The sequence below is a fragment of the Streptomyces sp. NPDC004752 genome (assembly GCF_053601275.1).
In genome coordinates this window covers 1-56781 of record NZ_JBSGBN010000056.1, presented here as the reverse complement: position 1 = coordinate 56781, position 56781 = coordinate 1, and the positions used below count along the sequence as shown (strand labels likewise).

At 71.9% G+C, this 56781-nt stretch carries 51 protein-coding genes and 1 riboswitch (1 of these 52 only partly in view); of the genes, 18 read left to right on the top strand and 33 right to left on the bottom strand.

Annotation, left to right across the window (positions count from 1 at the left end; all coding sequences use genetic code 11):
* From ACWEKM_RS23480 to ACWEKM_RS23470, 3 genes are all read right to left on the bottom strand, one after another.
* On the bottom strand, positions 1-439 hold the 5' portion of the coding sequence (locus ACWEKM_RS23480; protein ID WP_451623152.1) for a glycosyltransferase family 4 protein. It extends 689 nt beyond the left edge of the window; 439 of the gene's 1128 nt are visible here — the first part of the coding sequence; it begins with the start codon at positions 437-439; the stop codon falls past the left edge of the window.
* Positions 440-578: 139 nt separating this feature from the next.
* A complete protein-coding gene (locus ACWEKM_RS23475) occupies positions 579-1997 on the bottom strand; it encodes a HEAT repeat domain-containing protein (protein ID WP_451623151.1) in 1419 nt (472 codons plus the stop codon).
* A gap of 301 nt (positions 1998-2298) precedes the next feature.
* Positions 2299-2691, bottom strand: coding sequence for an ankyrin repeat domain-containing protein (locus ACWEKM_RS23470; protein WP_451623150.1), 393 nt, complete (start codon positions 2689-2691; stop codon positions 2299-2301).
* A gap of 334 nt (positions 2692-3025) precedes the next feature.
* Between ACWEKM_RS23470 and ACWEKM_RS23465 the strand changes: the two genes are divergently transcribed.
* Positions 3026-3220: a hypothetical protein gene (locus tag ACWEKM_RS23465; RefSeq protein ID WP_121888451.1), complete on the top strand. Its 195-nt coding sequence runs from the start codon at positions 3026-3028 to the stop codon at positions 3218-3220.
* A 40-nt stretch (positions 3221-3260) separates the two neighbouring features.
* Complete coding sequence (locus ACWEKM_RS23460) at positions 3261-5087, top strand: hypothetical protein (protein ID WP_451623149.1); 1827 nt, start codon at positions 3261-3263, stop codon at positions 5085-5087.
* Between the two features lie 58 nt (positions 5088-5145).
* Here ACWEKM_RS23460 and ACWEKM_RS23455 read toward each other — a convergent pair whose 3' ends face one another.
* Positions 5146-6654 (bottom strand): SCO1417 family MocR-like transcription factor, encoded by a 1509-nt coding sequence (locus ACWEKM_RS23455; protein ID WP_451623148.1) that lies wholly within the window; start codon positions 6652-6654, stop codon positions 5146-5148.
* Positions 6655-6718: 64 nt separating this feature from the next.
* On the opposite strand from ACWEKM_RS23455, the gene yczE reads away from it, so the two are divergent.
* The 4 genes from yczE to ACWEKM_RS23435 all read left to right on the top strand — a co-directional run bounded on the left by yczE (position 6719) and on the right by ACWEKM_RS23435 (position 10241).
* Positions 6719-7408, top strand: a complete 690-nt coding sequence (yczE, locus tag ACWEKM_RS23450; protein WP_451623147.1) for a membrane protein YczE — start codon at positions 6719-6721, stop codon at positions 7406-7408.
* Entirely contained in the window at positions 7405-8172 is a 768-nt protein-coding gene (locus ACWEKM_RS23445) for a glycerophosphodiester phosphodiesterase (RefSeq protein ID WP_451623146.1), read from the top strand. The genes yczE and ACWEKM_RS23445 overlap by 4 nt, the downstream gene beginning before the upstream one ends.
* Positions 8173-8241: 69 nt before the next feature.
* Positions 8242-9588: an MFS transporter gene (locus ACWEKM_RS23440; protein ID WP_451623145.1), complete on the top strand. Its 1347-nt coding sequence runs from the start codon at positions 8242-8244 to the stop codon at positions 9586-9588.
* A 278-nt stretch (positions 9589-9866) separates the two neighbouring features.
* Entirely contained in the window at positions 9867-10241 is a 375-nt protein-coding gene (locus ACWEKM_RS23435; protein WP_046709182.1) for an RNA polymerase-binding protein RbpA, read from the top strand.
* 128 nt (positions 10242-10369) lie between these two features.
* Here ACWEKM_RS23435 and fxsA read toward each other — a convergent pair whose 3' ends face one another.
* The 4 genes from fxsA to ACWEKM_RS23415 all read right to left on the bottom strand — a co-directional run bounded on the left by fxsA (position 10370) and on the right by ACWEKM_RS23415 (position 14483).
* Positions 10370-10933, bottom strand: a complete 564-nt coding sequence (fxsA, locus tag ACWEKM_RS23430) for an FxsA family membrane protein (protein WP_451623144.1) — start codon at positions 10931-10933, stop codon at positions 10370-10372.
* A gap of 49 nt (positions 10934-10982) precedes the next feature.
* On the bottom strand, positions 10983-11786 hold the full coding sequence (locus ACWEKM_RS23425) for a polyprenol monophosphomannose synthase (RefSeq protein WP_451623143.1): 804 nt from the start codon (positions 11784-11786) through the stop codon (positions 10983-10985).
* Positions 11787-12319: 533 nt separating this feature from the next.
* The gene (locus ACWEKM_RS23420) at positions 12320-13933 is read right to left on the bottom strand and encodes an amidohydrolase (RefSeq protein ID WP_451623142.1); all 1614 of its coding nucleotides are present in this window, start codon (positions 13931-13933) and stop codon (positions 12320-12322) included.
* Between the two features lie 109 nt (positions 13934-14042).
* A complete protein-coding gene (locus ACWEKM_RS23415) occupies positions 14043-14483 on the bottom strand; it encodes an Lrp/AsnC family transcriptional regulator (protein ID WP_121888443.1) in 441 nt (146 codons plus the stop codon).
* A gap of 268 nt (positions 14484-14751) precedes the next feature.
* Here ACWEKM_RS23415 and ACWEKM_RS23410 point away from each other — a divergent pair, with 268 nt between their 5' ends.
* The gene (locus tag ACWEKM_RS23410; RefSeq protein WP_451623141.1) at positions 14752-15189 is read left to right on the top strand and encodes a hypothetical protein; all 438 of its coding nucleotides are present in this window, start codon (positions 14752-14754) and stop codon (positions 15187-15189) included.
* Between the two features lie 574 nt (positions 15190-15763).
* On the top strand, positions 15764-16003 hold the full coding sequence (locus ACWEKM_RS23405; RefSeq protein ID WP_451623140.1) for a hypothetical protein: 240 nt from the start codon (positions 15764-15766) through the stop codon (positions 16001-16003).
* Here the strand turns inward: ACWEKM_RS23405 and ACWEKM_RS23400 are convergent.
* Complete coding sequence (locus ACWEKM_RS23400) at positions 15966-17174, bottom strand: acyl-CoA dehydrogenase family protein (protein WP_451623139.1); 1209 nt, start codon at positions 17172-17174, stop codon at positions 15966-15968. The two genes, ACWEKM_RS23405 and ACWEKM_RS23400, sit on opposite strands and share 38 nt — an antisense overlap.
* Before the next feature lie 333 nt (positions 17175-17507).
* Here ACWEKM_RS23400 and ACWEKM_RS23395 point away from each other — a divergent pair, with 333 nt between their 5' ends.
* A complete protein-coding gene (locus tag ACWEKM_RS23395; RefSeq protein WP_451623138.1) occupies positions 17508-18749 on the top strand; it encodes a glycoside hydrolase family 18 protein in 1242 nt (413 codons plus the stop codon).
* Between the two features lie 51 nt (positions 18750-18800).
* Here the strand turns inward: ACWEKM_RS23395 and ACWEKM_RS23390 are convergent, their stop codons facing one another.
* The 3 genes from ACWEKM_RS23390 to ACWEKM_RS23380 all read right to left on the bottom strand — a co-directional run bounded on the left by ACWEKM_RS23390 (position 18801) and on the right by ACWEKM_RS23380 (position 21179).
* Positions 18801-19460, bottom strand: coding sequence for a TetR/AcrR family transcriptional regulator (locus tag ACWEKM_RS23390; RefSeq protein WP_451623137.1), 660 nt, complete (start codon positions 19458-19460; stop codon positions 18801-18803).
* 51 nt (positions 19461-19511) lie between these two features.
* The gene (locus ACWEKM_RS23385; RefSeq protein WP_451623136.1) at positions 19512-19652 is read right to left on the bottom strand and encodes an SCO1431 family membrane protein; all 141 of its coding nucleotides are present in this window, start codon (positions 19650-19652) and stop codon (positions 19512-19514) included.
* Positions 19653-19808: 156 nt separating this feature from the next.
* Positions 19809-21179 carry a peptidase C39 family protein gene (locus ACWEKM_RS23380; protein WP_451623135.1) on the bottom strand — a complete coding sequence of 457 codons (1371 nt, stop codon included), beginning with the start codon at positions 21177-21179 and terminating at the stop codon, positions 19809-19811.
* Positions 21180-21401: 222 nt separating this feature from the next.
* On the opposite strand from ACWEKM_RS23380, the gene ACWEKM_RS23375 reads away from it, so the two are divergent.
* Complete coding sequence (locus ACWEKM_RS23375; RefSeq protein ID WP_451623134.1) at positions 21402-22061, top strand: uridine kinase family protein; 660 nt, start codon at positions 21402-21404, stop codon at positions 22059-22061.
* Between the two features lie 431 nt (positions 22062-22492).
* On the top strand, positions 22493-24358 hold the full coding sequence (locus ACWEKM_RS23370) for an AAA family ATPase (RefSeq protein ID WP_451623133.1): 1866 nt from the start codon (positions 22493-22495) through the stop codon (positions 24356-24358).
* Between the two features lie 99 nt (positions 24359-24457).
* On the opposite strand, the gene ACWEKM_RS23365 is transcribed toward ACWEKM_RS23370, so the two are convergent.
* From ACWEKM_RS23365 to ACWEKM_RS23325, 9 genes are all read right to left on the bottom strand, one after another.
* Positions 24458-25543, bottom strand: a complete 1086-nt coding sequence (locus ACWEKM_RS23365) for a hemolysin family protein (protein ID WP_451623132.1) — start codon at positions 25541-25543, stop codon at positions 24458-24460.
* The gene (locus tag ACWEKM_RS23360) at positions 25540-26874 is read right to left on the bottom strand and encodes a hemolysin family protein (RefSeq protein ID WP_451623131.1); all 1335 of its coding nucleotides are present in this window, start codon (positions 26872-26874) and stop codon (positions 25540-25542) included. Before ACWEKM_RS23360 ends, ACWEKM_RS23365 begins: the two co-directional genes overlap by 4 nt.
* 206 nt (positions 26875-27080) lie before the next feature.
* Positions 27081-27545 (bottom strand): PH domain-containing protein, encoded by a 465-nt coding sequence (locus ACWEKM_RS23355; RefSeq protein ID WP_451623130.1) that lies wholly within the window; start codon positions 27543-27545, stop codon positions 27081-27083.
* A 20-nt stretch (positions 27546-27565) separates the two neighbouring features.
* Positions 27566-28423, bottom strand: coding sequence for an ATP phosphoribosyltransferase (hisG, locus tag ACWEKM_RS23350; RefSeq protein ID WP_451623129.1), 858 nt, complete (start codon positions 28421-28423; stop codon positions 27566-27568).
* A gap of 80 nt (positions 28424-28503) precedes the next feature.
* A complete protein-coding gene (locus ACWEKM_RS23345) occupies positions 28504-28776 on the bottom strand; it encodes a phosphoribosyl-ATP diphosphatase (RefSeq protein WP_007491392.1) in 273 nt (90 codons plus the stop codon).
* A gap of 33 nt (positions 28777-28809) precedes the next feature.
* Positions 28810-29295, bottom strand: coding sequence for a 6,7-dimethyl-8-ribityllumazine synthase (gene ribH / locus ACWEKM_RS23340; protein WP_451623128.1), 486 nt, complete (start codon positions 29293-29295; stop codon positions 28810-28812).
* 94 nt (positions 29296-29389) lie between these two features.
* On the bottom strand, positions 29390-30718 hold the full coding sequence (locus ACWEKM_RS23335; RefSeq protein WP_451623127.1) for a bifunctional 3,4-dihydroxy-2-butanone-4-phosphate synthase/GTP cyclohydrolase II: 1329 nt from the start codon (positions 30716-30718) through the stop codon (positions 29390-29392).
* Positions 30715-31359 (bottom strand): nicotinamide riboside transporter PnuC, encoded by a 645-nt coding sequence (gene pnuC / locus ACWEKM_RS23330; protein ID WP_451623126.1) that lies wholly within the window; start codon positions 31357-31359, stop codon positions 30715-30717. The genes ACWEKM_RS23335 and pnuC overlap by 4 nt, the downstream gene beginning before the upstream one ends.
* Positions 31356-31958, bottom strand: a complete 603-nt coding sequence (locus ACWEKM_RS23325; protein ID WP_451623125.1) for a riboflavin synthase — start codon at positions 31956-31958, stop codon at positions 31356-31358. Before ACWEKM_RS23325 ends, pnuC begins: the two co-directional genes overlap by 4 nt.
* 150 nt (positions 31959-32108) lie before the next feature.
* Positions 32109-32239: riboswitch (FMN riboswitch) on the bottom strand.
* 462 nt (positions 32240-32701) lie between these two features.
* Here ACWEKM_RS23325 and ACWEKM_RS23320 point away from each other — a divergent pair.
* Entirely contained in the window at positions 32702-34111 is a 1410-nt protein-coding gene (locus tag ACWEKM_RS23320; RefSeq protein WP_451623124.1) for a uracil-xanthine permease family protein, read from the top strand.
* Here the strand turns inward: ACWEKM_RS23320 and ACWEKM_RS23315 are convergent.
* Positions 34093-35211: a glycoside hydrolase family 6 protein gene (locus tag ACWEKM_RS23315; protein WP_451623156.1), complete on the bottom strand. Its 1119-nt coding sequence runs from the start codon at positions 35209-35211 to the stop codon at positions 34093-34095. The genes ACWEKM_RS23320 and ACWEKM_RS23315 overlap by 19 nt on opposite strands.
* Before the next feature lie 187 nt (positions 35212-35398).
* Here ACWEKM_RS23315 and ACWEKM_RS23310 point away from each other — a divergent pair, with 187 nt between their 5' ends.
* A complete protein-coding gene (locus tag ACWEKM_RS23310) occupies positions 35399-36094 on the top strand; it encodes a DUF5995 family protein (RefSeq protein WP_451623123.1) in 696 nt (231 codons plus the stop codon).
* Positions 36095-36182: 88 nt separating this feature from the next.
* Positions 36183-37112, top strand: coding sequence for an LLM class F420-dependent oxidoreductase (locus tag ACWEKM_RS23305; protein WP_451623122.1), 930 nt, complete (start codon positions 36183-36185; stop codon positions 37110-37112).
* 212 nt (positions 37113-37324) lie between these two features.
* Here the strand turns inward: ACWEKM_RS23305 and ACWEKM_RS23300 are convergent, their stop codons facing one another.
* On the bottom strand, positions 37325-38791 hold the full coding sequence (locus ACWEKM_RS23300; RefSeq protein ID WP_451623121.1) for a GuaB1 family IMP dehydrogenase-related protein: 1467 nt from the start codon (positions 38789-38791) through the stop codon (positions 37325-37327).
* Positions 38792-39536: 745 nt separating this feature from the next.
* Here ACWEKM_RS23300 and ACWEKM_RS23295 point away from each other — a divergent pair.
* Complete coding sequence (locus ACWEKM_RS23295; RefSeq protein ID WP_451623120.1) at positions 39537-40688, top strand: MFS transporter; 1152 nt, start codon at positions 39537-39539, stop codon at positions 40686-40688.
* A 617-nt stretch (positions 40689-41305) separates the two neighbouring features.
* Positions 41306-42334: a questin oxidase family protein gene (locus ACWEKM_RS23290; RefSeq protein ID WP_451623119.1), complete on the top strand. Its 1029-nt coding sequence runs from the start codon at positions 41306-41308 to the stop codon at positions 42332-42334.
* Positions 42335-42387: 53 nt separating this feature from the next.
* Here ACWEKM_RS23290 and ACWEKM_RS23285 read toward each other — a convergent pair whose 3' ends face one another.
* Positions 42388-43629, bottom strand: a complete 1242-nt coding sequence (locus ACWEKM_RS23285) for a glycosyltransferase family 4 protein (protein ID WP_451623118.1) — start codon at positions 43627-43629, stop codon at positions 42388-42390.
* On the opposite strand from ACWEKM_RS23285, the gene ACWEKM_RS23280 reads away from it, so the two are divergent.
* Positions 43606-43779 (top strand): hypothetical protein, encoded by a 174-nt coding sequence (locus ACWEKM_RS23280; protein ID WP_451623117.1) that lies wholly within the window; start codon positions 43606-43608, stop codon positions 43777-43779. The two genes, ACWEKM_RS23285 and ACWEKM_RS23280, sit on opposite strands and share 24 nt — an antisense overlap.
* Before the next feature lie 70 nt (positions 43780-43849).
* On the opposite strand, the gene ACWEKM_RS23275 is transcribed toward ACWEKM_RS23280, so the two are convergent.
* The 8 genes from ACWEKM_RS23275 to fmt all read right to left on the bottom strand — a co-directional run bounded on the left by ACWEKM_RS23275 (position 43850) and on the right by fmt (position 52892).
* Positions 43850-45406, bottom strand: coding sequence for a GMC oxidoreductase (locus ACWEKM_RS23275; protein ID WP_451623116.1), 1557 nt, complete (start codon positions 45404-45406; stop codon positions 43850-43852).
* Positions 45407-45600: 194 nt separating this feature from the next.
* On the bottom strand, positions 45601-46977 hold the full coding sequence (locus ACWEKM_RS23270) for a hypothetical protein (protein WP_451623115.1): 1377 nt from the start codon (positions 46975-46977) through the stop codon (positions 45601-45603).
* A 311-nt stretch (positions 46978-47288) separates the two neighbouring features.
* Complete coding sequence (locus ACWEKM_RS23265; RefSeq protein ID WP_451623114.1) at positions 47289-47597, bottom strand: barstar family protein; 309 nt, start codon at positions 47595-47597, stop codon at positions 47289-47291.
* On the bottom strand, positions 47594-47995 hold the full coding sequence (locus tag ACWEKM_RS23260) for a ribonuclease domain-containing protein (RefSeq protein ID WP_451623113.1): 402 nt from the start codon (positions 47993-47995) through the stop codon (positions 47594-47596). The genes ACWEKM_RS23265 and ACWEKM_RS23260 overlap by 4 nt, the downstream gene beginning before the upstream one ends.
* 50 nt (positions 47996-48045) lie before the next feature.
* Positions 48046-49083, bottom strand: a complete 1038-nt coding sequence (locus ACWEKM_RS23255; protein WP_451623155.1) for a sugar-binding transcriptional regulator — start codon at positions 49081-49083, stop codon at positions 48046-48048.
* Positions 49084-49161: 78 nt separating this feature from the next.
* Entirely contained in the window at positions 49162-49848 is a 687-nt protein-coding gene (gene rpe, locus ACWEKM_RS23250; protein WP_451623112.1) for a ribulose-phosphate 3-epimerase, read from the bottom strand.
* A 614-nt stretch (positions 49849-50462) separates the two neighbouring features.
* Positions 50463-51881, bottom strand: coding sequence for an RsmB/NOP family class I SAM-dependent RNA methyltransferase (locus ACWEKM_RS23245; protein WP_451623111.1), 1419 nt, complete (start codon positions 51879-51881; stop codon positions 50463-50465).
* Positions 51882-51959: 78 nt separating this feature from the next.
* Positions 51960-52892 (bottom strand): methionyl-tRNA formyltransferase, encoded by a 933-nt coding sequence (gene fmt / locus ACWEKM_RS23240; RefSeq protein WP_451623110.1) that lies wholly within the window; start codon positions 52890-52892, stop codon positions 51960-51962.
* A gap of 277 nt (positions 52893-53169) precedes the next feature.
* On the opposite strand from fmt, the gene ACWEKM_RS23235 reads away from it, so the two are divergent.
* Complete coding sequence (locus ACWEKM_RS23235; protein ID WP_451623109.1) at positions 53170-53706, top strand: hypothetical protein; 537 nt, start codon at positions 53170-53172, stop codon at positions 53704-53706.
* Between the two features lie 785 nt (positions 53707-54491).
* Here the strand turns inward: ACWEKM_RS23235 and ACWEKM_RS23230 are convergent.
* Positions 54492-56639 (bottom strand): primosomal protein N', encoded by a 2148-nt coding sequence (locus tag ACWEKM_RS23230; RefSeq protein WP_451623108.1) that lies wholly within the window; start codon positions 56637-56639, stop codon positions 54492-54494.
* Positions 56640-56781: the final 142 nt, after the last annotated feature.

Here is a 56781-nt window from a genome sequence, read left to right as displayed (position 1 = left end):
CGGCGTGGACGGAGCGGATGCGCCGCCAGGCCGCCGCCTCGCCCGCGCCCATGTAGGTGCGGGCGTAGCCGGCGAGGTCGGTCTGGTAGACGGCCACGGTGGGGATGCCGAGCCGGGCGGCGGCCGCCATGCCGCGGACGCCGAGGACGAAGGGGCTGGCCAGGTGCACGACGTCGGGGCGGTGTTCGACCAGCGCCGCGGCGAGGCGTCGGCTGGGGAGGGCGACGCGGACCTGGGGATAGCCCGGGAGCGGTAGGGAGGGGACATGGACGACGGGGCACGGCGCGGACGCGTCGGGCCTGTTTCCGGGAGCGGGAGCCGGAGCGACGACGAGGGGGGCGTGACCGCGATCGACGAGGTGCCGGGCGGTCTGGAGCGCGCAGTGGGCCACGCCGTTCACATCGGGGGGAAAGGATTCGGTCACGATGACGACACGCATACCCGTGTTCTCGCCGCACTGGACGTGCCCGCGTCAACGTGGATCTTTCCGAACGAGGAACGTCCCATGAGCGTTGCGCGGCATACCCGAGCAGGTCAGACCCTGTCCATACGCTCCTGGCCCATGGGTCACCCCGTGTTCACGCGAACCGCCCGTCGGGTGCGATGCGGTTGCGTACGGCGGTCTGGACCTCGGCCTCCTCGGCCGGATCGGCGGCGAGCCGGCGCAGCCGCTCGACGACCCGGGCGTCCCCGGTCTCGGCATGCCGGGCGGCGACCTCGCGCGTGGTCTCCTCGCAGTCCCAGAGGCATTCGACGGCGAATCCGGTGGGGAACGAGGGGTCGGTGGCCGCCAGGGCGCGGGCGGCCCGGCCACGGAGATGCGAGGAGGCCGTCTCGCGGTAGACATGGCGCAGAACGGGCGCGGCACAGGCGATGCCGAGGCGTCCGGCGCCGTCGACGAGGGTCCACAGGGTGGGCGCGTCGGGCCCCTCGCCGCGCACGGCCTCCCGCAGCGCCGCGAGCACGAGTTCGCTGTCCCGGGCCGCGCCCCGGCAGGCGAGCATGCGTCCGGCGGCGGCGCCGAGGGCGTCGGGCCTGCGGGCCCAACCACGCGCGTGGTCGACGGCGGCGACGCTGCGCATCCGTTCGAAGGCGTCGACGGCTGCCTCCGCGACGGGCGTCGGACCGCCGGTCGCCGCGGCCTGGATCAGGCGGAGGGCATCGGGGTCACTGCTGTCGGCGAGGTACCGCAGGGCGGTGCACCGGGCTCCCTCGGTGCCGTCCTGGGCGGCGCGGACGATCTCCGGCCGGTCTTCCGGGCCCGCCACGGCGACGAGGCAGCGGGCGGCGGGAACATGCAGGGCGGTGCCGCGTTCCACGCCCTGCTGGGCCCATTCGAGGACGGCGTGCACGCTCCAGTCCGGGCGCGGTCCGGTCGGTCGCAACTGGCGCTGCCACCGGTCGAAGCAGCCGGTCTCCTGGGCGGCACGCACGCGCGTGGCGATGGATTCGCGCGGGTCCTCGGCCCACAGCCGCCACGGCCGGGGTTCGAAGGCGTCGCGGACGGCGGCGGCCAGCTCGGCCTCGCCCTCGGCGTCCGTGCCGAAGCGCGCCAGGACGGGGGCGGCGAGTTCACGCAGGGCCGCGTCGTCGTCCCGCAGGGCGAGTTCGTCCAGGGCCCAGGCCCAGTTGGCGCCGTGGGCGGCGTACCGGCGCAACAGGTGGAGCGCGTCGTGTCTGCCGTAGGAGGTGAGGTGACCGAGGACCGCCAGCGCGAGGCCGGTGCGGGACTCGTCGGTCTCCAGCGCATCCTCCAGGTCGAAGAGATGCGCCTCGATCGCGTCCAGCCCGCCGTTCAGGTCGAGATAGAGGCGGGCGTAGTAGAGGGAGCGGTTCTCGACCTGCCAGTCGTGGCGGGGGTCGAGCAGCACGCAGTGGTCCAGTGCCGCGAGCGCCTCGGCGCGGGGGGCGGTGAGCGCGTGCAGCGTGCCGTCGCCGCGGCCCCGCTGGAGCAGGCCGAGCAATGTGCCACTGGGCGCTATGACCGGATCGAACATGGGAAACAGCCTCACATCAAGCGTCGACGCAACCGGGGAACACGCACTACCTGGCCGCGTAACACAACGTCGGGGCGCCCGCCGTCTCTTGCTTGCTGTAGACCATCTTCCTCTGCCTCTCGTCGGTGGCCCATGCGGACCGGTTCACGGTCCGCGCGGTGCGGCAACACCTGCCCAGCCATCGCGTCCATGAATCACGACGTCATGATGACTCGCGGGTTTCTCCTGCCGCGACCGTATTTCCGGCGGCCCTTTACCGCCTCCCCCGTTTTCCGTGTCGTGCCTGGTCAGAATGTTCGGATCATTGTGCGCCGAACAATTCCAGGAGTTCGGTCCTGCCGAACATCCGGGCGGTGTCGACGGCCGACGGAGTACCCGCGGCGGGATCGGCACCGCCGTCCAGAAGGGCTTTGATCACTTCCGGTTCGTCCTTGAATACGGCGCCGGCGAGCGGGGTCTGGCCCCGGTCGTTGGCCCGGTCCACCTCGGCGCCCCGGGCGAGCAGGGCGCGCACCGCTTCGGCGTGGCCGTGGTAGGCGGCGAGCATCACGAGCGAGTCGCCGCGGTCGTTGGTGAGGTCGGCCGGGACACCCGCGTCGACGTACGCCACGAGCGCCTCGGTCCGCCCCCGCCGGGCGAGATCGAAGATCTTGGTCGCCAGCTCCACGACGTCGGGGTCGGGGGCTTCACTCATCGGCCGGACCGCCTCTCCTGCGCTTCGGGGCTTTCGGGAACTGACAGAGCCTACGGCAGCGGGGGATCCGGGCCGTACGGGTGAATCGCCAGCGTACTGGCTTACGGGACACATGACCGGATGCGCCCGAAGTAAAGATCATCGCGGGTCCCACCGGCCACGGGAGCCACGTCCGCCGACCGGGTGAGTCCTGGTCGACCGGGTCAAGACGGCTCCGCCACCCGGGGGAAATCTACAAGATTTCACCCATTTGCACCTTTTATCGTATAGATACATGCTGTGATGCTGGAAGTACTCATGGTGACTGTCCCCCCTCGACACCAGGAGACCTCAAATGATTCTCTCCATGTCAGGCGTCGTCCTGCTCGGCATCATCGTCTTTCTCTTCTTCCGCAAGGACGGCCTCAAGGCGTCGCACGCCGTGGTCTCGTCCCTGTTCGGCTTCTACCTCGCCAGCACGGCCATCGCCCCGAGCATCAAGGCGGGCGGCGAGAGCCTGGCGAGCCTCCTCGGCGGCATCAAGTTCTGACGCCGACCGTCTTGCCCGTACGCACCGTCAGGAGACTCAAGTGGCCCGGCGCCCTCTCCCCCGCATTCTGAGCAACGGCAGTGCGCAGCTCGCCAGGAGCCGGGAGCTGGCCCGGACGGCAGCCGACAGCGCCACCGACGTCCTCCACCCGCTGATCACCCTCTCGCGCGGGCTGCGCCGGCTGGCCACGGCCGGGCGGCGCAAGTGGGCGGACACACCCAAGGATAAGCGCGGGCCCCTGCTGTTCCTGGCGGCCTCGGCGGTCCTGGTCGTGGCGCTCGCCCCGTACGGACCGCTGCTCGCCGCCATCACGCTGATGGCGGCGGCAGCCTGGCACGGCCGGGACCGCGCCCCGGGCGAGCCCGAGGGGCCCGACGAGTCCCAGACGCAGCGCCTGCAGTCGCTGTACGAGTCCCTGGTGCCGTACTTCTCGGCCCCCGAGGACCCGGCGCCGCTCTTCGAGCACGGCGGGGACTGGGAGAACGCCTTCCCCCTGCACGACTTCGACGACGCGGGGCGCGTGGCTCATCTGGTGATCCGCTACCCGGCGTACTTCCCCGACGCCGAGGCCGGGGCCCGCGCCCGGATCGAGCAGTTGCTCGCCGCCAAGGCCGGGCGGGGCCGCGAGTACCGCTTCGCTTGGGACGAGGAGGCCAACCAGCTCACGGTCGGCGTCCTCGCGCCGCTGCCCACCGACGTCGCCGCCCAGCGCTTCGTCACCACGCCGGGCGAGACGGTGCTCGGCTTCACCGACCCGTCCGAGGTGCAGCGCACGCTCCCGCTCGGCTACGGCGACGAGCAGCGCGATGTCCCGCCGGTCGTGTGGCGCACCGGGATCCGTTCGACCGAGCCGCACCTGCTGGTGCTGGGCCCGCCCGGCAGCGGGACCTCGACGCTGCTGCGGTCCGTCGCCCTTCAGGCGCTGCAGTACGGCGACGTGCTGATCGTCGAGGGCGGCGGCACCGGCGAGTACGCCTGCCTCACCGGGCGGGACGGGGTCCTGGGCGTCGAGTGCGGGCTCACCGGGGCACTGGCCAGCCTGGAGTGGGCCGCGCACGAGACGGAGCGGCGGCTCATCGCGGCCAACCAGGCCCGGCAGGCCGGGCATCCGCCGCCGGACGACACCAGGCGTCCGCTGTGGATCCTGCTGGACCGGCCGGGCGCCCTCACCCATCTGGCCGACGCCGAGGGCCGCAGGGATCCGCAGTCCCTGCTCCAGGTGCCGCTGCGGCACGGACGCGCGGCCAATGTGACCGTGGTCGTCGCCGAGGGCTTCGACTACGCGGACGCCCTCGGTGCGGCGGTGCGCCAGCACACGCGCGCGCGTGTCGTGCTCGGGTCCACGACGCCCGAGCAGTCGGCGGCGGTCATGGGCGTGCCACCGCACACGACGCCGCCGGCCCAGGTGCCGCCGGGGCGCGGCTACGCCCGGCTGGGCGACGGCCCCGTCCACCGGCTTCAGGTCCCCGCGACGCCGGACCCGTACGACGACGCCGCGAGCGACGCCGACCGGCAGGCCGTACTGGCGCTGCTCCCGCCGCGCACCACTCCCGCGGACGCGGAGCCGACCGGACCGGAGCCGCCACCGCCACCGCCGCCACCGCCGTCGGCATCGGCATCGGCATCGGCATCGGCATCGGCGGAGACCTCACCGGTGGAAGCGGTCCCCGTGCACGCTGCCCCTCTGAACACGGTCCCCGTGAATGCAGTCCCGGTGAATGCGGTCCCGGTGAATGCGGTCCCGGTGAATGCGGTCCCGGTGAATGCGGTCCCGGTGGAGAAGGTGCAGGTGCACAAGGTGCCCGCGAAGACACCCGCCACGAAGGCCGTCGTGGCGGACGCCGTAGGCGCCGAGCCCCCCTCCTGACCGCGCTCCCCCTGACCGAGCCGCCCCGGCGAACCGGAGCCGGGGCGGCCCGCCGTCGCTACGCGACGAACGTCCGTGGCGCCTCCGTCCCCGTCGTCACGCCCGTCTCCACCAGGCGGGCCGCTGCCGCCAGGCGGGTCGCCGCCTCCTCCGCCACCGCTCCGCCGACCGTGAACGGCAGCCGTACATAGCCCTCGAAGGCGCCGTCGACGCCGAAGCGGGGCCCCGAGGGGACCCGTACTCCGACCCGCTCCCCCACCTCCGCCAGCCGCGAACCCGACAGGCCGCCGACGCGCACCCACAACGTGAGCCCGCCGCGGGGCACCGCGAACTCCCAGCCCGGCAGCTCCCGCCGTACCGCCGCCACCAGGGCGTCCCGGTTCTCCCGGGCCTGGCCCCGGCGCAGTTCCACCGCCTGTTCCCAACCCCCCGTGCTGAACAGCCAGTTCACGGCCAGCTGCTCCAGCACGGGCGTGCCCAGGTCGGCGTACGCGCGCGCCGCGACCAGGCTACGGATCACGTCGGGGGCGGCCCGCACCCAGCCGATGCGCATCCCCGCCCAGAATGCCTTGCTGGCCGAGCCCACCGTGATCACCGTCGAGCCGGCCGGATCGAAGCCGCAGACCGGCCGCGGCATCGAGGCGCTGTCGAGATCCTCGTCCAGCCACAGCTCGGTCATCGTCTCGTCGGCGACGAGCACCGTGCCCGCCGAGCGGGCCGCGTCCACCATCCGGCGCCGTTGGTCCTCGTCGGCGAGCGCGCCGGTGGGATTGTGGAAGTCGGCGACGATGTAGGCGAGTCGGGGCGCCGCCTCCCGCAGCACCTGACGCCAGCGGTCCAGGTCCCAGCCGGAGAGCCCCTCGGCCATCGCGACGGGGACCAGCCGGGCGCCCGCTTCCCGCATCAGCTGGAGGATGTTGGCGTAGGACGGGGACTCCACCGCGATGCGCTCGCCGCGCCCCGCGAAGAGATGGCAGATGGCGTCCATCGCGCCCATCGCACCGGTCGTGACCATGATCTGTTCGGGCATGGTCGGGATCCCGCGCGCGGTGTAGCGCTCGGCGATCATCGCGCGCAGGGCGGGGAGTCCGGCCGGGTAGTCGCCGTGGGTGTGGGCGTACGGGCGCAGCTCCTCCAGGGCACCCTGGACGGCACGGGTGAGCCACGGTTCCGGCGCGGGCAGGGCCGCGCAGCCGAGGTCGATCATCGAGCCGAGCGCCTCGGGCGGGAGCGGTTCGAGCCCGCGCGCGGGCAGCGGGTTCCCGGCCGGCACGGCGGTCCAACTGCCCGCGCCACGGCGGGACTCCAGGAACCCCTCGGTGCGCAGCGCCTCGTAGGCGGCGGCGACCGTGGTGCGGCTCACGGACAGCGCCAGGGCCAATTCGCGTTCGGCAGGCAGCCGGGCGGCCACCGGCACCCTCCCCTCCAGCACCAGCAGCCGGATGCCGTCGGCGAGCGCGCGGTAGGCGGGCGGACGGCGCGTGCCGGGGCCGGCCGGGCGGTCCTGCTGGGAGGTGAGCAGCCGTGCGAGCGGTGCGGCACCCACTGCAGAGGTCCACTGCGCCATGGAGATCAGTCCACCTTCCTCGAATTGGCCCTGGATGGTGTTTCCACCCCAGCCACAGAGTGTCATGAGTCAGGCCACCGACTCCACCAGGGGGTACCTCTTGTCCACGCATGGCCGTCTCGGGCGACGGTTGATCCAGCTGTACGCCGGGCTCGCGCTGTACGGCGCGAGTTCGGCGCTTCTCGTCGAGGCGGGGCTCGGCCTGGAGCCCTGGAACGTGTTGCACCAGGGCCTCGCCCGGCGCACCGGGCTGACCATCGGCGTGGTGTCGATCGTCGTGGGCGCCGCGGTGCTGCTGCTGTGGATCCCGTTGCGCCAGCGGCCGGGCCTCGGCACGGTCTCCAACGTGTTTGTCGTCGGCCTCGCCCTGGACGGCACGCTCGCCCTCGTCCCCGACGCGCACGCGCTCGCCGCGCGGATCCCCCTGCTGCTCGCGGGCATCGTGGTCAACGGCGCGGCGACCGGCCTCTACATAGCGGCGCGTTTCGGCCCGGGCCCGCGGGACGGCCTGATGACGGGGCTGCACCGGCGCACCAGCCGCTCGATCCGGTTGATGCGCACGGCGATCGAGGTCGCGGTCGTCGTCACCGGCTTCGCCCTCGGCGGCACCGTCGGTGTGGGCACCCTGCTGTACGCGGTGTCCATCGGTCCGCTGGCGCAGTTCTTCCTGCGGGTGTTCGCCGTCCCGTCGGCATCCCATGGCAGCACGGTCGTTGCCGCCGGGCCACCCGAACGGGTGATACTGCGTCCGTGAGCACCCCGACCCGCCACCCCTACCTCGACCATCCCGGACCGATCCCGTTCGCCCACCGGGGCGGGGCCGCCGACGGCCTGGAGAACACCGTGGCGCAGTTCCGGCGCGCGGTCGCGCTCGGCTACCGGTACATCGAGACCGATGTGCACCTGACGGCGGACGGAAAACTCGTCGCCTTCCACGACGACACCCTCGACCGGGTCACCGACGGAGCGGGCCGGATCGCCGACCTCCCGTGGTCGGAGGTACGGCGGGCGCGGGTCGCGGGCAGCGAGCCGGTGCCGCTCTTCGAGGAACTGCTGGAGACGTTCCCCGAGGCGCGCTGGAACGTCGACCTCAAGGCGGAGCCCACGCTGCGGCCGTTCCTGGACCTGGTCGAGCGCACGGACACCTGGGACCGGGTCTGTGCCGGCTCCTTCTCCGAGGCGCGGGTGCTGCGCGCCCAGCGGCTCGCCGGGCCGCGGCTCGCCACGTCGTTCGGCACCCGGGGCGTGCTCGGCCTGCGGCTGCGCTCCTGGGGGCTGCCGGCCGCCGTGCGCCGGTCCGCGGTCGCCGCCCAGGTCCCCGAGTCCCAGTCGGGCGTCCCGGTGGTCGACCACCGCTTCGTACGCGCCGCCCACGCGCGCGGGCTGCAGGTTCACGTCTGGACGATCAACGAACCGGATCGGATGCACCGGCTCCTCGACCTCGGAGTCGATGGCATCATGACCGATCACATCGACACACTGCGCAAGGTCATGGAGGACCGGGGCGTCTGGGTCTGAGCACCCCTGTCCCGGCGGACCGCGCACGGCACTTCGGACGGCATCTTCAAGGGGGAGGCGAGGGCACGGGTGGGCACTCAGACCGTGCGGGCCGAGGCGGACGACGACGTCGCCGAACGGCGGCGCGAGCAGCGCGGCTGGTACTTCTACGACTGGGCGTGCTCGGTCTATTCGACAAGCGTGGTCACCGTTTTCCTCGGCCCCTATCTGACATCGGTCGCGGAGTCGGCCGCGGACGCCGACGGCTATGTGCACCCGCTCGGGATACCCGTGCGGGCGGGGTCCTTCTTCGCCTACTCGGTGTCCCTGTCGGTGATCCTCGCGGTCGTGGTGATGCCCCTGGTGGGCGGCCTGGCCGACCGCACCGGCCGTAAGAAGCACCTGCTCGGGGCCGCCGCGTACACGGGTGCCGCGGCGACGACGGCCATGTTCTTCCTGGACGGGGACCGCTATCTGCTCGGCGGGCTGCTGCTGATCGTCGCGAACGCCGCCCAGTCCGTGGCCATGATGCTCTACAACTCCTATCTGCCGCAGATCGCCCCGCCCGAGGAGCGCGACGCGGTCTCCTCGCGGGGCTGGGCCTTCGGGTACGCGGCCGGCGCCCTGGTACTGATCGTCAATCTGGTCCTCTACTCGGGGCACGACTCCTTCGGCCTCTCCGAGACGGCCGCGGTGCGGATCTGCCTGGCCTCGGCGGGCCTGTGGTGGGGCGCGTTCGCGCTGGTGCCGCTGCGCCGACTGCGGGACCGCCGGTCCACGGCCGCCCCCGTCGCGGCACCGGGGCTGCGGCAGCTCGTCGCGACCGTCCGCGAGATGCGCCGGCACCCGCTGACGCTGGCCTTCCTGCTGGCGTACCTGATCTACAACGACGGCATCCAGACGGTGATCTCGCAGGCGTCGGTCTACGGCTCCGAGGAACTGGGACTCGGTCAGTCCACGCTCATCGTGGCGGTGCTGCTGGTCCAGGTGCTGGCCGTGGCGGGGGCGCTGGCGATGGGGCGGCTGGCCAGGATCTACGGCGCGCAGCGCACCATCCTCGGGTCGCTCGTCGCCTGGACGCTCACGCTGGCGGCCGGGTACTTCCTGCCCGCCGGGGTGCCGGTGGGGTTCTTCGTGCTGGCCGCCGGGATCGGGCTGGTGCTCGGCGGCAGCCAGGCGCTGTCCCGGTCGCTGTTCTCGCACCTCGTCCCGCCGGGCAAGGAGGCCGAGTTCTTCGCGGCCTACGAGATGAGCGACCGCGGGATGAGCTGGCTCGGCCCGCTGCTGTTCGGCGTCACCTACCAGCTGACGGGCAGCTATCGCTCGGCGATCATCTCGCTGGTGGCCTTCTTCGTCATCGGGTTCGTGCTGCTCGCCCGGGTGCCGGTCCGGCGGGCCATCGGCGAGGCGGGCAACCCCGTTCCGGAGAAGATTTAGCGCGGATTTAGCACTCGACGCGAAAGGGCGGTAGTGTACGCGTTTGGCCTGCCAGGCGTACCGTTACTGCGCGTCAAAGCTGCTGAAACGCTGGGTGATATCTGCTAGCAGATGTGACAAACCGGGCGCCGGTGGGTACAACAAGGGGCGGCTACGACGGCGACGCATGACCCGGAACGGGACTCGGAACGGGAATCTTTACCGCCGACCGGACGTTGACCGGATGACGACGACAGCGACACCTGTCCTGTGGGCGACAAGCCCGGGAGGCACGATTCATGAGTGAGCGAGCTCTTCGCGGTACGCGCCTCGTGGTGACCAGCTACGAGACGGACCGCGGCATCGACCTGGCTCCGCGCCAGGCCGTGGAGTACGCATGCGAGAAGGGGCACCGGTTCGAGATGCCCTTCTCGGTCGAGGCGGAGATCCCGCCGGAGTGGGAGTGCAAGGTCTGCGGTGTCCAGGCACTCCTGGTGGACGGCGACGGCCCGGAAGAGAAGAAGGCCAAGCCCGCGCGGACGCACTGGGACATGTTGATGGAGCGACGCACCCGCGAGGAGCTGGAAGAGGTCCTTGAGGAGCGCCTGGCGGTTCTGCGCTCCGGGGCGATGAACATCGCGGTTCACCCCCGGGACAGCCGCAAGTCCGCGTAGCGGGCGGCCGGGACACCACACAACGCACATGCATTACCGCGGGCGCCGTACGTGAGAGACGTACGGCGCCCGCGGTTGTGTGCCGCCCGGCGAGCGGGGGGGCACAGCCGCGGGCGCCCAGCGGCGTCTCAGCGGGTCAGGGGCGGGCGCGGCCCGGGCGCCGCGTCACCCGGCGCGTCCGCGTCGTCCCTGATGACCTCGCCCTGGACCACCTTGCCGTCGGGGCGGTGCATGCGGGCCTGCTGGAAGGCGTCGCCGAGGGTGCCGGGGGCCGCCCCGCGGAGTCTGTGCTCGAAGATCCGCTCCGCATACCTGCTCACGGCCTTCTGCACCGGCGGGATCAGAAGCAGCAGACCCGCCGCGTCCGAGATCAGGCCCGGGATCATCAGGAGCAGTCCGCCGAGCATCATCAGGCCGTTGCCGCCGCCGCGCTCCGGGGGGACACCGCGCTGCAGCGCCTCGTTCAGGCTCCGGAAGGCGCGGCGGCCCGCCCGCTTGATGACCACCGAACCGGCCACGGCGCCGACCACCAGGAGCAGGAACACCGTGAGGCCGCCCGCCGCGCCGGCGACCTGGGTCAGTAGCCAGATCTCCAGCACGAGCCAGACGGCGACGCCCAGCGGCAGATACCGGCGCAGCCGGGAGCGCCGGGGCCGGGTGGGGTGCGAAGTGGTCGGAGCGCCAGTCGTCATGCTCCCAGTGTGCCTGGGGCCGGCTCAGTACGGGATAAGGGGGACGCGGTCAACGGCCCTGGGGCGGCCTGTCCTTGCCCGTGATCTTGCCGACCCGCTCGCCCACGCCCCACGCCGTGACCCGCCACAGCGCCTCCACGAGGATGTCGCGGCTCATCTTGGAGTCGCCCAGCTCCCGCTCGACGAAGGTGATGGGCACCTCGACGACATGGAAGCCCGCCTTGACGGCACGGCGGGCTAGGTCGACCTGGAAGCAGTAGCCCTGGGAGGCGACCTCGCCCAGGCCGAGGCCCTCGAGGGTCTCGCGGCGGAAGGCGCGGTAGCCGCCGGTGATGTCGCGCAGCGGCAGGTCGAGGGCGAGCCGCGAGTAGAGGCTGCCGCCGCGGGAGATGACCTCCCGGCTCCTGGGCCAGTTCACCACCCGGCCGCCGGGCACCCAGCGAGAGCCGAGCACCAGGTCGGCGCCCTTGAGCGCGGTCAGCAGGCGGGGCAGTTCCTCGGGCTGGTGGGAGCCATCGGCGTCCATCTCGACCAGCACTCCGTAGCCGTGCTCCAGGCCCCAGCGGAAGCCCGCGAGGTAGGCGGCGCCCAGACCTTCCTTGCCCTTGCGGTGCAGCACCTGGACGTGGTCGTCCTCCGCGGCCAGTTCGTCGGCGAGCTTGCCCGTGCCGTCGGGGCTGTTGTCGTCCGCCACCAGGACGTGCGCCTCGGGGACGGCCTTACGTACCCGGCCGACGATCGCCTTGATGTTCTCCGCCTCGTTGTAGGTCGGGATGATCACCAAGGCGGTACCGAGCGGACCGAACTGCCGTACCCCGGCCTGTGCCGCGGGGGTCCCGTCGCCGTCGTTCACTGCTGCCCCTTCATGTCGTACGCAGGCGTCCACCATAATGGCCGCCGCCTGCGGTGACGTGACGTGTCATTCGTATTGGCGGTGTCGATTCCGCAAGAGCGGGGTAAGAGTGCGCCCGGCGCGGGTGTCCCGCTGCGGATGGGGGCCCGGCGCCCTTCGGGCCGACCTGGGACCCGCTGGCTGCGGGTCGACCGAAAGCCGTTGTCTACTGAGCGTCCGGGCCCCACCCGGGTCGCACCTCCCCGACCGGCCGGAACGTTCCCTCGTCGGCGCGGGCGCTGAGCCTGGCTGCCAGCGACGGTGCCCCGGTGCGGCACACCGTCCCTGACTCAGCGGCGCTGCGACGCGTGCGCGGAAGCTCCCCGGTCGGGCGTCCGGTGGTGGACTCGGCCGAACCTACCGGCCCCCGGCCGCAAGCTGTCAACAGTCGTCTGGCCTGCGCCGATACCCGCCTGCCCCGGGGCCGTGCGGAGGATGCGCAGGTCGCGCGACGCGGCGGTGGGCGGCGATGGCCGCCACGCCGCCCCAGGAGATCACTCGCCCGGCCGTACGAACACCGCCCGTCCGCCCACCACGGTGCGCAGACAGACCGGCAGGTCGTGGCCGGGGGTCAGGTCGGGCAGCCCCGGGGTGCCCGAGCGGGGGTCGGTCGACCAGCGCGCGACGCGGTCGTCGGGGGCCTGGACGACGAGCGCGTCGGTGCGCCACACCGCGTAGTCGGCGGGCGCGCCGGGCACCAGGACGCCCGCGTCGTCCCGGCCGACGGCCCGCCAGCCGCCGCGCGTATGCGCAGTGAACGCGGCGCGCACGGAGATCCGGTGCTCGGGCGTGCGGTGGAAGGCCGCCGCGCGGACCGTGCCCCAGGGATCGAGGGGCGTGACGGGGCTGTCGGAGCCGAGGGCGAGCGGCACGCCCGCGCGCAGCAGGGCCGCGAACGGGTTGAGCGCACGGGCCCGTTCCGGGCCGAGTCGCCGCGCGTACATGCCGTCCTCGCCGCCCCACAGCGCGTCGAAGGCGGGTTGGACGGAGGCGGTCAGGCCCAGCTCGGCGAAGGCGGCGATGGTCTCGGGGGTGAGCAGTTCGGCGTGTTCCACCCGGTGCCGGGCCGCGCGGACGCGGGTGAGGCCGAGCTTGTCGGCGGCGGCCCGCACGCCCTCGACCACGGCCGTCACCGCGGCGTCCCCGATGGCGTGGAAGCCCGCCTGGAGTCCCGCCTCGGTGCAGGCGATCACATGGGCGGTGACCGCGGCGGCGTCGAGGTAGGCGGCGCCGGTGTGGTCGGCGTCGGCGTAGGGCTGGTGCAGGCAGGCGGTGTGGGAGCCGAGGGCGCCGTCCACGAACAGGTCGCCCGCGGCGCCGAGCGCGCCGAGCTCCCGGGCCTTCGCGACGCCCGCGTCGGCCTGTTCGGCCCAGTAGCCGACGACGCGCGGGCCGGGCTCGCTCGCGGCGAGCCGCAGCAGGTCGGTGAAGTCGTCCTCGGAGGAGATCCGCGGGCCGCCGCACTCGTGGACGGTGCCGATGCCGAGGGAGGCGGCGTGCGCGAGGGCGGCCCGCTGCGCCTCGGCCCGCTGGGCGGGGGTCACGGCCGCGAACGCGGCGGCCCGCACGGCGTGGTGGTCGTCGCCGGTGAGCGGCGCGTCCTCGCGCGATGCCGCGTCGGGCAGGAGGTCCAGCAGGGCGGTGCTCACGACGGCCGAGTGGACGTCGATGCGGGAGAGGTACAGCGGGCGCCCGCCGACAGCCTCGTCCAGCTCCGCGCGGGTCGGGGGCCGGCCGTCGGGCCAGCGGGCGGCGTCCCAGCCGTGCCCGAGCAGCACCCGGTCGCCGGGACGGGCGGCGGCGAAGTCCCGTACGAGGTCCAGCGCGGCCTCGCGGGTGGGAACGGCGGACAGGTCGAGGCCGGTGCGGGCCAGGCCGGTGGCGGTGGTGTGCACATGGGCGTCGGTGAAGGCCGGGGTGACCAGGGCGCCGTCCAGGTCGACCACCTCGTCGACGCCGTCCGCGAAGGCGTCGGCGGCGCCCTCGGAACCGACCCAGGCGACCTGGCCGCGCTCCACGACCATCGCGGTCGCGAACGGGTCGGCGGGGCTGTGCACTTCTCCGCGGCGCAGGAGAACGGTCTTCGGGTCGGCGGGGCGCTCGTTCATGCCCCACAGTCTCTCGCGCGGCACGGGACCCCCGGCACCGGGGGCGGCGTCGGGGCACACCGGCCAGGGCCATGCGGCCCGGGGCGCGCCGGCTCTGGGGCGCGGCGGTTCAGATCCTCGGCGGCCGGGCCTCGTAGGGCGTCGACAGCACCACCGTCGTGCGCGTGGACACGCCCGCCAGCGTCCGCAGCCGGGCCAGCAGCTCCTCCAGTTCGTGCGGTGTGGCCACGCGCACCTTGAGGATGTAGTTCTCGTCGCCTGCGACGCTGTGGCATGCCTCGATCTCGGGGACGCCGGCGAGGCGGTCCGCGATGTCGTCGGGCGCGCTGGGGTCGAACGGTTTCACGGAGATGAAGGCCGTCATGGGCAGCCCCACGGCCTCGGGGTCGACGACCGCGGCGTAGCCGCGGATGACACCGCGCTGTTCCAGCCGGCGCACCCGCTGGTGCACGGCCGACGTGGACAGGCCCGTGGCCTTGCCCAGGTCGGTGTAGCTCATCCGCCCGTCCTTGACGAGCAGCTGCACGATCTGTCGGTCCAGCTCCTCCATGGCGCCAAAACCTACAGTGCGCTTGATCTCCTCGGATACCCGGGCAACCCAGGTCATAGCCGGTTTGTGATGTCCCGGACGGCCGACCGGGGGTCCATGGAGGGACAAATGCGCCGCACCGGGCACCTGCGAACGGCATGTGACGAACGACACACCCTCCGGACGGGCTCCGTGATGTTCTCGTGATTACCGCCGAGGGCGGACGGGAAGTGCTTGCTGTGGTCGAGGCCGCAGCGCCTTCACGGCCCAGCCCGAGGGGGAGAATCCCATGCAGAGTCTTAAGCGCCCTGGTCGTACCACGTCCAAGCGGCAGCAGCCGGTGGTCGAGCCGCAGCCGGAGGGCGTCGAACCCGACGCCTACGGCAGCGAGGAACTCGACGCCTACGACACCTTCGAGATGTACCGGGTGATCTGCCCGGACTGCGCGCAGCCCATCGCCCTGCTGGCGGACGAGGACATCCTCCCGGAGCACGCGCTGTGCGCCTCGCCGTGGAACCCGTTCGGTCTCACGGTGTGTGCGGGCACGGGCCGTTCGGCCACCGAGGCCCGCTCCGCGGACGAGTCGTTCGCGCCCCAGGAGCAGGACACCGCCCTTCTGCTCACGCTGCCCCAGGGTCTGAACTGGCGTACGCAGCCCTTCTCACACGTCGGCGGTCCGGGCTCGCGCCCGATGGGCATGCCGGTGCTGCGCCACCTGGCCGCCTGAGCCGGTTCTCTCAAGTCCGCTGTCCGCCCTGCACCAGGGCGCACAGGCCGGCCCGGCGCGGGAGCGGTGGATCCGGGTCCGTCGACAGAGCAGCTTCCCTGATGTGCGGCCGCCGGTAGGTGATGCGCGGCATGCACTTCGCACGGGGCGAGCGCCGCCACCTCCCGGTCGAGGACGGCGACGAGGTCGAAGTCGGCGACGGGCCTCGAAGAGTGATCGAGGTGCAGTCCCGGGCGCGGTACGCGCGTTGGGCAGCTCCCCCCGGCCGCCGCCAGCCGCCCTCGCCTGGCAGTACGAGCAACCGGCCCTTGTCCAGGGGAACTTGGTCGTGGTGGCACCGGGCTCCTGGTGCGCGGCCAGGCTGTGACCGGCGGGTGAGCAGGGCCGCGGGCACCTGATGCACGGGGTGCTTGTCGAGCGGTACGGGACGGTCGGCCACGACATCACCCTCAAGGCCACGGAGATGACGCCGTGTCGGTTCTCCGGAGAGGCCGGGGCGGGACCGGACGCGGTTGAACTCACGCTCGAATCCGACGCCCGGTGACCTGTCCGGCCGCATCCGCGTTGCCCAGGCATGTCCCTCACGCAATCGGCGCCCACCCGGCGTCGCCTCTTCGTCCACCGGCCCGCGGAATCGGTTCCTCCGCCGCAGCCCCAGGACCCGCCCATCTACCGCGATCTGCTGCGAGCCTGGGCCGACCGAGGCCGCACCCTGCCGGGCCGCCACGACCCGGAGTGGGTGCGGCTGGCGGCCCTGCCGGGCGCCCTGGGCCGGATCAGTGACTCTCGGGCCCCGCGAGGTGACGGGCGATGACCATCCGCTGGATCTGGTTGGTGCCCTCGACTATCTGCAGGACCTTGGCCTCGCGCATGTAGCGCTCCACCGGGAAGTCGGCGGTGTAGCCGTACCCGCCGAGGACCTGTACGGCGTCGGTGGTCACCCGCATCGCGGTGTCGGTGCAGTGCAGTTTGGCCATGGCCGCCTGCTTGGCGAACGGGCGCCCCGCGTCGCGCAGCCGGGCGGCGGTCAGATACAGGGCCCGGCCCGCCTCGATCTGGGTGGCCATGTCGGCGAGCATGAAGCGCAGTCCCTGGAAGTCGGAGACGGGCCGCCCGAACTGCCTGCGGCCGGTGGCATAGGCGACGGCCTCGTCCAGCGCCGCCTGGGCCAGGCCGATCGCGCAGGCCGCGATGCCGAGCCGCCCGGAGTCGAGCGCGGACAGCGCGATGCCGAAGCCCTGCCCCTCCTCGCCGATCCGCCGCGCGTCGGACACGCGCACACCGTCGAAGTGGACCTGCGCGGTGGGCGAGCCCTTCATGCCCATCTTCTTCTCCGGCGCCGCCGCGCTCAGGCCCTCGGCGTCGCCTGGCACCAGGAAGGCGGTGATCCCGCGCGGGCCGTCCTCGCCGGTGCGGGCCAGCACGGTGTAGAAGTCGGCGACCCCGCCGTGGGTGATCCATGCCTTGGTGCCGGTGATCACCCAGTCTCCGCCGCGCTCGGCTCCGCTCGCGCGGGAGGTGCCCCGATCCTCGCGCACCGCCTTCGTGCGCAGGGAGGCGGCGTCCGAGCCGGAGGACGGCTCGGAGAGGCAGTAGGCGCCGAGCAGTCCTCCGCCGAGCATGGCGGGCAGGTACTCGGCCCGCTGCTCCTTGGTGCCGCTGGCGGCGAGCGCGAAGGCGGCCAGGGTGTGCACGCTCACCCCGAGGCCGACGGTGAGCCGGGCCGCGGCCAGCTCCTCCAGGACCTGGAGGTAGACCTCGTACGGCTGGTCGCCGCCGCCGTACTCGGAGTCGTAGGGCAGGCCGAGCAGCCCGGACTCGGAGAGCAGGGTGAAGACCTCGCGCGGGAAGCGTCCGGCGTCCTCCTCCTCGGCCGCCCGCGGGGCGATCTCGCGGTGTGCGATCTCACGGACGAGCGAGATCAGGTCCCTGGCCTCGTCCGTGGGCAGCTGACGCTCCACCGGCTGAGGGGCGCGGTCGGGCATGTCGACGGTCTCCTCCCTGTGTCGGACGCATCGGCGGACGTACGCCGTGGGTGGGGCGGCGCCGCCTGTGTCCCATTCCGGCCGAGGCGCGCGCTCCCGGGTCGCGGAAGCGGCTGACCAGCGGCTGTGCGCTGTGAGTATGCCCGATCGGCACCCTCCAGTCACCAGTTAACGACCGCTTACTTCAGGAAACGCTTGACCGGCCCCTGCCCCCGAAATTGGTCCGAACCATTGACCCGACTGGTCTAGTCCTCCTAGTCTCCCGCAGCACCGCTTGACCGCGTTCATGCCAATCGGCGCGCGTTCCCCTCTCCCCCACGAGGAGACACACCGATGCATATGTCCCACCGTTCCCGCCGCCCCCTGCGGGCGCTGCTGTCCGCCGCGTGTTGCGCCGTCCTCGGCGCCGGACTGCCGGCCGGCGCGAGCACCGCCACGGCCGCCTCCCCCACCACGCCCGCGGCGGCCGCCGCGGGCTCCAAGGTCGTCGGCTACTTCACCGAATGGGGCACCTACGACCGCAAGTACCACGTCAAGAACATCGAGACCTCCGGCTCGGCCGCCCGGCTGACCCACATCAACTACGCCTTCGGCAATGTCACCGGCGGCAAGTGCGCGCTGGGCGACTCCTACGCCGCGACCGACCGCGCCTACCCCGCCGCGGACTCCGTGGACGGCGTCGCGGACACCTGGGACCAGCCGCTGCGCGGCAACTTCAACCAGTTGCTCAAGCTGAAGCAGAAGCACCCGAACCTGAAGATCCTGTGGTCCTTCGGCGGCTGGACCTGGTCCGGCGGGTTCGGCGAGGCCGCGAAGAACCCCGCCGCGTTCGCCCAGTCCTGCTACGACCTGGTGAACAACTCCAAGTGGGCGGGCGTCTTCGACGGCATCGACATCGACTGGGAGTACCCGAACGCCTGCGGCAACACCTGCGACACCAGCGGCCGGGACGCCTTCAGGACCATCATGGCGGCGCTGCGCGCGAGGTTCGGCTCCGGCGGCCTGGTGACCGCGGCGATCACCGCCGACGCCACGAGCGGCGGCAGGATCGACGCGGCGGACTACGCGGGCGCGGCGCAGTACGTCGACTGGTACAGCCCGATGACCTACGACTTCTTCGGCGCCTGGGACGCGACCGGCCCGACGGCCCCGCACTCGCCGCTGACCTCCTACCCCGGCATCCCGAAGGCCGACTTCCACGCCTCGGCGACGGTCACCAGACTGACCGGTCTCGGCATCCCGGCCGCCAAGCTGCTGCTCGGCATCGGCTTCTACGGCCGTGGCTGGACCGGCGTCACCCAGACCGCCCCGGGCGGCACGGCCACCGGCCCGGCGGCCGGGACCTATGAGCAGGGCATCGACGACTACAAGGTCCTCAAGACCAAGTGCCCGGCGACCGGCACGGTGGGCGGCACCGCGTACGCCAGGTGCGGCAACGACTGGTGGAGCTACGACACTTCGTCGACCATCGCCGCCAAGATGACGTACAAGAACCAGCGGGGACTGGGCGGCACCTTCTTGTGGGAGCTGAGCGGGGACACCGCGAACGGCGAGCTGATCAAGGCCGTCGACTAGACCCGGCGGAGCGTGCGGGGCGGGGCGGGGCCGTGCGGCCCGCGTCCCGCCTCAGTCGTCGCGGCGGGCGGGCGGCGGCGCCGGATAGCCGGGGTCCAGCTCCTCGATGGCGCGCAGGGCTCCGCCGAGCGTCTTCACCAGCAGTCGGCACATGACGTCGCGGGACAGCTCGGGGCGGGCGATCCAGTCGAGGGTGGCGCCCTCGACGCTGCACACCCAGGCGAGCAGCCCCATGCGGGCCAGCGGCGCGATGTCCCCGCGGCCGTACGCGCCCTCCGCGATGGTCATGACGATCGCCGCGCGCACACCGTCCCGGATGGCGTGCACCTCGGCGTCGAAGCCGACGCCGCCGGTGACGATGGTGCGAAAGGCGGCCTGGTGGTGCTCGGCGTAGTGCAGATAGCCGTCGATGGTGCGGTGCACGCGGTCCACGGTCGGCAGTTCCAGGCCGCTCGCCGCGTAGGTGACCAGGTCGGCGACGGAGTCCTCGATGATCGCCAGGTAGTAGCCGCGCTTCGACTGGAAGTAGTAGTAGATCAGCCCCTTGGCGACATGTGCCTGCCGGGCGATGTCGTCCATGGAGAGCGCGTCGTAGGAGGTGTCGGCGAACAACTTCCGCCCGATGGCGATGAGTTCCGCCCGGCGCGCCAGCGAACGCTCGGTGCCGCGCGCCCGCGGCCGGGGCACGGCGGGCTGTTGGTCGATAGGCAATTCGGACCCTGGTCTCAGCGGGCTGCGGGACCTCCGCAGTATGTCAGAACGTCACAGCAGCCCCAGCTGAGTCACGAGCATCGCCACGACCAGGACCAGGGTCCAGCCCAGGACATGCTCGGCGATCTTCGGGCCGTCGTCCCGGGGGCCGCCGGTGCGGGTGCGGGCGGCGGTGGCTGAGTGTGCGGTCATGGCGTCTCACTGGGGTCGGCTGCGCTGGATGGATCCCCCCACCGTGCTGTCCACCATGCCACCGCCCGCGGCCCGTGCGGCGGAGAGGTTGGTCACAGGCGCACGGCCCCTGGCCCTGGCCCGGGGTCGTGCCGCCCGCCCGTCCGCCCGCCCGCCTCAGCGCACGCGCACCGCCGCGAGCGCCCTGCGCTGGCGCGGCGTCGGATGCGCCGGGAAGAAGAGGTAGCAGACGCCGCCGGTGCCCGAGACCACGGCGCCACCGGCGTTGTAGCGCTTGGTCCTGAGCCAGATCGACTCCCACTCCCGCCGGAGGTAGACGCGGCGGACCGCCTCGTTGCTCGGCGAGGCCGGGTCGTTGGCGATCACATCGCCCTCGGCGGTGAAGCCGATCACCGTCATCAGATGGCCGGAGGTGCCGTACCCGGCCCCGGTCAGCTCGGTCTTGAGGAACGACTGGGACGTGATGACCGGGATGCGGGCCGCGATCAGCCGCTCCAGGTCGGTGAGCGAGCCGAGCCGGGTGACCACGCTCTGCAGACCCGCGAAGGTGGCCGCGTAGGCGGCGTTGAACGGCCAGTTGCCGCAGCCCCGGTACTGGTGGTCGTAGGTGTACCGGGCGGCGTGGTCCACCTGCGGATCGGCGTAGGACGGGTCGACCCAGGACAGCTGCTCGGGGGTGAGCCGGCCGCCCCAGTACTCGACGATCATCTGCGTGGAGGTGGGGCTGCACCAAGCCTCGCCGCCGTTGTCGTACTCCGGGTACTGGCCCGCGTGCACCTCCTGCGAGTACCGCGGGACGATCAACTCCCGGGCGATGCGGGGCGGGGCGGCCGGGACGGTGAAGCGGTCGGGGATGTCGGAGCCCATCGCGCCGAGCCGCCACACGATGGGGGTCAGCCCGGAGCCGGGCCTGCGGTAGAGGGTGAGCCGCAGCCGGTACGACACCAGGCGCAGGCCCGAGGCGGCGTCGTCGATGGCGAAGGTGTCGGTCGAGATGCTGCTCCTGCCGTCGGACTGGCCGTCCACGGAGGTCCGTTTGATGTCCTGGTCGCCGGCCGCCCAGCGGCCCATCACATACCAGGGGGTGTCCGTGCCGTCGGAGTACGTCCCGCGCAGCTCGACCTGGATCCAGGTGCCGTCCGGGGTGTGCGCGTTCCAGGAGGCGATCGCCTCGGTGGACGGGACGGCGAGGCGGTGGACCGGGGAGGTCCAGGTGGCGTACTCCCAGGCGGCGGTGGTGCCGGTGTGCGGGTCCTGGTACTCGGTGGTGCCCACGGGGGCGGCGATCAGCACGCCGGGGCGGACGCCCGCGACGACCCTGACGCCCTCCGCGTCGCCGCGGCGCCAGTCGGGATACCGGGTCCAGAACCGGTTGTCGACGGGACGGGCGGGTCCCGGTTCGTCGGCGTCGGAGACGGTCGCGGCATCCGCCGGCCCGGTGCCGGAGACCACCGCGCCGGAGGCCACCGCCGCGACGACGGCGGCGGTCAGGACAGTTCTGCGGGACGGCTGTTCGGCTCTGCTCATGGGCGGAAGTACCCCCAGGTGTCCGAGTCGGGACGGGTCCGGTCCACGGCGGTCCGGCTCCGGGCGGTGCCGCCCGTCGGCTCGATCGCCGTGCGGTTGTGCGCCAACTATGGATCAGGCGGCATGCCCCTGCCAGCACTTCGGCCCATGCCACGCCCATGATTATTGGTCTCGTCCACTGGAGCCGGCCGCCGGGAACGGCCCGCCGCGGGCGCCACTACGATGGCCCCGGAAACCCGTCCCCCACCTCCAGGAACCGTCATTCACCAGCTCGCCTCCCGGTTGCGCGGACTGCCGCCCTCCTGCGGTCCGGTCCGGCTGATCGGCGTCGACGGCCACGCCGGCTCGGGAAAGTCCACGTTCGCGGGGAAGTTGGCCGCCGCGCTGGGCGGGGCGCCGGTGCTGCACCTCGACGACATCGCCAGCCACGACGCGTTGTTCGACTGGACCGGACGGCTGCTGACCCAGGTGATCGAACCGCTGGCCCGGGGCGGGAGCGCGGCGTACGCGCCCTACGACTGGCGGGCGCGCTCCTTCGGACCGCCCCGCCCGCTGCCGGCCGCGCCCGTGGTCCTCGTCGAGGGCGTAGGGGCGGGCCGCCGGGCGCTGCGGCCGTATCTGGCACGACTGCTGTGGATGGAGCTGCCGCGCGAGGAGTCCTGGAGGCGTGGTCGCCGACGGGACGGGAGCGAGCAGCGGGAGTTCTGGGTCGGCTGGGTCGAGGCGGAACGCCGGCACTTCGCCCAGGACCCCTCGCGGGCCCACGCCGACCTGTTGGTGCTCCCGTCACAGGAGGGGTACGAGGTGCTCCCGGGACCCGCCGCGACCCACGGATCCGAGCGCGGCGTCACGCATGGTGATGGACCATCCGCCGTGTGCTGAACTTGTGAAGACCCATGCGTGGGAACTTCATCGAATGCCTCAACTCGGCTTGACCCAGCGGCCGTACAGGACTTACGTTCTCAATGTGCGGCCGTTCGCAGCCGCCCCAAGACGCGAAGCCCCCGGTTGTTCCCCCGTGACCGGGGGCTTCGTTCTGTCCGCGTCCCGCACTCCGGACGCCTGTCGCAGCGATTCGCTCACCCTCGGTCACCGCACCGAGTGCGCCCCATCTGCTCCCACCTCGCCAAACGGCCGGTGCGACACCCTTCGGCGGGCGCCCGACACGCGGGTACGATGCCCCTGGTGCGACCTACGAACGGCTGCTTCGCGCACCTGCAACTCCGGTCCGCGGCACAGCGGTTCGACCAGAGGCGGCCGCCGGGCAGCCGCCCGGCGGTGAACCAACGGGGGCACGGTTTGTGGGGGACGTGATGGACTTCGGCACGCAGGGCCCCGAGGCCCCGGCCGACCTCGCCTGGCTGCGAGGCGTGGACGCCTACACGATGGGCGCCTATCCGCAGGCGGAGGAGGAGTTCCGCACCGCGGTGCGGATGGATCCCGGGATGGCGGACGCCTGGCTCGGGCTGCACGCGCTGCGCGTCGACACGACGACCGCGCTGCTGCGGATGTTCCGGCACCGGGACCGGTTCGGGGAGCAGCGGTCCCGGCACCGCCGCTCCCTCAACTCCTGGTACTGGCTTGGCTGGTGGGTGCAGCCGGTGCTGGAGAGCCCGCGCGACCTGCTGCTCGCGCACTGCTCGCACTGGCTCGACGGCCGCCATGTGCCGGAGCTGGACCGGGCGCTGGCCTCTCTGCCGCCCGTGGACACCGACCCGCAGGTCCGCTTTCTGCACGCGTGCCGCGCCTATCTCGTCAAGGACTGGGACCAGCTCGTCCGGCACACCGACCCGCTGCTCGACGACGCCATGCTCGGCATCGAGGCGGGCCTGTTCGGCGGCATGGCCCGGGTCCGCCTTGAGATGTACGGCCAGGCGGAACCGCTGCTGTCGGCGGCCCTGATGCGCTGCCGCAGCGAGCAGCCGCAGCGCAAGGAGCTGCGCTACTGGCTGGCCCGGGCCCACGAGGGCACGGGCCGCAGCGCCGCCGCGCTCCCCCTGTACCGGGCCGTGCACCGGGTCGACCCGGCCTTCATGGACACCTCGGCCCGGCTTGCCGCGATCGCCGAGGGCGACGGATACGACGACGCCGCGGACCTCGCGGCGATCATGCTCACCGGGGCCGGACAGGACAGCGTGGACGGCCCGGACATGCTCGACCCCTTCTTCGGCACCGAGGGCCGCGACCTGCGGCTTCCCGAGCCGGACCTGCCGCCGGCCGGCCCGCTGCCGTCGGTGACCGATCCGGCGGTGCGGGAGAAGACCGGGCTGCCGTCACCGGCGCTGCCCACGGGGCCCACCGACCCCGCCCTGCTGGAGGAAGCACTCGCCGAACTGGAGCGCATGGTCGGGCTGGAACCGGTGAAACGCCAGGTCAAGGCGTTGTCGGCGCAGTTGAACATGGCGCGGCTGCGGGCCGGCCAGGGGCTGCCGGTCCAGCCGCCGAAACGCCACTTCATCTTCTTGGGCCCCTCGGGCACCGGCAAGACCACCGTCGCCCGTATCCTCGGCCGCGTCTTCTACGCTCTCGGACTGCTCGGCGGGGACCACCTCGTGGAGGCGCAGCGGGCCGATCTGGTCGGCGAGTACCTGGGCCAGACGGCCGTGAAGGCCAACGAGTTGATCGACTCCGCGATCGGCGGCGTCCTGTTCCTGGACGAGGCGTACTCGCTGTCCAACTCCGGCTACGGCAAGGGCGACGCCTACGGGGACGAGGCCCTCCAGGTACTGCTCAAGCGGGCGGAGGACAACCGGGACCACCTGGTGGTGATCCTGGCCGGCTACCCCGAGGGCATGGACCGCCTGCTGGCCGCCAACCCCGGTTTGTCGTCCCGCTTCACCACCCGCGTCGACTTCCCCTCCTACCGGCCGCTCGAACTCACCGCGATCGGCGAGGTGCTGGCCGCGGAGAACGGGGACGTGTGGGACGAGGAGGCGCTGGAGGAGCTGCGGTCCATCGCCGGGCACGTGGTCGACCAGGGGTGGATCGACGAGCTGGGCAACGGACGGTTCCTGCGGACCCTGTACGAGAAGAGCTGCGCCTACCGGGATCTGCGGCTGTCGGGCTACCCCGGTGCGCTGTCCCGGAACGATCTGGCGACGCTGCGGCTGGCCGATCTGATGCAGGCATACGGGGAGGTGCTGTCGGGGCGCGGACCGCAGGATCCGTCGGCCATGTGACCCATGGATCCCGCGGCCCGGCACGGGCCCGGCCTCACCCGGCCGGCGCCTTCTCCGGTTCCCCGCTCCCCCGCGACTCCGTCGCCTGCGGTGCCCCGCTCACCCGGCCAGCGCCTCCTCCGGTTCCCCGCTCACCCGCGACTCCGTCACCTTCGGCCCGGCGGCCTGCCGGTGCGCGGGATCCCGTACCTCGCCGACCAGCAGCTCCAGTACGTCCTCCAGCGCGACCAGGCCGAGGATCCGGCCGGACGCGTCGGCCACCTGGGCCAGGTGGGTGGCGGCCCGCCGCATCACCGTGAGCGCGTCGTCCAGCGGGAGTTCGGCCCGGAGCGTGGTCATCGGCCGCCACACCTGCTGCGGCACCGCCCGCTCGGACTCCTCCAGGTCGAGTACGTCCTTCACATGCAGATAGCCCATGAAGGCACCGGTCTCCGCGGCGACCGGGAAGCGGGAGAAGCCGGTCCGCGCGGTGAGCCGGACGATCTGACCGGGCGTGACCGACGGGGGCACCGTCACCAGCGACTCGCGCTTGAGGAGCACGTCGGTGACCGGGCGCGAGCCCAGCTCCAGCGCGTCCTCCAGGCGCTCCTGCTCCTCGGGGTCGAGCAGACCGGCCTGTCCCGCGTCCTCCACCAGCCGGCCCAGCTGCACGCTGGTGAAGACGGCCTCGACCTCGTCCTTGGGCTCGACGCGGAACAGCCGCAGGATGCCCTGGGCGCAGGCGCCGAGCGCCACGGTGATCGGCCGGCACACCCGGGCGAAGGCGACCAGACCGGGGCTGAGCCACAGCGCGGCCTTCTTCGGCGCCGCCATCGCCAGGTTCTTCGGCACCATCTCGCCGATCACCAGGTGGCAGAAGACCACCGCGGCGAGGGCGACGACATAGCCCAGCGGGTGGATCATGGCGTGCGGCAGGTGGATCCACTCGAAGGCGGGCTCCAGCAGATGCGCCACGGTCGGCTCGGCGACCGCGCCCAGGGTCAGCGAGCAGACCGTGATGCCGAACTGGGCGGCGGCCATCATCTGCGGCAGGTGCTCCAGGCCGTACAGCACCTGGCGGGCGCGCGCGCTGCCGAGCGGTTCGATCTGGCTGCGGCGCACGGAGACCAGCGCGAACTCGGCGCCCACGAAGAAGCCGTTGGCGAGCACCAGCAGCGCGGCGAAGACGAGTTGCAGCAGGCTCATCGGACCGCCTCCGCGACCGGGGCCACGGGGGCGGTGCGCACCACTCGGACCCGTTCCGCCCGGTAGTGGCCGACCCGGCGGACCGACAGCCGCCAGCCGGGCAGCTCGGCCCGGTCGCCCGGTGCCGGGATCCGGCCGAGCAGATCGGCGACCAGACCCGCGACGGTCTCGTACGGCCCCTCGGGCACGTCGAGGCCCATCCGGCGCAGGACGTCGACGCGGCAGCTGCCGTCGACGTCCCAGGCGGGCCTGCCGTCCTCGGGCGGGGCTGCGGCGAGTTCGGGGACGTCCTGGCCGTCGTGCTCGTCGCGGACCTCGCCGACGAGTTCCTCGACGATGTCCTCCAGGGTGACCACGCCCGCCGTGCCGCCGTACTCGTCCACGACGACCGCGATGGGTTGTTCGCTGCGCAGCCGGGCGAGCAGCGGCTGGACGGGCAGGGTCTCAGGGACGAGCAGCGCCTTGTGGGCGATCCGGCCGACCGGGGTGCGCAGCCGCTCGGGCGGCGGGACCGCCAGGGCGTCCTTGAGGTGGGCCATGCCCACGATCTCGTCGATCTTCTCCCGGTAGACGGGGAAGCGGGACAGCCCGGTGGCCCGGGTGAGGTTGACGACGTCCTCGGCGGTGGCCGAGGACTGGAGCGCGCTGACCTTCACCCGCGGGGTCATGACGTGCTGTGCGGTCAGCTCGCCCAGCGACAGGGTCCGCACGAACAGGTCGGCCGTGTCCTGTTCCAGGGCGCCCGCCCGGGCGGAGTGCCGGGCCAGGGAGACCAGCTCGCCGGGGGTGCGGGCGGAGGCCAGTTCCTCGGCGGGTTCGACGCCGAGGGAGCTCACCAGCCGGTTGGCGACCGCGTTGAGCGTGGCGATCACCGGGCGCAGCAGCCGGGCGAAGAGGTGCTGCGGGCCCGCGACGAACCGCGCGACCTGCAACGGCTTGGACACCGCCCAGTTCTTCGGTACTAGTTCGCCGATCACCATCTGGATCGCGGAGGCGAGCAGCATGCCGACGACCACGGCGACGCCGGAGGCGGCGCCGGCGGGGATGCCGAGCGCGGTGACCGGGCCGCTCAGCAGCCGGGCGAGGGCCGGTTCGGCAAGCATGCCGACGACCAGGGAGGTGATGGTGATGCCGAGCTGAGTGCCGGAGAGCTGGAAGGACAGCTCCTTGAGCGACTCGACGACCTTGTGGGCGCGTCTGTCGCCCTCGGCCGCGGCCTTCTCGGCGTCCGGCCGCTCGACCGTGACCAGGCCGAACTCGGCCGCCACGAAGAAGCCGTTGGCGAGGATCAGCAGGAATGCGGCTGCGAGGAGCAGCAGGGGGATGGTCATGATGCCGCCGCCTCCGCGGTATGTCGGGAGGGGGCGGCGCAGGTACTACAGGACGATCCGTCCATCGCCGGAGGGAGTCACTCCTCGGGTAGCAGGAACCCCTGTGCACCGGGCGGCGCAGCGGGGGCGGAGGCACAAGGGGAACTCCTCCGCCCACCAGATTAATCAGGACATCGGCCGCCGCGGCAAGGGTGGACGACCCGAAGTCAGCCCTGATGTCGCTCCGAGTCCCGGCCGGCCCGGGCCTCGGCGAGCGCCCGCAGGGCACGCGCGTCGGCGATGGCGCGCTGCTTGGCGATGCCGGGCTGGATGCCGAGCGCGGGCAGGCTGGTGCCGTCGCTGAGGTCGAGGAAGACCCAGGGGTCGCCCGGACGGAGGTTCACCCGGAGGATCTCCGCCCAGTCCAGGCGCCGCCTGGAGGCGATGTTGACGACGGTGACGCCGGACTCGTCGGCGACGACCTTCACCCGGGCGAGCAGGGCCAGCACCCAGAAGATCAGCGCCCCGGTCAGGACGAAGCTGAGCCGCTCTCCCGGGCCGAGCTGCTCCAGTGCCAGCGCGACCCCGCTTATCACCAGGAGTATCGCCACTCCGGCGGTGAGCAGGATCACTCGGGTGAGGGTCGGGCGGAAGGTGACGGGCAGCGTGGGTGGGCCGGGCGGGGCGGACATGGCTGCGGCCTCCTCGGTGGTCAGAGGCGGCAGGCGTGGATGGCTGTGGTGAGGATGGCCCGGGCGCCGATGTCGTAGAGGTCGTCCATGATCCGCTGGGCGTTCTCGGCCGGGACCATGGCGCGGACGGCGACCCAGCCCTCGTTGTGCAGCGGCGAGATGGTCGGGCCCTCCAGGCCGGGGGTGATGGCGACGGCCTGCTCCAGGTGCTCGGCGCGGCAGTCGTAGTCCATCATCACGTACGTCCGGGCGACCAGGACGCCCTGGAGCCGGCGCAGGAACTGCTGGACCTTCGGCTCGGCGGAGTCGTCGGCGTGCGCGTCGGTGCGCCGGATCACGATCGCCTCGGACTTCATGATCGGCTCGCCGATGATCTCAAGGCCGGCGTTGCGCAGCGAGGTGCCGGTCTCGACGACGTCCGCGATGACCTCGGCGACGCCGAGTTCGATGGCGGTCTCGACGGCGCCGTCGAGGTGCACGACGGAGGCGTCGATGCCCTGGTCGGCGAGGTGTTTGGCGACGATGCCCTCGTAGGAGGTGGCGACCGTCATGCCGCCCAGGTCCGCGACGCCGGCCGCGGTGCCGGGCTTGGTGGCGTAGCGGAACGTGGAGCGGGCGAAGCCGAGCGGGAGGATCTCCTCGGCGTTGGCGCCCGAGTCGACCAGCAGGTCGCGGCCGGTGATGCCGATGTCGAGGCGGCCGGAGGAGACGTAGATCGCGATGTCGCGGGGGCGGAGGTAGAAGAACTCGACCTCGTTCGCCGGGTCGACGATCCTGAGTTCCTTGGACTCCCGGCGCTGCCGGTAGCCCGCCTCATGCAGCATGTCCGCCGCAGGGCCGGACAGGGAACCCTTGTTGGGGACGGCGATGCGCAGCATGAGGTCGGCTTCCTTCGTGTGACGGGACTGACGGTGCGGGAACTACGAGGGGTGTCCGTGGCGGACTGGGCCGCTCGGGCCTACAGATGGGCGTAGACGTCGTCCAGGGAGATGCCGCGGGCGACCATCATCACCTGGACGTGGTACAGCAGCTGGGAGATCTCCTCGGCGGCCGCCTCCTTGCCCTCGTACTCGGCGGCCATCCAGACCTCGGCGGCCTCCTCGACGACCTTCTTGCCGATGGCATGGACTCCCTTGCCGACCAGTTCGGCGGTGCGGGAGGTGGCGGGATCGCCGTGGGCGGCCTTGTGCTGGAGCTCCGTGAAGAGCTCCTCGAACGTCTTCTTGGACATGGTGGTCCCACCCTACGCGGTTGCGGGGGCTCCTCAGCGCCAGGGTTCGGATACCGAGCGGAGTGCGGCCACGGTGGCGACCGCGGCGGTCACCGCCTCGTGCCCCTTGTCCTCCCGGGAGCCCGTAAGGCCGGCCCGGTCCAGGGCCTGTTCCTCGGTGTCGCAGGTCAGCACGCCGAAGCCGATGGGTACGCCGGTGTCGACCGACACCTGGGTCAGGCCCTGGGTGACGCCCTGGCAGACGTAGTCGAAGTGCGGGGTGCCGCCGCGGATCACGACGCCGAGGGCGACGATCGCGTCGTAGCCGCGGCCGGCCAGCGCCTTGGCGACCACCGGCAGCTCCCAGCTGCCGGGGACCCGGAGCAGGGTGGGCTCGTCGATCCCCAGGTCGTGCAGGGCGCGCAGGGCGCCGTCCACCAATCCGTCCATCACCTTCTGGTGCCATTGCGCCGCGATGACGGCGACCTTGAGATCGCCGACGTTCCGGACGGACAGTTCCGGTGCACCCTTGCCGCTCACGTGTCTCCTCAGTGCTTTCTCTTGGTCTTTCTTGTCGGTTGCGACAGCCGACACATCGGTTGCCGCAACCGACTCATCGGTTGCCGCAGTCGGCTTATCGGTTGCCGCAGCCGGAGGTGGCCGGCTCATCCAGCCGGTCCAGGTCGTGCCCCATCCGGTCCCGCTTGGTGCGCAGGTAGCGGAGGTTGTGCTCGCCCGCGTGCACGGGCATCCGCTCGCGTCCGGTGACCCTGAGACCGTGGCGCAGCAGCGCGTCGGTCTTGTCGGGGTTGTTGGTCATCAGGCGCAGGCTGCGCACGCCGAGGTCCGCCAGGATCCGGGCGCCGGCGCCGTAGTCGCGGGCGTCGGCGGGCAGGCCGAGTTCGAGGTTGGCGTCCAGGGTGTCCCGGCCGCGTTCCTGGAGTTCGTAGGCGCGCAGTTTGGACAGCAGGCCGATGCCGCGGCCCTCGTGTCCGCGCAGGTAGACGACGATGCCGCGGCCCTCGTCCCGGATTCGGTCCAGGGCGGCGTCCAACTGCGGGCCGCAGTCGCAGCGCAGCGAGCCGAAGACATCGCCGGTGAGGCACTCGGAGTGGACGCGGACCAGGACGTTCTCGCCGTCGCCGAGCTCGCCGTGGACGAGGGCGATGTGTTCGACGCCGTCGGCGGTGGAGCGGTAGCCGTAGGCCGTGAAGGCGCCGTGCCGGGTGGGCAGGCGGACCTCGGCCTCGCGGCGGACGGCGGGGCCGGGCACGGGCATGCGCCGGCTGAGCGGGGCCGTGGGCCCGGCGGTGCGCCGATGGGCGATCAGGTCCTCGATGGAGATGATCGTCAGGCCGTGCCTGCGGGCGAACGGGATCAGTTCGGGCAGGCGCAGCATACGGCCGTCCTCGCCGGCGATCTCCACGATGGCGCCGGCCGGCCGCAACCCGGCGAGCCGGGCGAGGTCGACGGCGGCCTCGGTGTGGCCGGGACGGACCAGGACGCCGCCGGGCCGGGCGCGCAGCGGGAAGACATGGCCGGGGCGGACCAGGTCGCCGGGTGCGGCGGTGCCGCTCGCCAGCAACTGGAGTGTGGTGGCGCGGTCGACCGCCGAGATCCCGGTGGTCACGCCGTGCGCGGCGGAGGCGTCCACGGAGACGGTGAACGCGGTCTTCATGGACTCGGTGTTGTCCTCGACCATTTGCGGGAGTTCCAGCCGGTCGAGTTCCGCGCCCTCCATGGGGGCGCAGATCAGGCCGCGGCACTCGCTCATCATGAAGGCGACGATCTCGGGGGTCGCCTTCTCGGCGGCGATGACGAGGTCGCCCTCGTTCTCCCGGTCCTCGTCGTCCACGACCACGACGGGGCGGCCGGCCGCGATGTCGGCGACGGCCTGCTCGATCGGGTCGAGGGTGAAGTCCTCGATGGTGTCGGTGCCGTACCGGATCGGTGTCGCGGTCATGCGGTCGCTCCTTCCAGGACGGGCCGCGCGGTCCTGCGGGAGCGCAGCCACCAGTCGCGCAGGCCCCACAGGACGAGTGCGCCGTAGATGACGTAGACGAAGCCGGAGAAGGCGAAGCCGCCTGTGAAGTTGAGCGGGACGCCGACGGCGTCCACGAGGAGCCAGGCGAACCAGAACTCGACCATGCCGCGCGCCTGGGCGTACATCGCGACGATGGTGCCGACGAAGATGTAGGCGTCCGGCCAGGGGTTCCAGGACAGTGAGGGGTAGGCGTGGAAGAGTCCGGCGACGGCGACGGTGCCGACGGCGGCGGCGCCGAGCAGTGCGGCCCGCTCGCGCCGGGTGGCGAACCGTACGGCGATGTGGCCGTCCTCGCCCTGCGCCGTGCCACGGTTCCACTGCCACCAGCCGTAGCCGGCGATGACCATGACCACCACCTGTTTGCCGGCGCTGCCGGAGAGGTGGGCGGTGGCGAACGCGGCGAACAGGATGAGTCCGGACAGGAACTGGGTCGGCCAGCTCCACAGGGAGCGGCGCCAGCCGAGGGCCAGGCCGACCAGGCCGATGACGTTGCCGATCATGTCGGACCACTTGATGTGCTGGTCGAGGAGGGTGAATGCCTCCGAGTTGAGCCAGTTCACCGGGTCGTCCCCTGGCCTGCGAGCAGCCGCTCGACGTACTTGGCGATGACGTCGACCTCCAGGTTGACCGGGTCGCCGGGCTTTTTGCGGCCGAGCGTGGTCAGGGCGAGGGTGGCCGGGATCAGGCTGACGGTGAAGTGGTCGTCGCCCGCCGTCACGACGGTGAGGCTGATGCCGTCGACGGTGATGGAGCCCTTCTCGACGACGTAGCGGGCGAGGTCCGCGGGCAGGGAGATCTTCACGATCTCCCAGTGCTCGGAGGGGGTGCGCTCCAGGACTTCCCCGGTTCCGTCCACATGCCCCTGCACGATGTGTCCGCCGAGGCGCGCGCCGACGGCGGTGGGGCGTTCGAGGTTGACGCGGGATCCGACGGTGAGGACACCGAGGCTGGAGCGGTTCAGCGTCTCGGCCATGACGTCCGCGGTGAACTCGTCGCCTTCGTGCTCCACGACGGTGAGACAGACGCCGTTCACGGCGATGGAGTCGCCGTGCCGCGCGCCCTCGGTGACGACGGGGCCACGGAGTCGGAAGCGACAGGCATCGCCCAGGTCCTCGACGGCGGTGACTTCACCCAGCTCTTCGACGATTCCGGTGAACACTTCCCGGGTCCTCCTGCCTCGTTCGGGCACGGACTCCGGGGCCTGTCGATGACGACAGAAGAAGCGGATGAGCACTCGGGGAACGACGCCGGACGGACCCGTCCGCAAGGGACGCGTCCTAAGACGGCGGCGTGCACGGATGCCCGCCCGCCGCGCACTGCCTCCCATCCGGACTTTCACCGTCGGTCCAGGAATTTCACCTGGTCAACCGGCCGCTGGAAGCGGCCGGGTCGCGGACTATAACCGCCGGTTCGGAATTACACCGACCCCGGAGTGCGCTGCTTCTGGTACGTGCCCAGTGTGCCACGGCCGATCGCCGTCCCGACAGGGGGGCCGTGTGGGTTGGCTCACAGCTCGGCGTGTCGGGCTCCCCGTCGGACCGTCGCAGGTCAACCCCCTTGCAAGGGACGACTCTTGACCGTCGTTCACACCCATTGACCTTACTGGTCTAGTCCTTTTAGGGTGCGGGCGGGCCCGGTGGCGGTGACGACGGCCCTTGCCCGCCGCCGGGCCGCCGACCCTCCGGCGGCCGCAGGCAGGGTGGCCCCATAGCCGTCAAGTCCTTGAGGGCGCACCACAGTTGGCGGTCGCCGCGGTCCGGACGGACCCCACTCCTGACCATGCATCCCCTGGTCATGTATACGAACATGGTTCACAAGTAGGACCGGGCGAGCGCAGAACCGCCAGGTACCCGTGACAATGGTCCGGACCGTCTTCACGTACAGAGAAAGCGAAACCTCACCATGGACCTCGGCGTGCGCTGGAAGCTGCACGGCGACGGGCGTACGCCCGCGCCCGGAGCGGTGGTACGCCCCGACGAACGGCTGTCCTGGCCCCGCACGATGGGCCTCGGCGCCCAGCACGTCGTGGCGATGTTCGGCGCGTCCTTCGTGGCGCCCGTCCTGATGGGCCTGGACCCCAACCTCGCGATCATGATGTCGGGCGTCGCGACCGTGATCTTCCTGCTCGCGACCCGCGGCCGGGTGCCGAGCTACCTGGGCTGCTCCCTGTCCTTCGTGGGCGTCGCCGCGGTCATCCGCGCCCAGGGCGGCACCAGCGCGACGGTCACCGGGGCGGTCTTCGTCGTCGGCGTCGCCCTGTTCCTGGTGGGTCTGGCCGTGCAGCGCTTCGGGGCGCGCATCATCCACGCGACGATGCCGCCCATCGTCACCGGCGCCGTGGTCATGCTGATCGGTTTCAACCTGGCCCCGGTGACCGCGTCCGCCTACTGGCCGCAGGACCAGTGGACGGCACTGCTCGTGATGCTGTTCACCAGCCTGGCCGTGGTCTGTCTGCGCGGTTTCTGGTCACGCATCGCGATCTTCCTGGGCCTGGTCTTCGGATACGCCGTCTCCTGGGCGTTCGACCGGATCTTCGGCCGGATCCACTCGGTGGACGCGAGCGGCACACTCACCGACCACTGGCGCCTTGACCTGTCCGGCGTCGGCAAGGCCGACTGGATCGGGCTGCCCTCCTTCCACGGCCCGTCCTTCCAGTGGTCGGCGATCCTCGTCGCCCTGCCGGTGGTCATCGCGCTGGTCGCGGAGAACGCCGGCCATGTCAAGGCGGTCGGCGAGATGACCGGCGATCCCCTGGACGACAGGCTCGGCACGGCGATCTCGGCGGACGGCGTGGCGTCCATGCTGTCGACCGCGGTCGGCGGCCCGCCGAACACCACATACTCCGAGAACATCGGCGTGATGGCCGCCACCCGCGTCTACTCGACGGCCGCGTACTGGGCCGCGGCCGGCTTCGCGCTGCTCTTCGGCCTGTGCCCCAAGTTCGGCGCGGTCGTCGCCGCGATCCCGGGCGGGGTCCTCGGCGGCATCACCGTCATCCTGTACGGCATGATCGGCCTGCTCGGCGCGCAGATCTGGCTGCACGCCGGGGTGGACCTGCGCAATCCGCTGAACCTGGTCCCGGCCGCCGCCGGCATCATCATCGGCGTCGGCAACGTCTCCATGAAGTTCACCGACACCTTCTCGCTGAGCGGCATCGCCCTCGGCACGCTGGTCGTCATCACCGGCTACCACGCGCTGCGCGCCTTCGCACCCGCCCATCTCAAGGGACAGCAGCCGCTGTTGGACGAGGGAACCGCCGCCTACGACGGAACGCCGGATGCCGACGGGGGCGGTCACCGCGCCAGTTCATAGGCGTACTCCGGTGTGAACGTCCCGGCCGCGCCCTTGCAGCCGTCCGACTCCCCCGGCAGCTTCACCCACAGATAGCCGTCGATCCGGTCCTCGCCGGTGTCCAGGGTGGGCGGCCGGCCGATCCGGCGGTCGGCCGGATCGCACCACTCGCCGTCCGCCGGCGCGCCGTTGCCGTTGCGGCTGGTGTCGATCACCGCGCCGAGGTCCGCGGGGCCGCCGAGCGCGGCCAGCACCCGCCGGTCGTAGGCGATCTCGGCGTCCGTTGCATGGAAGTTGGAGACATTGCTGAAGACGCCGTCGGAGGACGCGGCCGAGGCCGCGCCCGCCTCTTTGAGCAGCGCCGCCTGGCGCGCGGCCGGGTGCCAGCCCGAGTGGCCCGCGTCGTAGTAGACGCGCGCCCTGGGGTCGGCGGCCTTCAGGACCCGGCCCGCGCGCGCCAGCGAGGCGAACCGGGCGGTCCGGGCGGCCGCCGGGAGGCAGTCCGCCTGCGCGATCGAGTCCGGCTCCAGGACGACGACGACCTCACCGGAGCCCAGCCCCTCGGCGAAGGCGTCGATCCAGGCGTCGTACGCGGCGAGATCGGGTGCCCCGCCCCGGGAGGCCCCGCCGCAGTCGCGGTCCGCAAGCGCGTAGGGCACGACGACCGGCACCCGGCCCTGGGCCGCGGCGGCCGAGGTGACGGCCCGCACCCGGGCGGCGACGGTCGCCGTGGAGGGGTCGGTGAACCACACGGCGGCCGGTTCGTCCGCGATACGCGATCCGATCACCGCGGCGCGGGGATCGTCGGGGTGGTCGCGGACCCAGTCCAGCACCTGGGAGCCGGGGTGGCGGTAGAGGCGGGGGACGGCGGCGGTCGTCGGCCGCTCCCGCTCCGTCCGGGTCGGGGCGGGCCCCGGGCGTGCCGTGCGCCTCGGCGAAAGGGCGGGCGGGACGGGCGTGCCGGTCTTCGGGGACGCCGACGGCACTGCCGGCGACGGCGCCGGACCCGTCGTACTCATCACCCGGGGCCGGGCCCGGTCCTGGCCTCCTCCGTCGTTCAGCGCCCGGATCATCCCGGTCGCGGTGCCGACCGCCACGACGACCGAGGTCACCGCGACCATCGCGCCGCGCCGGGCGGCGCGCCTGCGCGCGGCGCGGCGTGCGGCCAGGCGCCGGGCGCGTTGCCCTGCCACAACGGTGCTCCCCCCTGTGTCACAACCTCCCGGCGCGAAGGGCTGGTTCCCCCGTTCCGGGGAAGTGCCGGGCCCGTCGGCACGCGGGCAAGCCTAGGGCTGGGACCCTGCCCCCATGGCCCAGTTGGAACAGTTCACGACGTCCGTCCCCACGGTGGACTTTGTCGTTGCGCGGATGCGCGCCCTGGACGCCGCCCTGCCGGCCCGGGACGGGGTCGCGGTGTTCAACCGTGTCTACCTCACCGTCACCGAAGAGGTCGAACGGCGGCTGGACGCCGGGTACTTCGCCGACCCGCGGGCCGCGACAGCGCTGGACGTCCGGTTCGCACACCGCTATCTGGCCGCGGTGGACGCGGCGGCGGACGGCCGGCGCCCACCCGCCTGCTGGCGGCCGCTGTTCCAACTCCGCCGCCATCCGGGCGTACGTCCACTGCAGTTCGCGCTGGCGGGCATCAATGCGCACATCGGCCACGACCTGGCGCTCGCCGTGGTGGACACCTGTCGTACGCTCGGCTGCGAACCCGACGACGTGGAGGACGAGTTCGAGCGCGTGGGCGATCTCCTCGTCTCGCTGGAGGAACACGTCCGCGAGGATCTGATGCCGGGGCCCGACCTCCTCCAGATCGCCGACCCGCTCACCCACCTGCTCGGTTCCTGGAGCCTGGAGCGGGCCCGGGACGCGACCTGGTCGGCGGCGCGGGCGCTGTGGGCGCTGCGCCGGTGCGGGGATCTCGCCGAGGAGTTCGCCGAACGCCTCGACGCGGCCGTCGGCCTCGCGGGCCGTCTGCTGCTCACCCCGCTGCCGGACTGATCCGGCCAGTGCGCGAGCCTCGCCCAGAATCATGTGCATGACACAGGTACATTGACCGGCAGACACCCGATTGCGAAGGAGCACCGGTATGGCGGTCCGGCTCGGTCTCGGTCTTCCCCAGATGCGGCAGTACTCCCTCGGCAAGGACGTACCCGACGTGGCGCGCGCGGCCGAACGGATCGGCTACGACAGCCTATGGGTCTTCGAACGGGCCCTGTTCCCCGAGCCGGCCACGCAGGGGCTGTACGGCGTCGAGGGGCTCCGCTGGCCGGACGGCTACCGCGACGTCGCGGAGCCGCTGGTCACGCTCACCCTGGCGGCGTCGGCCACCGAGCGGGCCCGGCTCGGCTCCAGTGTGCTGGTCGCGCCACTGCATCAGCCTTTCCAACTGGCCAAGGCCCTCGCCTCGCTGGACGCGGCGAGCGGGGGCCGGGTCGTCGCGGGTCTCGGCACCGGCTGGTCCCTCGACGAGTACGCGGCCGCCGGGATCCGGCCGTTCGAGGAGCGCGGCCGGGTGCTGGACGAGTTCATCGAAGTCTGCCGGGCGGTGTGGGGCCCCGACCCCGTGCGCCACGAGGGCCGCATCACGCGGATCGCCTCGGCCGTGGTCGGACCCAAGCCCGCCCGGCCGATCCCGATCCTGCTGGCCGCGGGCACCGGGCGGGCACTGCGGCGGATGGTCGACCACGCCGACGGCTGGCTGCCGGTGGGCACGGGTGCCGACCAACTCGCCGCGCAGTGGCGGCGGGTGCAGGACCTGGCGGCCGAGCGGGGCCGCACGGAGCCCGTCCAGACGGTGCTGCGGGTGAACACAGCCCTCTCGGCCGAGCCCCACAGCGGCGCCGGCCGTCGGCCCTTCCAGGGCGATGTCGGCCAGATCGTGGAGGACCTCGTGGCGCACGCGGCCGTCGGCCTGGAGGAGATCCTCGTCGACCTCCAGAGCGGCGCCCGCGACGCCGAACACCTCAAGGACGTCGCCGCGGAGGTGTACGAGCGGGCGCGGGCGGCCGGAGTCTAGACCTCGCTCCGTTCCGTCCTCGTTCCGTTCAGTCCTCGGGGAGTTCGACCCGGGCTGTCTCGTCGTGGACGTCGCCGGGGCCGGGGTTGGCGGGGTCGGTTCGCAGCGGGCCTCGCGGTGGGGGTCACGCAGGCCCGCCTCCTCGGCCGCGCGGGGGCACCGGCCATGCGGCAGCGGTCCGGCCCACGGTAGGGCGCGTCGCCGAGACCGGGTCAGTTCCAGCTGGCGTGCAGGGGCTTGCCCTCGGCGTACCCGGCCGCGCTCTGTATGCCGACGACGGCCTTCTCGGCGAACTCCTCCAGGGAGCCCGCCCCGGCGTAGGTGCAGGACGAGCGGACGCCCGCGATGATCGAGTCGATCAGGTCCTCGACGCCCGGACGGGCCGGGTCGAGGAACATGCGGGAGGTGGAGATGCCCTCCTCGAACAGCGCCTTGCGGGCCCGGTCGTAGGACGACTCGTCCGAGGTGCGGTTGCGCACCGCGCGCGCGGACGCCATGCCGAAGGACTCCTTGTACAAGCGCCCCTCGGCGTCCTGCTGGAGGTCGCCGGGCGACTCGTACGTGCCCGCGAACCAGGAACCGATCATCACGTTGGAGGCGCCGGCCGCCAGCGCCATGGCCACGTCGCGCGGGTGCCGGACCCCACCGTCGGCCCACACGTGCTTGCCGTACTTCCGTGCCTCGGCGGCGCACTCCAGCACGGCCGAGAACTGCGGTCGGCCGACGCCGGTCATCATGCGGGTGGTGCACATCGCGCCGGGCCCCACGCCCACCTTGACGATGTCGGCGCCCGCCTCGATCAGATCCCGTACACCATCGGCGGAGACGATGTTGCCCGCCACGACCGGGACCCGCGGATCGAGGTCACGCACCAGCTTGAGTGCGCTGATCATCGACTCCTGGTGGCCGTGCGCGGTGTCGATGACGAGCGTGTCGACCCCGGCGTCCAGCAGCTGCTGCGCCTTGCCCGCCACATCGCCGTTGATGCCGACGGCGGCGGCGATGCGCAACCTGCCGTGCGCGTCGGTGGCCGGGGTGTACAGCGTGGCGCGCAGCGCGCCCTTGCGGGTGAGGATGCCGGCCAGCCTGCCGTCCCCGTCCACCGCCGGGGCATAGCGGCGATTGGCCCCGTCCAGCGTGTTGAAGGCATCGCGCGGGTCGATGTCCGCGTCGAGCAGCAGCAGGTCGCGGGACATGACCTCGGTGAGCTGGGTGAAGCGGTCGACACCGGACAGGTCCCGGTCGGTGACGACACCGACCGGCCGCCCGGACTCGTCGACGACGACACCGGCGTTGTGCGCACGCTTCGGCAGCAGGGCCAGCGCGTCGGCGACGGTCTGGTGCGGGGCGAGCACGATCGGTGTGTCGAGGACCAGGTGGCGGCTCTTCACCCAGGTGATGACATCCGTGATGACATCGATCGGAATGTCCTGCGGGATCACCACCAGCCCGCCGCGGCGGGCCATGGTCTCGGCCATGCGGCGGCCCGCGACGGCTGTCATGTTCGCGACGACCAGCGGGATCGTGGTGCCCGTGCCGTCCGGGGAGCTGAGGTCCACGCCCTGACGCGAGCCCACCGCGGAACGGCTCGGCACCATGAACACGTCGTCGTACGTCAGGTCGTAGGGCGCCGAAGAACTCGGTACGAGCTGTCCGGTTCCGGGCTCAAGAAAACGCATGGCACCTTTTTTCCACACGAAACAGCGCAGGTCACTGCCACGAAGACCCAGGAAAGAGCCCCCACGTTCGTTGGTTCCTCCGAGCGGAGATGTGGGGCGCCGGGAAAGTGAACCCTGCCTTACATCCAGATACTACCCACATGCATGTACAGCCCGCCGAAAGCAACCGACGGGCAGGACAACGCGGGATTGCTGTCCGGTCCGGACCGACGAGCCGGGCCCGGCGCGAGCTCCCGTACGGGTGTCCAGGGCGATGTCCACGACAGGAGGGACGATACGTAGACTCGCACGAAGTCCAGGGAGCAACCGACGGTGGGGGGTTCTGTTCTGTGGCGACCTACGTACTGATCCACGCCCCCTTCCCCGCCTCCTGTCGGCCCCAGGCATGGGCCGCCTGCTCCGCGATCCAGGTCTCCGCGCCGCTCTGGGCATCGACGCGGACGTTCCCGGCGGCACCGTGACGGTCGTCCCCGCCTTCGCAAGGGACCGTGGCCGCCGACGGTGACCGGCCTCCAGGTCGCCGGTTGCCCGCTGGACATCACCGTCGGGGCAGACGGCACAGCCGACGCGGTCTGTGGTTCGACGCGGCCGAGTGACCCGTGAACGGCCGATGAGGACGACGACCGCGTGAAGCAGCCGAAGAGCGGACTACCGAAGGAGCGGACGTTTGGCGTCAGACCGACAGAAGATGAGCTCGCGCCGCGCATCCGCCCCTGACGATTCCGCTCGCCGCGCGCATCGGGCCGTGGCGTTCGTCTTCATTTGCTGCGGCGCAGTTTTCGCCGACTGGGTACCTCGCCTTCCGCAGATCAAGCACGCTCTGGAGCTGAGTGACGGGCAACTGGGTCTTGTGCTCGTGGGGACCCCTGTGGGCACCCTGTGCGCGGTCCGCTTGGCCTCGTGGGGGATCGCGCGCTGGGGCAACCGGCGGGTCCTCCGCGGCGGTGCGGTGATGACGGCGGCCGCGTTACCGCTGCCGGCTCTCGCCTGGAACCTGGAGACGCTGGCTGCCGGGTTGTTTCTCCTGGGGTGCGTACTGGGCGTCACCGAAGTGGCCATGAACGCCCAGGGCGTCGCCGTGGAGCGCCTGACAGGACAGCCGGTCATGTCAGGGCTGCATGGGGCGTACAGCGTCGGCGGCCTTCTCGGCGCACTGCTGGGCTCCGCCGCCGCACACCTGGGCATCCCGCCGTTGACACATCTCGCGGCGGTGGCGGTGGCCATCGGCGCCGCGGTCTGGGTCACGTCGGGGGCTCTGCTCGATGCGGAAGAACCCCTGTCAGGCACCGACACCGGCGCCGGCCAAGGCCGGTGGACGGCAGCGATAGTGCTGCTCGGCGCGATCGCTCTGTGTTCGTTCGTCGGCGAGGGCGCGGTCGAGAACTGGAGCACCGTCTACCTCCGGGATTCCCTCGGGGCCTCTCCAGGCGCGGCCGGGCTCGGATATGCCGGATGCATGGCGGCCATGACGGTGGTCCGGCTGTGCGGAGACCGCTTGGTCCTACGCCTGGGGCCGGTGCTCGTGCTGCGCGTCGGATCGCTGATGGCCGCCACCGCGCTGACAGCCGGCATCGTGTTGGGCGGGCAAGAAGCGGCAATCGCCGGATTCACGCTGTTCGGAGCGGGGGTGGCACTCATCGCTCCGGTCGCGTTCAGCGCCGCCGGGAACCTGCCGGGCATCCCGTCGGCCGTCGCCATCTCCAGAGTGACCGGCATCGGGTATCTGGCCTTCGTGGCCGGACCGCCCTTGATCGGCTTCGCGGCTGATGGCATCGGACTGCGCAAAGCGATGCTGATCCCCGCGGCATTGGCCGTGGTCATCGGCATGCTCGCCGGAGGGGCCCGCTCGGGCAGCGGCAGCGTGGGAAAGGACGCAGGAAGTGTGAGAGAGCCGTAACCCGATCCCGTTGAGCCTCACTCCGCCGTACCCAGGTGTTCGCGCCGTGCGGTGACCAGGGCTCGGCACCGGTCGCGGTCCCGACTGCCGTCGGCAGGGCGGGGGTGGGGGCCGCCGGTGTCCAGGCTGTCCGGGCCGGGCCGTCGCGCCGGTCCCGTTCCGCCTCACCACCACGGCCACCGTCACCGCACCGTCACCGGACCGCCCCGCCGCGTCGACCACACCCGCGAACTCCAAGCCCACTCCGTCATACGCACGAACTGAGCGATTCCACCCCTACCTTTCGATTTCGCCCGACGTGACGATTTCGCTGGATATTCCAGCGCTCCGAACGGGAATCGCACACGAGCCGGTGTTTACTTTCCAGGCCCCCGGATAAGGCTCAGGAGGCAGCCGACCGAGGTCAACTGCTGCTCATTACTGTGCTCTTGACAGGGCCGCTGGCCGCGAGACATGCCGACTGGCCAGTTGCTCGTACGACGGCGCCCTTCTCGTCTGGGACACCACAGATCCCGCTCGGCCCGTAGCCACGGCTCGGTTACACCGCTTGTGGAGGGGAGCCGCACGACTGATCGCCGGAGGGAATGTGTACGAGCTGAAGGAGCGCCCCGCCGACCATGCCTGACTTCGGAATCCTGGACGACGCTTACGACCGGCTCCATGCGACAGGACCGGAATTCGAGGGCTGGTTGTCCAACCATGGCCCGATGGCCGTCGACGCGATGGCGCGCCTCGGGCACGGGGATCGCGTCTCTTCCTGGCTCGACGGCTATGCGCGCAGGCTTGAGGCGCGTCCCGGTGAGCGATGGCGCATCAACCCGTCGGACTGGCGCGAGTATCTGGGGGATCCGTCCCGGCTGGGAGACTGGATCGCGCTCTTCGAGCAGGCGATGCGCGAGGAGCCCTGGCGGGAGGTGCTCGTACGCTGGTGGCCGCGCCTGGTACCCGGCGCCGTGGCGTCCGCCACCCATGGAATGATCCGCACCGGACATGCGGTCCGTTCCCTGCGCGAAGAGGTCACCCGGCCCCGGCTCGACGAACTCGCCCACGCCCTCGGCTATTGGGCGGCGAGATGGCAGACGGTGCCGTGTCACGGGCCGCTCGGCGGAGCCTCGCGGTGGGAAGAGGCGATGGACGGGCTTCCGCTCCTGGGCGCCTTGGGCGGCATCCGTACAAGGCTCTGGCGACTCGGTCAGGAGGTGTCCTGGCCCGCCGCGGTCGCGCCCCCATCGGTGGAGCAAGTTCCGGACGCGTTGCGTGCGTTGACGGACGCAGCGGTGGTCCGCTACCGGACCTGGGCGTCCGGCAACCCTGTGATGCTCGTTCATGCCGCCACCGCGCCACGCGCCGCCGGACTGGTCCTCCCCGAACTGCCGAAAGACCAGTGGCAGGGGACCCTCAACCACGCGTGGGCCGCTTCGGCCGCCATCTGCACGGTCTTTCGTCCCACACGAACCATGCCCGAGCCTGAACCCGGCCCCGAGGGTGAACTCACCCGGTCGGAGCTGTCGGAGACGGCGGTACGCAACGGCGACGAACATGTGATCAAGTTCGTCGAAGTCGCTCTTGAGTCGGAGGCCCGCGGGGTACCAGGAGCGCTGGAAGCCGGTCGCACGGCGGTGGGCCTCATCAACGCCGCGGGGTAGCCAGGCCGACGGGTCCCATGGTGAGGCCAGGACAGTCATCCGATCGACTCGATTCAGCCCGCCTGGAGCCCGTCCAGTACGGCATCCGCCACGGTGTTGATCTCGGGAACAACTGCCCTCAAGGATTCAACGATCTTTATGGGCCAGGACTCCTTTTTCAGCACACGTTCAGCACCGTGGCGCCGTATCGACTTCTGTTCGATCTCGGGCAACTCCAGCACTCTGTCAATTACCCGAGCAAGGTCCGACGGATCGTTCGGAACGTGCAGAAATCCGTCGACACCGTCGTCGATCTGCTCGGAGAAACCGCCGGAATCCGCCGCAACCAGTATGGCTCCGGTATCCCTGGTCAGAAGCCGGGATTCCATAGGGATCATGCCCCACGGCTCGTTCTGCGCCGACAGGGCGAGGACCCTGGTTCTCTCCCATTGCAGCAGAGCCGCCATCAGTTCACGATCGAAGGAGGTGATCAGGGTGGCGTCGACGTGCAGACGTCCCGCGAGCTCTCGGAGTTCAGGCATTTCCGGATCGCTCATGACAACGGGATGGGCCGCGCTGCGGAGTTCGGCGCAAGCCCGGATCAGCATGTCATGACGCTTGTACGGTACGCCGCGCCCGAATGTCACGAGCAAGTCCTGGTCGACCGGGACGCCGTGCCGAGCGAGCATCCTGGAGATCTCGGTACGCGAGCGCTGCCGGTACCAGCGATCACTGATGTCCACTCCGTTTCCGGTGGGCACGAAGGTTTCCGCGTTCGCGCCGTAGTCCCGGATGAGATGGTCGGTCATATGCCTGCTGATGGCACCGAGCCGCACTCGGGGAGTGACCTTCGCCCAGTGCACCGGCAGTGACTCCGCCATCAGCCGATCGGGATTCGGCAGGGGCATCTCATGCGCGTAGGCGGTCGCATGGGACACATAGACCGCGGTGAGATCGACTCCGGCGGCCTCACTCTGGAGTGAGGCATGGAGAGGAGCGAAGGCGAACACGGGTTCATGACAGTAGGCGACCAGGAGATCGCACCGGGCGGCGAGGTCGATCAACCGGCCTGCCAGTGCCGCCGACGCGATCTGCCAGTTCCTCGACTCTCCGAGTCCCGCGTCTCCCCAGATCGAGTCGGCCGCCAGTCCGGTGGTTCCGCTGGGAACGACGGAGAACGTTCCCCCGGCGCTCCTGATGAGTTCCCGGTAGTGCGCGAACGCTTCCTCGTCGTAGTGCGGATGTGCCGGCAGATAGGCGATCTCGATGAAATGCGGGACGATTTCAATGTCGTGGCGGCGGAGTTCCTGCTGCACCCTCGGCAGGGCGACCACCTGCCCGCGTATCGCGGTCCCGACTCCGCCGACGAAGACCTGTATGCCCTCGAACGCTGCGTGTACGACGCCCACCCGCAACCGTCCGTCCGGATCCTTTCGCATCGTCCGCTGCGGATCCGCATGCCCTGAAGAACTCACCGCTCCCCCCGCCTGATTCTTGAAAACTTCAGCACCTGGAAAAAGGAACGTTCATGAACATTCATTCCGCGAGGATCGCGGCCAGCCGCCTGGACAGGGCCAGAGTCGTCAGTGACGGGTTGGCGGATCCCTGCCGCGGGAAGATGGCGGGACCCACCGCGAAGAGGCCGGGCAGTCCGATGAACTCCTGCCTCTCGTCGAGCACATCACCGATCGCGAGCGTCCCGCCTTCGTGTTCCTCACTCCCCAGCGGGCTCGACCACGTCACCGGCCGGTCCTGGGGCACACCACTGTGCGCGTTCCTCAGCGCATCACGTACCGACCCCAGCGTCCGGCCGGGGTTGAGGAAGCTGGATTCGAACTCCAACGGGGCAGGCTTCAGACCGAATTCGGAACACCATTCGGACCAGAACTGCTGGAGTTCGCCCCGCTGAGCTTCAACAGTCAGGGCGTCCTCCGCGTCCAGCCCGGTCGAAATGGTCACGGGCCAGGGCCACGCGTCGCCGGGGGTGCAGGAAACCACGCCTTGAGCGGAGCGGATCTGTTCGCCCGTGACCCATGCCTCCAGCCGTACATCTCCCTCTGCGGTGGCATCGAGTTGGACGAACAGGTTGGAGCGCGACGGTCCACTTCTCGGCATGAAGGCAAAGACACCTTTCTGGGCTCGGTGGAGCAGCCACTGCGGCACGCTGTCGGCTTGGAGGGTGACGTTGAACCCCTGCACGATGTGGTCGACAAGCCCGGTCAGGCGACTCTGTGGCAGTTTTCCGGCCTGGTGAAGTGCCTGAACGGCTATGCGCGTGCTCTCCACGGTCCCCGCGGCAAGCACCACTTTCCGTGCGGTGATCCTTTTCTGTTCACCGCTGACCCGGTGCCGCACGGCAACACCTCGTGCCGTGCCCCCGGACACCAGCACGGCTACGGTTTCCACGTCCGGGGCGATACGAACAAAACCGGTACGCGCCGTTTCCGCGCTCTCCTTCGCGGCGTCCGCTTCCAGCCAGTGCGACAGAGGAGAGTACGCCTCCCAGCGTGCTGCTCCGACGCCTGCCTGGCGGACTGCCCGTGGCGGTTCGACAAGCTGGAAGCGTCCGATGTTCACGCTCTCTGCAACCGGAGCAGGCCGCTTCGCTCGCTCGCTCCAATCCTTCAGATCCGATCGCACACGGTCGTAGAGCGAAGGGCCGCTCTGCCACGAGTGCGTGAGGTCCTTCACCACTGTCTTGGGCCAGGCGGCATCGGTCAGCGCCCAGTCCTCCACCGGCAGCAGCACACCGTGCCAGTACAGGGAGCGCCCCCCGAGCCGGCGGCGGATCCCGGACCCCTGGGAGAAATGAGGTGCGGTAGCCGAATCCCACAACCGGACGAAGTATTCGTCGGCCGTTTCATCGGTCCACATGCGGTCGGCCGAGGCGGCGTCGTTCGCGGCATACACATGCCGGAGATCGCTGTGCGCACCGGCCTCGGCGACCAGCACATCGTCCGCGTCGGCAAGTTCAAGGTGTTTCGCCAGTTCCAGACCCGCGAGACCCCCGCCGACGATGAGCACGTCCGCATGGTCGGGCAATTCGTCCCAGGTCCGGATCAGATCCGAGTCCCGAGGTGCTTTCTGCGGCATGTCGTAACCTTCCGTCGAAGAGCCGTGGAGAGTCCATGTCGGCCTGTACGCCCGCACCGTGTGAGCTGTTTGCCGTGCTTTCGGCATCGGCGCGATGCCGCTGCCTGTGGCATCGATTCGCCGAGGAATCTTCGAGTTGTACGCAGAACACGTCGAGTTCCGCCTTGGACCCTTTTGACGGCTCACAGTGGACTTCAATGCGGCGCTACGGTATGGGCGATCTCCCTCAGAAGCTGCCTCCATGGATCTGGATCGAATGAGCGCAGGACCTGTTCCTTGTCCCGCCGCAGAATCTCCCGCACCAGAGGATCACCCTCGGCATTACGAACCATCAGATCCACCAGACCTTCGGCCGGGATTGCCAACTCCTCGGCGTCCGTGATCCTGACACAGCCGCTCCGGGCTCCGTAGATGTCCTCGAAGCACGCGTAGTCGGTGACGGCACAAGGGACTTCCGAAATGGCCGCGAGGGCGGGCCCGAGACCTACACTCTCGACATCAGCCGTGTTCGGGGTGAAGAGCACGGCTCCCCCACCGGCCCGGCACAGCCGCAGCAGATCGACCTCGTCGAGGTGCCATCGGAGCCCGGCATCGCGATGACTCGACAGAGGTACCCCGTCCAGAAAGACGACATCGTCCTGCACGTTCATGTGCCGAGCGACAGCAACCACCTTCTCCGCATACGGTGGATCCTCGTCCAGGCTGCCGAAGACGAGCAGATGCGGAACGGGCAGACTCCGCGTCTCGCAGATCCTCTTGATCTCCGCGAACACCCGGACGGATATCTCGACGCCTTTTACCTGAAAGACGCGCACGGGAACGAGTAACAGCGGTCTGTTCGAGGACAGGCCGCGTTGTTCACGGAAGGCTTCATGCCTTCTTTCCAGCTCCCAGGATCCCAACGTCGGAAGCACGTTCGGCACTGTCGTGGCACTGAGCTCGGTCGGATACTTGGCGGCTTCCGACGCCAGCCCCGGTGACACGACCGCCCATCGGTGGCGAGGGCCGGATCCAGGAAGCGGGGTGAACTGATTCGGGCCTGGCGGGTAGACGCGGGCACCCTCTTCGAAGACCGAATAGCTGGCGAAGAGATCGTGGTCCCAGAAGAGCACGCCGCCCGAGGCACCGGCCGGCCACCGCCGCGCCGCCGCCCTGTGCAGAGCCAGCGTCACCGGAACGGCGTCGGAGAGCGTCATGTTGACGGCGCAGACCCAGTCGACGTCATGCTCCTCGAACCACTCGGTGAAGTAGTCCTCGTAGGGCTTGGCGATCGACTCCACGAGGCGCCAGAGATCCGCGGTTTCGCTGTCGTCCAGGCTGTCCGCGCGGGCCACGGCACTGCGTATCGTGGCGAGCGCGTGTTCAAGTTCATCCCTTGCCAAGCCCAGGGGAACGGCAGTACTGACGGACATCCATTCGGGATACCCGCCGTCCTCACATCCCCGAGGGAAAAAGTTCTTCTTGTCAGGACGCCAGGAGAAACCGAGGTCCGCGACGACCGGAATTTCCAGAGTATCGTTCGGAAGTTCTGCCTCAACCACGTTCCTGAAGATCGTGAGCAGGCCGCTCACCGGGAGCCCATCCCCTGAAATCAGAGCCAATTTCACTGGAACCCTCATTCCTGCCGAAGTCGACGGCGTAACTGGATAAGTCATGATCATGACAAAATTCAGCCATCGCCACTGTCTTAAAAGAGACGTTTCCTGCGAAAGTCCATGCAAATAGCGTGGCTTCCACGCCGTACGACTGGTCGCCCTGCCCGTGTTCCACTGCCCACGAGCAAAGGTTCGAAACCAGAGGCACTTTCCACTCGGCGGCGGATTCGGAGGACCCGTCGGAGACGGGCGGGGCGCCGGTGCCGGCGGCCGGGACCGGACCGGCGTCAGCCCAGGGCGAGGGCGACGGTCAGCCGCGGTTCACGCTCGGACGCCTCGGTGAACACCTCCTGGGCGACCGTCCACTCCTCGGGCCGTTCCCGGGCGTACTCCCGCCAGCCGGTGACGACGACGAACAGCGCACGGCCCGCCGTCGGCGGCGGCCACACGGACGGGTCGGCGAGGCTGTCGGCGAGGGCGTCCCAGTTGCGGCCGAACCAGTCGGGCAGGCCCAGCGCATGCGCGCACCGGTCCATCAGGCCGGCCTTGTCGACGACGCCACCGAGGTCGAGCGACACGACGTACGGAGTCGTCATCTCAGCACCGCCCGGAACGATTCGTAGTGATCACCGGTGTAGTAGACCTCTCCGCGCTGTCCCGTGACAATGCGCCGGGCGCCGCGGTCGTGCGCCCCCGGGGTCCGCACGGTGTACTCGTGGTAGTAGCCGCGCGCGTGCCGGGGCAGCCGTCCCTCGAAGTTGCCGAAGACGACGCCGTCCCTGGCGTAGGGGAAGGGGCCGCCGCGGTCGATGAGGGCAAGGGTCTGCCGGGCCTCGGCCGGCAGCCGGGACTCCGCGACGGTGGGCAGGCCGGCCGCCCAGGGCGGCGCTGAGGCGTCCGCGGCCCCGGTGCGGGCCGAGGAGCAGCCCGCGACCAGGACGGCGAGGCAGAGCAGGAGCGCCGAAAGCGCACGGGGGACGAACCGCGGCAGCATGCGTCGATGCTGTCACGGCCGTCCCCGCATCGGTCCGCTGCCGGGGCCGGTCAGGGTCCGTCGGGGTCCGCCCGGTTCAGGGCGGGCCGCGGTGTGGGGCCCGCGGCCATCAGGTAGTCCGCGGCCGAGGTGTCCGTCACCAGGCTGGTGACGAGGCCGGAGCGCAGCACCGCGTCGATCGCCGCCGCCTTGCGCTGTCCGCCCGCGATCGCGACGACCTCGGGGACCCGGCGGAGCTGGTCGGCCTTGACCGTGATGCACCGCTCCCCCAGGTCCCGCCCGACCCGGCGGCCCTCCGCGTCGAAGAGGTGCGCGGACATCTCGGCGGCGACCCCGAGCGAGGCGTAGTGCCCGCGCTCCTCGTCGCTGAGCATGTCGTGCACCGTCGAGATGCCCGGCTCCCAGGAGCCGATCGAGACACAGGCGACCGTGACCTTGTCGAAGTACTCGAAGGCCCGGGCGATCCCTGTCTGGTTGCGCAGCGCCGCCGCGGTGGCCGCGTCCGGCAGCAGCATCGGCGCGTAGATGGGGTGCGCGTCGCCGCCGGACACCTGGGCGGCGCGGCGGACGGCCTCGACCGAGCCGCGTTCGGCGGTCCCGGCGTCGTACACGCCCGTCAGCTGGACCACCGTGCACGGCGGCAGCCGGTCGAGGGCGGCGGCCATGTGGATGGTGGACCGGCCCCAGGCCAGACCCAGGACGTCCCCCTCGTTGACCAGCTCGCCGAGCAGGTCGGCCGCGACCTCGCCGAGGTTCTCCGGATCCGGGGTCTCCTCGGCCTCGGCCGGGGACTCGACCACGACGGCGTGCCTGAGACCGTAGCGGGCGCGGAGCGCGTCGGAGCGCTGGGCGTCCAACTCGGCCGGCACACGGATCTCGATGCGCACGAGATCCCGTTCCAGGGCCGTCTCCAGGACCCGGGCCACCTTGAAGCGGCTGACGCCGAACTCCTCCGCGATCTGGATCTTGGACTTGCCCTCAAGGTAGAAGCGGCGGGCCATGGCCGCCGCCTGCACCAGCTCAGCGGGTCCCATCCGCATGCGGCCCGCCGTCATACCCGACACGGCGCTCTCCTCACTGCTGTGCACATTCTGCATTCGCCGTTCATCCTTGCAGATCCGGCGGGGTTGATCAGCCCGGACGGCCGCCGTTCACGTACCTGTGGCTCAGTGGTCGCATGCCCAGGACGCCTTCGCGGTGGCCGTCTGCGCCTGGGTGCGCAGTGCGTGCACCGCCGCTGCCGGGTCCTGCGCCCCGTAGACGGCCGAACCGGCGACGAAGACATCGGCTCCCGCGTCCGCGCACCGTTCGATCGTGGACGCCGACACGCCCCCGTCCACCTGGAGCCACAGTTCGAGGCCATGCTTGGCGATCAGCTCACGGGTGCGGCGGATCTTCGGGAGCATGATGTCGAGGAACGCCTGGCCGCCGAAGCCCGGCTCGACGGTCATGATCAGCAGCATGTCGAGTTCGGGGAGCAGGTCCTCGTACGGCTCGATGGGCGTCGCGGGCTTGAGCGCCATGGAGGCGCGGGCGCCCTTGGCGCGGATCTCGCGGGCGAGCCGCACGGGCGCGGCGGCCGCCTCGACATGGAAGGTGACCGAGGAGGCGCCCGCCTCGACGTACTGAGGGGCCCAGCGATCGGCGTCCTCGATCATCAGATGGCAGTCGAGCGGTGTGTCCGTGGCCCGGGCCAGGGACTCCACGACCGGCACGCCGAGCGTGAGGTTCGGGACGAAGTGGTTGTCCATGACGTCGACGTGGAGCCAGTCGGCCCCCTCGACCGCCTTCGCCTCGTCCGCGAGGCGGGCGAAGTCGGCGGACAGGATGCTGGGGTTGATCTGCACGGCCATGCCCCAAGCCTGCCACGTCCGCCCCGCATCGCTCCCGCCGGGAGTCCGCTGGCGGCGGCGGATCCGGTGCGACGGCCAAGGGGCCACGGTTCGACGGCCAAGGAGCCACGCGGTGCGGCCCGTCAGCTGCACCTCAGCACCGGCGGCACGGGGGCGCATGGCCACGGCCATCAGCGGTCCGATGGCCCGGGGCCCGGGGCCCGGCACCGACATCCGGGCGCCGGGTCGTGGCGTGACGCCCTGGACCGCGCGCGGCGCGTCGCCGCCCAGTTCGACCGGTGCTCCGAGCATCGGGGCGATGGAGTCGGGCGGCGCGTGCGGCGATGACGCCGACACCGCGGACGGCTCGGCGAGCGCTCCGGGGCCGAGTGCCCCGATCCCGCCCGGGCTCCGGGGCTCCAGGGCTCCGAGGCTCCGAGGCTCCGGGCAACTCGGCCCGAGAGTCAGGGGGGTGCGTCGGCCCACCCGGCCGCAGAGCCCCGGACGCCGCGCGGCCCGATGCCGACAGCCGTGAGGTCCGGCCGGTGCGGCCCGACCGCCGGAAGGTCCGGCCGGTGCGCCCCGGCCGCCGGGAGGCCACGGCGGCCCGTCCGCTCGGCCATCGCGAGGCCGGGTCAGGCGGTTCGGCGGATCAGCGCCAGGTACATCGCGTCGGTGCCGTGCAGATGCGGCCACAGCTGGATGTCGGGGCCCTCGCCGAGCGCGGGCACCCCCGGCAGCAGCGGGCGGGCGTCGACGAGTTCGGTGTGCGGGCGCTGCTTGCGCACGTCATCGACGACTGCGCGGGTCTCGGCAAGGTGCGGCGAGCAGGTGGCGTAGCCGACGACGCCGCCGACCCGCACCGAGTCCAGCGCGGTGCGCAGCAGGGCCCGCTGCAGCGGCGCGAAGCCCTCCAGGTCCTCCGGGCGTCGCCGCCAACGGGCCTCGGGCCGCCTGCGCAGGGCGCCGAGACCGGTGCACGGCACGTCCACCAGCACCCGGTCGAAGGTGCCGGGCCGCCACGGCGGCCGGGTGCCATCGGCGGCGACGACCTGGTACGGCCCCGGATTGCCGTGCAGCGCCCTGGCCACCAGACCGGCGCGGTGCGGCTGCTTCTCGGCGGCGAGCAGAACGGCCCCGCGTTCGGCGGCCAGCGCCGCGAGCAGCGCGGCCTTGCCGCCCGGCCCGGCGCACCCGTCGAGCCACTTCTCGTCCGGCCCGTCCAGGGGGGCGCCGGCCAGGGCGAGGGCGACCAGTTGGCTGCCCTCGTCCTGCACACCGGCCCGGCCCTCCCGCACCGCGTCGATGGCGCCGGGCTCCCCGCCCTCGGTGAGCCGCACCGCGTACGGCGACCAGCGTCCCGGCACGGCGGCGTCCTCGCGGAGCAGCTCCCGGGTGTCGGCCCGACCCGGCCGGGCGACGAGGGTCACCTCGGGGCGTTCGTTGTCGGCCTCCAGCAGATCCTCGATCCCGGCCCGCCCGCCGCCCAGCGAGTCCCACAGCGCGGAGACGACCCAGCGGGGGTGCGAGTGCACGACCGCGAGATGGTCCTCGGGGTCCTCGTCGTAGGGCGGTGCCACCTTGGCCAGCCAGCCGTCGAGGTCGTCCTGCGTGACCTTCCGCAGCACCGCGTTGACGAACTTGGCCCGCCCGTCGCCGAGGACGACCCGGGCCAGCTCGACGGAGGCGGACACGGCGGCGTGCGTCGGGATCCGGGTACCGAGGAGCTGGTGCACGCCGAGGCTGAGCACGTCGAGGACCGGCGGGTCGACCTCGCGCAGCGGCCGGTCGACACAGGCCGCGACGATCGCGTCATACGTGCCCTGGCGGCGCAGCGTCCCGTACACCAGCTCGGTGGCGAGTGCGGCGTCCCGGGCGTCGAAGTCGCCCTTCTCCCGCGCCTTGCGCAGCAGCGGCGGCAGCACGAGGTTGGCGTACGCGTCCCGCTCGTCCACGGCCCGCAGGGCGTCGAAGGCGAGGATGCGGACGGGGTCCTTGTGGGGACGGCGGTAGGGCTTGCCGGGCTTGCGGGGCCGGCGGGACTGCTCGCTCACGAAGAAGGTGCTCCGGTGGTGGAAGGGGTGCGCGTCCCAGCGTACGTCGCAGGGACGCCGCCGGCGCCGGTCGGGGTGTCAGCCGCCCAGCGTCTCCCCGTCCGCGATCCGCACGCCGCGCGCCCAATCCGCGGCCCGCATCGGCTTCTTGCCCTGGGCCTGCACCCACAGCAGCTCGACGGCGTACGAGCCGGTGCCCACATGGACGCTGTTCTTGCCGACCGCCGGCCGCCCCGGGGCGAGGTCCGTGCGCTCGGGCACGGGGGCGACCTGGACCAGCTTGAGCCGCTCGCCGCGGAAGGTGGTCCAGGCGCCCGGTGCCGGGGTGCAGCCGCGTACCACCCGGTCGACGCGCAGCGCCGGGGCGTGCCAGTCGACCCGGGCGTCCTCGACAGTGATCTTCGGCGCGACGGTGATGCCGTCCGCCGGCTGCGGTACGGCCTTCAGGCTGCCGTCCTCGATGCCGTCCATGGTCGCGGCGAGCAGCCCGGCACCGGCGAAGGCGAGCCGGGTGAGCAGATCGCCGCTGGTGTCGGTGGGCCGGATCTCCTCCGTGACGGTCCCGTAGACGGGGCCCGAGTCGAGCCCCTCCTCGATCAGGAAGGTCGAGGCGCCGGTGATCTCGTCCCCCGCCATGAGAGCGTGCTGCACGGGCGCCGCGCCGCGCCAGGCGGGCAGCAGCGAGAAGTGCAGGTTGACCCAGCCCTGGGCGGGGATGTCCAGGGCCGCGCGCGGCAGCAGCGCCCCGTAGGCGACGACGGGGCAGCAGTCGGGGGCGATCTCCCTGAGCCGTTGCAGGAACTCGGGATCGCGCGGCTTCGCCGGCTTCAGCACCTCGATCCCGGTCTCCTCCGCCCGCTCGGCCACGGGGGACGCGACCAGCCGGCGCCCGCGCCCGGCCGGTGCGTCGGGCCGCGTGACGACGGCGGCCACCTCGTGCCGCCCGGAGGCGATGAGAGCGTCCAGGGCGGGAACGGCGACCTCGGGGGTACCGGCGAAGACGAGCTTCATGGGCGAGTGGGGGCCTCTCGGGCGGGGGTGGACGGGCAGCGCATCAGTCTATGCCGACGGCCCCACGCACGGCCGGGCGCCCGCGGACGCAGGCGCGGCTTCCGGGCCGGTACCACGACCGGGTGGTGTACGGGCCGGCCGACGGCGTACGCATATGCCCACACGCCCCCACAGCGTGACCAAGCCGCGGGCAGACGCGTTGGTCAAGAAAAAGTTGACCACAACGGGCCGCCATCGCGGCCCGATTCCTTTCAACGCCGGTTCGAGAGGCTTGTTCATGGCCGACCACGCAACCCACGACGCCCAGGCCCGGGCCAGCCTGCACTTGTTGGTGCGGGACATCGAGCGGGTCCGCCGACAGGTGGACGCACTGCGTACGCTCACCGCCCAGTTGGGCAACGTCTACCGCCCGCGCCGCTCCGGCCCCTCCACGGGCTTCGTCGTCTACGGACGTGCCCCCGCCCCGACCGTCCGTCTCGCCCAGGAACTCCGGGACAGTGTCGAAACCCTGGTCACGGCCGCCGTGGACTTCGACCGCTCGCTCGGCTTCTCGTGGGACGCGGTGGGCTCGGCCCTCGGCGTCACCAAGCAGGCGGTGCACCGCCGTTACGGCGCCCGCCGCGCCGCGGCCCAGGCAGCGGCGGAGGCCGAGCGCACGCCGGAGCCCACGGGCAGCACGGTGAACGTGAACACCGGCCTGCCCACGGTGCCGACCGTCCCCGCGGCCCGCTCGATGCCGACCCAGCCGACCGCGGGCAGCCCCACGCTCCACGAGGCCCGCCCCACGCCGTTCCCGGGCCCCCGCAACGGCTGACCCACAGTCACCCGCCCTCCCGGCCCACGCCTCGGGAGGGCGACTGCACGTCCGGCGAAGCCCCGCACTCACCCGGCGCCCCGCGGTCGGCGGCCGTACGCCGACGCCCTCGCCGTCGGCACGACGTACGAGGCCGCACGATAATCCGTCAGTGATCCACCCGAAACGGACCCACCGCACCCCGGCCCACCCAGCACACAACCACCCGCCACCGTCATCGAACCACCGCACACCAACCGGCCCACCGTCGGCCCCCGTCGCCCGACCACCACACCGACCGGCCCGCACCGGCCCGCCCACCGCTGACGCCCGTCAGCAGGCCGCCCCGATCGACCACCCGCGGCAGAACCCCCGCAACGGTTCAACCACCGCCCGGCCGCCTCCCCACACCTGGCCCCCGGTCCCGGCCCCGATCACCTGAAGCGCGGCCAGCCGCCATTGCCCGATCACCTCCACCTGGACGCCGGACCGCCTGTCGCCGACCACCACACCGACCGGCCCGCCCACCGCTGACGCCCGTCAGCAGGCCGCCCCGATCGACCACCCGCGGCAGAACCCCCGCGACAGTTCAACCGCTGTCCAGCCACTCCGGCCGTCTCCCCACGCCTGGCCCTCGACCCGCGGCCCCGCCCTTCCCCGCGCAGGGCCCCCGGCCCCCAATCACCTCAAGCGGCCGATCAAGGCACAATCACCAGCCACCCGGACGCCGAACCGCCCGTTCGCCCGGGTTCCGGCCGACCCCCCGACCCAGCCCGCCCGACCCAGCCCGGCCGGGCGAGGCCCCGTCAGCCGATGTCCGGTGGGTCGATCCGTACCCGTACCGGCTCGCCGCCGCCCCGTACCATCCGTGCGGCCTGGGCCGTCTTCAGCGCATGCGCGAGTACGGACCCGCTGCCGGGCGGTACCCGGACCAGCGCCCGCTCCCACTGCTCCCCGGGCGGCGGCCCCCCGGTACGCCGTGGTCTCCCGGCAGGCACAACCGGCACCGGTACGGGTCCCAACACCTCACCGTCCGGCGGGAGTTCGACCGTCGCCAGGAACCCGGCCACGGCCTGGACCGGGCCCGACACGGCCGCCATCCGGGACACCGGCGGGAACCCCAGCTCGGCCCGCTCGGCCAACTCCCGCACCGCGTGTCCCACCGGATCCCACCGCACCAAAGCCTGGACCGGTCGCAGCGTCGGCTCGGCGACGACCACCACCGTGCCCCCGTCCTGCTGCGGCCGTACCAACGCCGCGGCCCCGAGCCAGCGGCGCAGCGCGTCCTCACCGGCTCGCAGGTCCGGCCGGCCGAGCATGGCCCAGCCGTCGAGCAGCAGCGCCGCCGCATAGCCGCCCTCGGCGACCGGCTCGGCCCCCGGCGTGCTCACCACCAGCGCGGGTGCCCCCGGCACCGTGTCCAGCACCTGCTCGCGCCCCGAGGTCCGCACCGGCACCGCAGGGAAGGCCCGCCCCAGTTCCTCGGCGGTCCGCCGCGCCCCCACGACCTGCGCGCGCAGCCGGAACGAGCCGCACTCCGGGCAGTGCCAGGCGCCCTCCTCACGACCGCACCAGCCGCAGCACAACGCCCCCGAGTCCCGTGCCTCCAACGGCCCGGAACAGTGCCGGCACCGGGCGGGCGCCCGGCACGTCGCGCAGGCCAGGCGCGGCACGTATCCGCGCCGGGGCACCTGCACCAGCACCGGCCCGTGCCGCAGCCCGTCCCGGACCACCTGCCAGGCGAGCGTCGGCAACCGGGCGGCGCGGGCGGCCTCGTCCCGCGCCAGGTCGCCGTCCCCCACGGTCCGCACCAGCGCGGCGGCCCCGCGCACCTGCTCCCGGCTCGCGGCGAGGGGCCGCGCCCAGCCGCTCTCCACCAGCTGCGCCGCCTCCACGGTGCAGCTCCAACTCCCCAGCAGGAAAGCGCACTTGTCCAGGGCGGCGCGCAGCAGGAGGACATCCCGGGCATGCGGCTGCGGGGCGTGCGGCTCGCTGTGGCTGTCGTCCCCGTCGTCCCAGATGGCAAGGAGCCCCAGGTTCCGCACCGGCGCGAACATGGCGGCCCGCGTCCCGACGACGGCGCGTACGGCCCCCCGGCGCACGGCGAGCCACTGCCCGTACCGCTTCTCGGGCCCGGCGTCCGCAGTGAGCAGCGCATGCCGTCCCTGGCCGAGCTGCGCGGTGAGCGCGGCATCGACCCGAGCGGCGGCCCGGCCGTCCGGTACGACGACGAGCGCGCCGCGCCCCGAGGCGAGCGTGGCGGCGACGGCCAGGGCCAGTTCCTCGCTCCACCGCGGGCCCGGCAGCGCGTTCCACACGGCCCGCGGTGAGCCCCCCGAGGCCAGCGACTCGATGAAGGCCGCCCCCCGCTCGTACCGGACCCATGGCCCGGGCTCGGGCGGCACCGGCGGCGGCAGCGGTGCGGGCGAGGCCCGCCGCTCGGCCCGCGCGCTGCGCGGCGGAACGGCCAGTTGCAGCACATCGGCGAGGCTGCCCGCGTACCGGTCGGCGACCGCCCGCGTGAGCCCCAGCAGCTCCTCGCTCAGCACCGGCTCGGGGGACACCACCTGGGCCAGTGCGGCCAGCGGCCCGGAGTAGTCGGACTCGGCCCGCCGCTCGACAAGGAACCCGTCGATGAGGCCCCCGCCCTCCCGGCGTCCCTCCCGCACCCGGTGCCGGCCGGCCCCGAACCGCACTCGCACCCGCACCCCGGGCTGTGCCTGCTCGTCCAGTTCCGCGGGCACGGCGTAGTCGAAGTACCGGTCGAGATGGAGCACGCCCTTGTCGACCAGCACGCGCGCGACGGGCAGTTCCTTGGCCAGCGCGGCCCCCCGCCAGGTCCGCGGCTTGGCCCGCGGCGCCTTCGCACCGCGCACGCTGTCCCGAATGAGCGCGAGCTGCTCCGGCGGCGCCTGTTCGGCCCCACCGCCGCCCTGCCCGTTCTCGCTGCTCACGCTTGCATTCTTACCAAACCCCACCGACAACCGACGCCTGCCCGCCGCACCGGTCCGGCCCACGGGCCCGTGCGTGCGGCGCGCCGCATGACCCGGAGCGACCCGAGGCCCGGTTCCCCGGGGGGAACCGGGCCTCGGTGTC

Coding starts and splice junctions, on each gene's coding strand:
- ACWEKM_RS23475 (WP_451623151.1), bottom strand. CDS start 1,997: ATGTTCGATCCGGTCATAGCGCCCAGTGGCACATTGCTCGGCCTGCTC.
- ACWEKM_RS23470 (WP_451623150.1), bottom strand. CDS start 2,691: ATGAGTGAAGCCCCCGACCCCGACGTCGTGGAGCTGGCGACCAAGATC.
- ACWEKM_RS23465 (WP_121888451.1), top strand. CDS start 3,026: ATGATTCTCTCCATGTCAGGCGTCGTCCTGCTCGGCATCATCGTCTTT.
- ACWEKM_RS23455 (WP_451623148.1), bottom strand. CDS start 6,654: ATGGCGCAGTGGACCTCTGCAGTGGGTGCCGCACCGCTCGCACGGCTG.
- yczE (WP_451623147.1), top strand. CDS start 6,719: ATGAGTCAGGCCACCGACTCCACCAGGGGGTACCTCTTGTCCACGCAT.
- ACWEKM_RS23435 (WP_046709182.1), top strand. CDS start 9,867: ATGAGTGAGCGAGCTCTTCGCGGTACGCGCCTCGTGGTGACCAGCTAC.
- fxsA (WP_451623144.1), bottom strand. CDS start 10,933: ATGACGACTGGCGCTCCGACCACTTCGCACCCCACCCGGCCCCGGCGC.
- ACWEKM_RS23420 (WP_451623142.1), bottom strand. CDS start 13,933: ATGAACGAGCGCCCCGCCGACCCGAAGACCGTTCTCCTGCGCCGCGGA.
- ACWEKM_RS23415 (WP_121888443.1), bottom strand. CDS start 14,483: ATGGAGGAGCTGGACCGACAGATCGTGCAGCTGCTCGTCAAGGACGGG.
- ACWEKM_RS23410 (WP_451623141.1), top strand. CDS start 14,752: ATGCAGAGTCTTAAGCGCCCTGGTCGTACCACGTCCAAGCGGCAGCAG.
- ACWEKM_RS23405 (WP_451623140.1), top strand. CDS start 15,764: ATGTCCCTCACGCAATCGGCGCCCACCCGGCGTCGCCTCTTCGTCCAC.
- ACWEKM_RS23400 (WP_451623139.1), bottom strand. CDS start 17,174: ATGCCCGACCGCGCCCCTCAGCCGGTGGAGCGTCAGCTGCCCACGGAC.
- ACWEKM_RS23395 (WP_451623138.1), top strand. CDS start 17,508: ATGCATATGTCCCACCGTTCCCGCCGCCCCCTGCGGGCGCTGCTGTCC.
- ACWEKM_RS23385 (WP_451623136.1), bottom strand. CDS start 19,652: ATGACCGCACACTCAGCCACCGCCGCCCGCACCCGCACCGGCGGCCCC.
- ACWEKM_RS23380 (WP_451623135.1), bottom strand. CDS start 21,179: ATGAGCAGAGCCGAACAGCCGTCCCGCAGAACTGTCCTGACCGCCGCC.
- ACWEKM_RS23375 (WP_451623134.1), top strand. CDS start 21,402: ATGGCCCCGGAAACCCGTCCCCCACCTCCAGGAACCGTCATTCACCAG.
- ACWEKM_RS23370 (WP_451623133.1), top strand. CDS start 22,493: ATGGACTTCGGCACGCAGGGCCCCGAGGCCCCGGCCGACCTCGCCTGG.
- ACWEKM_RS23365 (WP_451623132.1), bottom strand. CDS start 25,543: ATGAGCCTGCTGCAACTCGTCTTCGCCGCGCTGCTGGTGCTCGCCAAC.
- ACWEKM_RS23360 (WP_451623131.1), bottom strand. CDS start 26,874: ATGACCATCCCCCTGCTGCTCCTCGCAGCCGCATTCCTGCTGATCCTC.
- ACWEKM_RS23355 (WP_451623130.1), bottom strand. CDS start 27,545: ATGTCCGCCCCGCCCGGCCCACCCACGCTGCCCGTCACCTTCCGCCCG.
- hisG (WP_451623129.1), bottom strand. CDS start 28,423: ATGCTGCGCATCGCCGTCCCCAACAAGGGTTCCCTGTCCGGCCCTGCG.
- ACWEKM_RS23345 (WP_007491392.1), bottom strand. CDS start 28,776: ATGTCCAAGAAGACGTTCGAGGAGCTCTTCACGGAGCTCCAGCACAAG.
- ACWEKM_RS23335 (WP_451623127.1), bottom strand. CDS start 30,718: ATGACCGCGACACCGATCCGGTACGGCACCGACACCATCGAGGACTTC.
- ACWEKM_RS23320 (WP_451623124.1), top strand. CDS start 32,702: ATGGACCTCGGCGTGCGCTGGAAGCTGCACGGCGACGGGCGTACGCCC.
- ACWEKM_RS23315 (WP_451623156.1), bottom strand. CDS start 35,211: ATGGTCGCGGTGACCTCGGTCGTCGTGGCGGTCGGCACCGCGACCGGG.
- ACWEKM_RS23310 (WP_451623123.1), top strand. CDS start 35,399: ATGGCCCAGTTGGAACAGTTCACGACGTCCGTCCCCACGGTGGACTTT.
- ACWEKM_RS23305 (WP_451623122.1), top strand. CDS start 36,183: ATGGCGGTCCGGCTCGGTCTCGGTCTTCCCCAGATGCGGCAGTACTCC.
- ACWEKM_RS23300 (WP_451623121.1), bottom strand. CDS start 38,791: ATGCGTTTTCTTGAGCCCGGAACCGGACAGCTCGTACCGAGTTCTTCG.
- ACWEKM_RS23290 (WP_451623119.1), top strand. CDS start 41,306: ATGCCTGACTTCGGAATCCTGGACGACGCTTACGACCGGCTCCATGCG.
- ACWEKM_RS23275 (WP_451623116.1), bottom strand. CDS start 45,406: ATGCCGCAGAAAGCACCTCGGGACTCGGATCTGATCCGGACCTGGGAC.
- ACWEKM_RS23265 (WP_451623114.1), bottom strand. CDS start 47,597: ATGACGACTCCGTACGTCGTGTCGCTCGACCTCGGTGGCGTCGTCGAC.
- ACWEKM_RS23260 (WP_451623113.1), bottom strand. CDS start 47,995: ATGCTGCCGCGGTTCGTCCCCCGTGCGCTTTCGGCGCTCCTGCTCTGC.
- rpe (WP_451623112.1), bottom strand. CDS start 49,848: ATGGCCGTGCAGATCAACCCCAGCATCCTGTCCGCCGACTTCGCCCGC.
- fmt (WP_451623110.1), bottom strand. CDS start 52,892: ATGAAGCTCGTCTTCGCCGGTACCCCCGAGGTCGCCGTTCCCGCCCTG.
- ACWEKM_RS23235 (WP_451623109.1), top strand. CDS start 53,170: ATGGCCGACCACGCAACCCACGACGCCCAGGCCCGGGCCAGCCTGCAC.